The 56,836-nt window shown below is 68.0% G+C and carries 50 protein-coding genes (1 of these 50 running past the window's edge); 12 read left to right on the forward strand and 38 right to left on the reverse strand.

Annotated elements, in window-relative coordinates; genetic code table 11:
* Positions 1–46: 46 nt before the first annotated feature.
* Positions 47–1,060: a cytochrome d ubiquinol oxidase subunit II gene (gene cydB, locus ACQG3P_RS12665; protein WP_068854461.1), complete on the reverse strand. Its 1,014-nt coding sequence runs from the start codon at positions 1,058–1,060 to the stop codon at positions 47–49.
* A 1-nt stretch (position 1,061) separates the two neighbouring features.
* Positions 1,062–2,459: a cytochrome ubiquinol oxidase subunit I gene (locus ACQG3P_RS12670; protein ID WP_249834397.1), complete on the reverse strand. Its 1,398-nt coding sequence runs from the start codon at positions 2,457–2,459 to the stop codon at positions 1,062–1,064.
* A 297-nt stretch (positions 2,460–2,756) separates the two neighbouring features.
* On the opposite strand from ACQG3P_RS12670, the gene ACQG3P_RS12675 reads away from it, so the two are divergent.
* From ACQG3P_RS12675 to hemF, 4 genes are read left to right on the forward strand one after another with little or no spacing between them, the layout of a single operon-like run.
* Positions 2,757–5,123, forward strand: a complete 2,367-nt coding sequence (locus tag ACQG3P_RS12675) for a S9 family peptidase (RefSeq protein ID WP_426805255.1) — start codon at positions 2,757–2,759, stop codon at positions 5,121–5,123.
* Positions 5,120–5,539, forward strand: coding sequence for an NUDIX hydrolase (locus ACQG3P_RS12680; protein ID WP_307105582.1), 420 nt, complete (start codon positions 5,120–5,122; stop codon positions 5,537–5,539). Before ACQG3P_RS12675 ends, ACQG3P_RS12680 begins: the two co-directional genes overlap by 4 nt.
* 27 nt (positions 5,540–5,566) lie before the next feature.
* On the forward strand, positions 5,567–6,172 hold the full coding sequence (locus ACQG3P_RS12685; protein ID WP_068847817.1) for a tetraspanin family protein: 606 nt from the start codon (positions 5,567–5,569) through the stop codon (positions 6,170–6,172).
* Between the two features lie 40 nt (positions 6,173–6,212).
* Positions 6,213–7,118 (forward strand): oxygen-dependent coproporphyrinogen oxidase, encoded by a 906-nt coding sequence (gene hemF / locus ACQG3P_RS12690; protein WP_426805256.1) that lies wholly within the window; start codon positions 6,213–6,215, stop codon positions 7,116–7,118.
* Here the strand turns inward: hemF and ACQG3P_RS12695 are convergent.
* The 3 genes from ACQG3P_RS12695 to polA form a co-directional block, all read right to left on the reverse strand.
* Positions 7,105–7,629: a hypothetical protein gene (locus ACQG3P_RS12695; protein WP_426805257.1), complete on the reverse strand. Its 525-nt coding sequence runs from the start codon at positions 7,627–7,629 to the stop codon at positions 7,105–7,107. The genes hemF and ACQG3P_RS12695 overlap by 14 nt on opposite strands.
* A 93-nt stretch (positions 7,630–7,722) precedes the next feature.
* Entirely contained in the window at positions 7,723–8,217 is a 495-nt protein-coding gene (locus ACQG3P_RS12700; RefSeq protein ID WP_426805258.1) for a DUF421 domain-containing protein, read from the reverse strand.
* Between the two features lie 334 nt (positions 8,218–8,551).
* Positions 8,552–11,323 carry a DNA polymerase I gene (polA, locus tag ACQG3P_RS12705; protein ID WP_426805259.1) on the reverse strand — a complete coding sequence of 924 codons (2,772 nt, stop codon included), beginning with the start codon at positions 11,321–11,323 and terminating at the stop codon, positions 8,552–8,554.
* 97 nt (positions 11,324–11,420) lie between these two features.
* Here polA and ACQG3P_RS12710 point away from each other — a divergent pair, with 97 nt between their 5' ends.
* Both ACQG3P_RS12710 and ACQG3P_RS12715 read left to right on the forward strand, forming a co-directional pair.
* Positions 11,421–11,708 carry a DUF2782 domain-containing protein gene (locus tag ACQG3P_RS12710; RefSeq protein WP_068847828.1) on the forward strand — a complete coding sequence of 96 codons (288 nt, stop codon included), beginning with the start codon at positions 11,421–11,423 and terminating at the stop codon, positions 11,706–11,708.
* 19 nt (positions 11,709–11,727) lie between these two features.
* The gene (locus tag ACQG3P_RS12715; protein WP_068854463.1) at positions 11,728–11,967 is read left to right on the forward strand and encodes a hypothetical protein; all 240 of its coding nucleotides are present in this window, start codon (positions 11,728–11,730) and stop codon (positions 11,965–11,967) included.
* Between the two features lies 1 nt (position 11,968).
* Here the strand turns inward: ACQG3P_RS12715 and ACQG3P_RS12720 are convergent, their stop codons facing one another.
* The 11 genes from ACQG3P_RS12720 to ACQG3P_RS12770 form a co-directional block, all read right to left on the reverse strand.
* The gene (locus tag ACQG3P_RS12720; protein WP_068847830.1) at positions 11,969–12,415 is read right to left on the reverse strand and encodes a universal stress protein; all 447 of its coding nucleotides are present in this window, start codon (positions 12,413–12,415) and stop codon (positions 11,969–11,971) included.
* A gap of 71 nt (positions 12,416–12,486) precedes the next feature.
* Positions 12,487–13,848 carry a hypothetical protein gene (locus ACQG3P_RS12725; protein WP_426805260.1) on the reverse strand — a complete coding sequence of 454 codons (1,362 nt, stop codon included), beginning with the start codon at positions 13,846–13,848 and terminating at the stop codon, positions 12,487–12,489.
* Positions 13,849–13,897: 49 nt separating this feature from the next.
* Entirely contained in the window at positions 13,898–14,179 is a 282-nt protein-coding gene (locus ACQG3P_RS12730) for a hypothetical protein (protein WP_217537498.1), read from the reverse strand.
* Between the two features lie 225 nt (positions 14,180–14,404).
* The gene (locus ACQG3P_RS12735; RefSeq protein ID WP_426805261.1) at positions 14,405–14,959 is read right to left on the reverse strand and encodes a hypothetical protein; all 555 of its coding nucleotides are present in this window, start codon (positions 14,957–14,959) and stop codon (positions 14,405–14,407) included.
* A gap of 51 nt (positions 14,960–15,010) precedes the next feature.
* A complete protein-coding gene (locus ACQG3P_RS12740) occupies positions 15,011–15,334 on the reverse strand; it encodes a low molecular weight protein tyrosine phosphatase family protein (protein WP_210131457.1) in 324 nt (107 codons plus the stop codon).
* Between the two features lie 15 nt (positions 15,335–15,349).
* A complete protein-coding gene (uvrD, locus tag ACQG3P_RS12745) occupies positions 15,350–17,542 on the reverse strand; it encodes a DNA helicase II (protein WP_426805262.1) in 2,193 nt (730 codons plus the stop codon).
* Between the two features lie 71 nt (positions 17,543–17,613).
* On the reverse strand, positions 17,614–19,029 hold the full coding sequence (locus ACQG3P_RS12750) for an FAD/NAD(P)-binding protein (protein WP_426805263.1): 1,416 nt from the start codon (positions 19,027–19,029) through the stop codon (positions 17,614–17,616).
* Between the two features lie 21 nt (positions 19,030–19,050).
* Entirely contained in the window at positions 19,051–20,469 is a 1,419-nt protein-coding gene (gene cls / locus ACQG3P_RS12755; protein ID WP_068847847.1) for a cardiolipin synthase, read from the reverse strand.
* Positions 20,470–20,589: 120 nt separating this feature from the next.
* Positions 20,590–20,757: a 50S ribosomal protein L33 gene (gene rpmG / locus ACQG3P_RS12760; protein WP_170272460.1), complete on the reverse strand. Its 168-nt coding sequence runs from the start codon at positions 20,755–20,757 to the stop codon at positions 20,590–20,592.
* 10 nt (positions 20,758–20,767) lie between these two features.
* On the reverse strand, positions 20,768–21,004 hold the full coding sequence (gene rpmB, locus ACQG3P_RS12765) for a 50S ribosomal protein L28 (RefSeq protein ID WP_005411638.1): 237 nt from the start codon (positions 21,002–21,004) through the stop codon (positions 20,768–20,770).
* Between the two features lie 435 nt (positions 21,005–21,439).
* Complete coding sequence (locus ACQG3P_RS12770; protein WP_307105563.1) at positions 21,440–21,934, reverse strand: hypothetical protein; 495 nt, start codon at positions 21,932–21,934, stop codon at positions 21,440–21,442.
* Between the two features lie 163 nt (positions 21,935–22,097).
* Here ACQG3P_RS12770 and ACQG3P_RS12775 point away from each other — a divergent pair, with 163 nt between their 5' ends.
* Positions 22,098–23,333: a glycosyltransferase gene (locus ACQG3P_RS12775; protein ID WP_426805289.1), complete on the forward strand. Its 1,236-nt coding sequence runs from the start codon at positions 22,098–22,100 to the stop codon at positions 23,331–23,333.
* A gap of 2 nt (positions 23,334–23,335) precedes the next feature.
* Here ACQG3P_RS12775 and ACQG3P_RS12780 read toward each other — a convergent pair whose 3' ends face one another.
* The 14 genes from ACQG3P_RS12780 to ACQG3P_RS12845 form a co-directional block, all read right to left on the reverse strand.
* Positions 23,336–26,497 carry an efflux RND transporter permease subunit gene (locus ACQG3P_RS12780; protein WP_426805264.1) on the reverse strand — a complete coding sequence of 1,054 codons (3,162 nt, stop codon included), beginning with the start codon at positions 26,495–26,497 and terminating at the stop codon, positions 23,336–23,338.
* A gap of 35 nt (positions 26,498–26,532) precedes the next feature.
* Complete coding sequence (locus ACQG3P_RS12785) at positions 26,533–27,513, reverse strand: efflux RND transporter periplasmic adaptor subunit (RefSeq protein ID WP_426805265.1); 981 nt, start codon at positions 27,511–27,513, stop codon at positions 26,533–26,535.
* Positions 27,510–28,853 (reverse strand): TolC family protein, encoded by a 1,344-nt coding sequence (locus ACQG3P_RS12790; protein WP_426805266.1) that lies wholly within the window; start codon positions 28,851–28,853, stop codon positions 27,510–27,512. Before ACQG3P_RS12790 ends, ACQG3P_RS12785 begins: the two co-directional genes overlap by 4 nt.
* Positions 28,854–28,908: 55 nt before the next feature.
* A complete protein-coding gene (locus ACQG3P_RS12795) occupies positions 28,909–29,316 on the reverse strand; it encodes a hypothetical protein (protein WP_426805267.1) in 408 nt (135 codons plus the stop codon).
* Positions 29,317–29,371: 55 nt separating this feature from the next.
* A complete protein-coding gene (locus ACQG3P_RS12800; RefSeq protein ID WP_426805268.1) occupies positions 29,372–30,595 on the reverse strand; it encodes a membrane-targeted effector domain-containing toxin in 1,224 nt (407 codons plus the stop codon).
* A 162-nt stretch (positions 30,596–30,757) separates the two neighbouring features.
* On the reverse strand, positions 30,758–32,539 hold the full coding sequence (locus ACQG3P_RS12805) for a DUF885 domain-containing protein (RefSeq protein WP_426805269.1): 1,782 nt from the start codon (positions 32,537–32,539) through the stop codon (positions 30,758–30,760).
* 341 nt (positions 32,540–32,880) lie between these two features.
* Positions 32,881–33,222: a lipid-A-disaccharide synthase N-terminal domain-containing protein gene (locus tag ACQG3P_RS12810; RefSeq protein WP_068847856.1), complete on the reverse strand. Its 342-nt coding sequence runs from the start codon at positions 33,220–33,222 to the stop codon at positions 32,881–32,883.
* Positions 33,222–33,944, reverse strand: a complete 723-nt coding sequence (locus ACQG3P_RS12815) for a glycosyltransferase family 2 protein (protein ID WP_320457697.1) — start codon at positions 33,942–33,944, stop codon at positions 33,222–33,224. Before ACQG3P_RS12815 ends, ACQG3P_RS12810 begins: the two co-directional genes overlap by 1 nt.
* Positions 33,945–34,031: 87 nt before the next feature.
* Positions 34,032–34,997 (reverse strand): NAD-dependent epimerase/dehydratase family protein, encoded by a 966-nt coding sequence (locus tag ACQG3P_RS12820; protein WP_320457696.1) that lies wholly within the window; start codon positions 34,995–34,997, stop codon positions 34,032–34,034.
* 54 nt (positions 34,998–35,051) lie between these two features.
* Positions 35,052–35,357 carry a helix-hairpin-helix domain-containing protein gene (locus ACQG3P_RS12825; RefSeq protein WP_068847862.1) on the reverse strand — a complete coding sequence of 102 codons (306 nt, stop codon included), beginning with the start codon at positions 35,355–35,357 and terminating at the stop codon, positions 35,052–35,054.
* 34 nt (positions 35,358–35,391) lie between these two features.
* Positions 35,392–36,315 (reverse strand): ParB/RepB/Spo0J family partition protein, encoded by a 924-nt coding sequence (locus ACQG3P_RS12830; protein WP_068847864.1) that lies wholly within the window; start codon positions 36,313–36,315, stop codon positions 35,392–35,394.
* A complete protein-coding gene (locus ACQG3P_RS12835; protein WP_426805270.1) occupies positions 36,315–37,112 on the reverse strand; it encodes a ParA family protein in 798 nt (265 codons plus the stop codon). Before ACQG3P_RS12835 ends, ACQG3P_RS12830 begins: the two co-directional genes overlap by 1 nt.
* A 64-nt stretch (positions 37,113–37,176) precedes the next feature.
* Positions 37,177–37,815: a 16S rRNA (guanine(527)-N(7))-methyltransferase RsmG gene (gene rsmG / locus ACQG3P_RS12840; protein WP_426805271.1), complete on the reverse strand. Its 639-nt coding sequence runs from the start codon at positions 37,813–37,815 to the stop codon at positions 37,177–37,179.
* 51 nt (positions 37,816–37,866) lie between these two features.
* Complete coding sequence (locus ACQG3P_RS12845) at positions 37,867–38,466, reverse strand: 4'-phosphopantetheinyl transferase family protein (RefSeq protein ID WP_093532617.1); 600 nt, start codon at positions 38,464–38,466, stop codon at positions 37,867–37,869.
* A 95-nt stretch (positions 38,467–38,561) separates the two neighbouring features.
* Here ACQG3P_RS12845 and ACQG3P_RS12850 point away from each other — a divergent pair, with 95 nt between their 5' ends.
* Positions 38,562–38,813, forward strand: coding sequence for a GlsB/YeaQ/YmgE family stress response membrane protein (locus tag ACQG3P_RS12850; protein ID WP_068854466.1), 252 nt, complete (start codon positions 38,562–38,564; stop codon positions 38,811–38,813).
* Positions 38,814–38,889: 76 nt separating this feature from the next.
* On the opposite strand, the gene xth is transcribed toward ACQG3P_RS12850, so the two are convergent.
* From xth to ACQG3P_RS12870, 4 genes are all read right to left on the reverse strand, one after another.
* On the reverse strand, positions 38,890–39,657 hold the full coding sequence (gene xth, locus ACQG3P_RS12855) for an exodeoxyribonuclease III (RefSeq protein ID WP_068847873.1): 768 nt from the start codon (positions 39,655–39,657) through the stop codon (positions 38,890–38,892).
* 136 nt (positions 39,658–39,793) lie between these two features.
* Positions 39,794–41,209, reverse strand: a complete 1,416-nt coding sequence (locus tag ACQG3P_RS12860) for a coniferyl aldehyde dehydrogenase (RefSeq protein ID WP_426805272.1) — start codon at positions 41,207–41,209, stop codon at positions 39,794–39,796.
* Positions 41,210–41,371: 162 nt separating this feature from the next.
* Positions 41,372–43,027: an MFS transporter gene (locus tag ACQG3P_RS12865; RefSeq protein ID WP_068847877.1), complete on the reverse strand. Its 1,656-nt coding sequence runs from the start codon at positions 43,025–43,027 to the stop codon at positions 41,372–41,374.
* A gap of 63 nt (positions 43,028–43,090) precedes the next feature.
* Entirely contained in the window at positions 43,091–44,518 is a 1,428-nt protein-coding gene (locus ACQG3P_RS12870) for a DcaP family trimeric outer membrane transporter (protein WP_068847879.1), read from the reverse strand.
* A 317-nt stretch (positions 44,519–44,835) separates the two neighbouring features.
* Here ACQG3P_RS12870 and acs point away from each other — a divergent pair, with 317 nt between their 5' ends.
* The 3 genes from acs to mntP all read left to right on the forward strand — a co-directional run bounded on the left by acs (position 44,836) and on the right by mntP (position 48,457).
* Positions 44,836–46,779, forward strand: coding sequence for an acetate--CoA ligase (gene acs, locus ACQG3P_RS12875; protein WP_184126044.1), 1,944 nt, complete (start codon positions 44,836–44,838; stop codon positions 46,777–46,779).
* A gap of 18 nt (positions 46,780–46,797) precedes the next feature.
* A complete protein-coding gene (locus ACQG3P_RS12880) occupies positions 46,798–47,463 on the forward strand; it encodes a response regulator transcription factor (protein WP_068847883.1) in 666 nt (221 codons plus the stop codon).
* Between the two features lie 415 nt (positions 47,464–47,878).
* Positions 47,879–48,457, forward strand: a complete 579-nt coding sequence (mntP, locus tag ACQG3P_RS12885) for a manganese efflux pump MntP (protein WP_093532614.1) — start codon at positions 47,879–47,881, stop codon at positions 48,455–48,457.
* A 1-nt stretch (position 48,458) separates the two neighbouring features.
* On the opposite strand, the gene ACQG3P_RS12890 is transcribed toward mntP, so the two are convergent.
* From ACQG3P_RS12890 to ACQG3P_RS12900, 3 genes are all read right to left on the reverse strand, one after another.
* Positions 48,459–49,547 (reverse strand): hypothetical protein, encoded by a 1,089-nt coding sequence (locus ACQG3P_RS12890; RefSeq protein ID WP_426805273.1) that lies wholly within the window; start codon positions 49,545–49,547, stop codon positions 48,459–48,461.
* 149 nt (positions 49,548–49,696) lie between these two features.
* Positions 49,697–53,143 carry a hybrid sensor histidine kinase/response regulator gene (locus ACQG3P_RS12895; protein WP_426805290.1) on the reverse strand — a complete coding sequence of 1,149 codons (3,447 nt, stop codon included), beginning with the start codon at positions 53,141–53,143 and terminating at the stop codon, positions 49,697–49,699.
* 51 nt (positions 53,144–53,194) lie between these two features.
* Positions 53,195–54,541 carry a sensor histidine kinase gene (locus ACQG3P_RS12900; protein WP_426805274.1) on the reverse strand — a complete coding sequence of 449 codons (1,347 nt, stop codon included), beginning with the start codon at positions 54,539–54,541 and terminating at the stop codon, positions 53,195–53,197.
* 150 nt (positions 54,542–54,691) lie between these two features.
* Here ACQG3P_RS12900 and ACQG3P_RS12905 point away from each other — a divergent pair, with 150 nt between their 5' ends.
* Complete coding sequence (locus tag ACQG3P_RS12905) at positions 54,692–56,515, forward strand: diguanylate cyclase domain-containing protein (RefSeq protein WP_426805275.1); 1,824 nt, start codon at positions 54,692–54,694, stop codon at positions 56,513–56,515.
* An 11-nt stretch (positions 56,516–56,526) separates the two neighbouring features.
* On the opposite strand, the gene ACQG3P_RS12910 is transcribed toward ACQG3P_RS12905, so the two are convergent.
* Positions 56,527–56,836, reverse strand: partial view of an OmpA family protein gene (locus tag ACQG3P_RS12910; RefSeq protein ID WP_426805276.1) — the end only. It continues 701 nt past the right edge of the window; 310 of the gene's 1,011 nt are visible here — the last part of the coding sequence; the start codon falls outside the window, past its right edge; its stop codon occupies positions 56,527–56,529.

The following is a 56,836-nucleotide window of genomic DNA, read 5'->3' on the forward strand; positions in this document are numbered from 1 at the left end:
ACCGCATGCCGGTAGGTGACGACCGTTGGTCGTCACCCGGACCCGGTCAATGGTATCCGGCGTCCGCGCGGACCTTGCCGCGGAATACGCGGTACGACCACGCCGTGTAGCCCAGGATCACCGGCAGCAGCACCACCAGGCCGACCAGGCTGAAGCCCATCGACGAGGCCGGCGCCGCCGCCTGCCACAGGGTCATGCTGGGCGGCAGCAGGTAGGGCCACATGCCCAGCACCAGCCCGATGAAGCCGAGCACGAACAGCGCCAGCGTCAGCAGGAACGGCGGCAGGTCGCGGCGCGGGTGCATGGCGCTGCGCCACAGCGCCACCGCCACGCCCAGGGTCAGCAGCGGCACCGGCGACAGCCACCAGAAGTTGCCGTCGCTGAACCAGCGCGCCATCAGGCGCGAATCCAGGAACGGCAGCCACGCACTGACCAGCCCCATGAACACGATCACCGCCACCACCAGCGGCCGGGTCAGGGTGCGCGCGAAGGTCTGCTCGCGGCCTTCGGTCTTCAGGATCAGCCAGGTACTGCCCAGCAACGCATAGCCGAACACCACCGCCGCGCCGGTCAGCATCGAGAATGGGCTGAACCAGCCGAACGGCCCACCCACGTACTGCCCGTCCACCACCTGCAGGCCCTGCACCAGCGCACCCAGGATCACGCCCTGGGCAAACGCGGCCAGCACCGAGCCCAGCCCGAAGGCCACGCTCCACAGCCGCCGCGAACGGTGCGCCTTGAAGCGGAATTCAAATGCCACCCCGCGGAACACCAGCGCCACCACCAGCAGCAGCACCGGCAGGTACAGGGCCGACAGCAGCGCGGCATAGGCCTTGGGGAACGCGGCCATCAGCCCTGCCCCGCCCAGCACCAGCCAGGTTTCGTTGCCGTCCCAGATCGGCGCGGCGGTGTTCATCATCACGTCGAGCTGTTCTTCATCCTCGGCCATCGGCGCGAGGATGCCGATGCCCAGCACGAAGCCATCCAGCACCACGTACATCAGCACGCCGAAGCCGATCACCGCGAACCATGCCACCGGCAGCCAGGTCGTCATCTCCATGTCAGCGCTCCTCCAGCGGTTCGTCGGCACCGGACAGCGGCCGCGCCGGGGTGTGGCTGCCGTCTTCGATCGGCGGCTGCTGGTCGTGCGGCTTGGGCCCGGTGCGGATGATCTTGACCAGGTACCAGATGCCCCAGCCGAACACGAACGCATAGCCCACGATGTACACGCCCAGCGACAGCGCGGTCATCCACGCGCTCTGCGGGCCCACCGCATCGGCAGTGCGCAGCACGCCGTACACCACCCACGGCTGGCGGCCCATTTCGGTGACGAACCAGCCCGACACCAGCGCGATGAAGCCGCTGGGCAGCATCCAGTTCCAGCCGCGCACCAGCCAGCGCGATTCCAGCAGGCGGCCGCGCCACCACTGGAAGGCCGAAGCCCAGGCCAGCAGCAGCATCAGCGTGCCCAGCCCGACCATGATGCGGAAGGCGAAGAACACCGGCACCACCGGCGGCCGCTCGCTGGCCGGAACCGAGGTGAGCGGCTCAAAGGTGCCATCGAAGGAATGGGTCAGGATCAGGCTGCCCAGCCGCGGGATGGCGATCTCGAAGTCGTTGCGCTCGGCCTTCTCATTGGGTACCGCGAACACCACCAGCGGCACGCCTTCGCCCTCGCCTTCGGCATGCCAGTGCGCTTCCACCGCCGCGATCTTCATCGGCTGGTGCTTGAGTGTGTTGAGGCCATGCATGTCGCCCACGAAGATCTGCACCGGCACCGTCAGCGCGGCGAAGGCCACCGCCGCCAGCAGCATGGTGCGCCCGGCTTCAACATGCTTGCCCTTGCGCAGGTACCACGCCCCCACCCCGCCGATCACGAAACAGGTGGTGATGAACGAGCCCAGCGCCATGTGCGCCAGCCGGTACGGGAAGGAGGGGTTGAATACCACCTGCCACCAGTCCTGGGGCACCACGATGCCATCGATGATGGCGTGCCCGGCCGGGGTCTGCAGCCAGCTGTTGGACGAGAGGATCCAGAAGGTGGACACCAGCGTGCCCAGCGCCACCATGCAGGTGGACAGGAAATGCAGGCGCGGCGAGACCTTGCCCCAGCCGAACATCATCACGCCCAGGAAGCTGGCCTCCAGGAAGAACGCGGTGAGCACTTCATAGGTCAGCAGCGGCCCGATCACGCTGCCGGCCACCTGGCTCAGGCGCGGCCAGTTGGTGCCGAACTGGAAGGCCATGACGATGCCGCTGACCACGCCCATGCCGAAGGACACCGCGAAGATCTTCTGCCAGAAGAAGTACAGCTCGCGCCAGATCGGCTTCTTCGTGCGCAGCCACTGGCCCTCCACGAAGGCCAGCCAGCTGGCCGTGCCGATGGTGAAGGCCGGAAACAGCACATGGAAACTGATGACGAACCCGAACTGGATCCGCGACAACAACAACGCGTCCACGCGACGCCTCCGCAGCATTCTCTGGAATCCGCACCAGTCTGGGCCGATTTCCGTGAAGAGGGCATGCGACCCGGTGACGCGCTGCTTCACTTTGTCGCAGGCACGGTAGGTATCGACCGTTGGTCGATACGGTGGGGCCGGCGCCAGGAGCCCGGCGCGGTGCGCCGACGCACGACCAACGGTCGTGCGCTACCGGGGGGGGCGATCATGGCGCGCATGGCCCATGACCTGTGGCCCCCTCGCCGAAGGTCCGGCGCTGCTACGCTTGGCGGGTTTTCCTTCACGGTGCTGCCCGCAATGCCCAGAACGCTGCCCTTGTCCCTGCTGCTGCTCGCCGCCCTCGGCGGCGCGGCCCACGCGGCACCGACGCCGATCACCATCGAACAGGCCATGGCCGACCCGGACTGGATCGGTCCGCCGGTCGAGAGCGCCTGGTGGTCGTGGAACAGCCAGCAGGTCGAGTACCAGCTCAAGCGCACCGGCAGCCCGGTCCGCGATACCTTCCGCCAGCCGGTCAACGGCGGTACCGCCACCCAGGTCGCCGATGACCAGCGCGGCAGCCTGGACGTGGACGCCCCGGTGTACGACAGCGTCCGCCAGCGCAGCGTGTTCGTGCGCAACGGCGACGTGTTCCTGCGCGACCTGCGCAGCGGCGCGCTGACCCAGCTCACCCGCAGCACCGAGAAGGCCAGCGCGGTCAACTTCGCCCGCGACGGCGGGGTGATCTGGCGCACGGGCCAGAACTGGTTCCACTGGACCGCCGCCGGTGGCGTGCAGCAGGTGGCCAGCCTGAAGGCCGAAAAGAACCCCGACGACGCCCCGAAGGCCGACGTGCTGCGCGACCAGCAGCTGCGCACCCTGGCCACGCTGCGCAACGACCGCGCCCAGCGCGACGCACTGAAGGAGCAGGAAGCCAGCTGGCGCCGCGCCGACACCACCCGCGCGCCGGGCCCGGTGTACCTGGGCGCCGATGTGGAAATCGTCGACAGCGCGCTGTCGCCCGATACCCGCAGCCTGATCGTGGTGACCAAGCCGAAGAGCTTCGACGAAGGCCGCGGCGGCAAGATGCCCAAGTACGTGACCGAATCGGGCTACGAGGAGTTCGAGGACACCCGTACCCGCGTGGGCCGCAACGACCCGGAACCGAACGCGCTGTGGCTGGTCGACGCCGTCACCGGCACGGTCAAGCCGCTGTCGCTGGACAGCCTGCCGGGCATCGGCACCGACCCGCTGGCCGCGCTGCGCAAGGCCGCCGGCAAGGACGCGCTGAAGGGCAGCCGCCCGGTGCAGGTGCTGGGTGGACCCGGCGCGCCGGGCATCCGCTGGAGCAATGACGGCCAGCAGGCCGCGATCCTGCTGCGCGCCAACGACAACAAGGACCGCTGGATCGCCAGCGTCAGCCCGGCCGAGGCCAGGCTGCAGACCCGCCACCGCCTCACCGACGCGGCGTGGATCAACTGGAGCTTCAACGATTTCGGCTGGTCCAACGACAACCGCACGCTGTGGCTGCTGTCCGAAGAGTCCGGCTACTCGCACCTGTACACCCAGCAGGGCACGGCCAAGCCGCAGGCGCTGACCGGTGGCAAGTGGGAAACCTCGATGCCGGTGCCCAGCGCCGACGGCCGTGGCTTCTACGTGCTGTGCAACCAGCAGGCCCCCGGCGACTACGAGGTGTGCGCGGTGGATACCGCTTCGCGCCAGGTGCGTGAGCTGACCTCGCTCAACGGCGTGGAAGACTTCTCGCTGTCCCCGGACGGCCAGCAGCTGCTGGTGCGCTACTCCGGCGCCTACCTGCCGGCGCAGTTGGCGGTGGTGCCCACCGCGGGCGGCCAGGCCAAGGTGCTGACCGACACCCGCACTGCCGCCTTCAAGGCCCGCCAGTGGATCCAGCCCAAGCTGGTGCAGGTGCCTTCGAAGCACGGCGCGGGCGTGGTCTGGGCCAAGTACTACGGCCCGGAGAACCTGGAGCCGGGCAGGAAGTACCCGATCGCCATGTTCGTGCACGGCGCCGGTTACCTGCAGAACGTGCACCAGCGCTACCCGGCCTACTTCCGCGAGCAGATGTTCCACAACCTGCTGGTGCAGCAGGGCTACGTGGTGCTGGACATGGATTACCGCGGCAGCGAGGGCTACGGCCGCGACTGGCGCACGGCGATCTACCGCAACATGGGCCACCCGGAGCTGGAAGACTACAAGGACGGCCTGGATTGGCTGGTGGCCACCCAGCAGGGTGACCGCGACCATGCCGGCATCTACGGCGGCTCCTACGGCGGCTTCATGACCTTCATGGCGCTGTTCCGTTCGCCGGGCACCTTCAAGGCCGGCGCCGCGCTGCGCCCGGTGGTGGATTGGCACCAGTACAACCACGGCTACACCGCCAACATCCTCAACACCCCGGACATCGACCCGGAGGCGTACCGCGTCTCCTCGCCGATTGAATATGCCGAAGGCCTGCAGGACCACCTGCTGATCGCGCACGGGATGATGGACGACAACGTGTTCTTCCAGGACTCGGTCAACCTCACCCAGAAGCTGATCGAGCTGCACAAGGACAACTGGAGCATCGCGCCCTACCCGCTGGAACGCCACGGCTACGTGCGTGCCGATTCCTGGCTGGACCAGTACAAGCGCATCCTCAAGCTGTTCGAAGAGAACCTGAAGTGAGCCACGACGCGGCGACGATACGGATCGTCGCCGCGGTCATCACCGATGCCGCCCGGCGCGTGCTGGTGGTGCGCAAGCACGGCTCGGCGGTGTTCATCCAGCCGGGCGGCAAGCCCGAGCCGGGCGAGGCACCGCTGGCCGCGCTGGCGCGCGAGCTGGACGAGGAACTGGGCGTGCAGTTGGACCCCGCCACGGCGGTGCCGCTGGGCGCCTACAGCGACTGGGCGGTGCATGAAACCGGCTGCCGGGTGCACGCCGAAGCCTGGTGGGTACAGGTGCTGGGCACCCCACAGGCACGGGCGGAGATCGCCGAACTGGCCTGGGTGCCGTTGCAGCCACCGCACGGGCGCCGCTTGGCACCGTTGAGCGAAGACCATATCCTGCCGGCGGCCGCGCGCGTGATCGCGCCGGGCTGACCCCACCGCACACTGCCAGGACACCGGATGTCTTCGATTACGCCCCCGCTGCTGCCCGTTGCCCATCCGCGCCCGAAGGGGGATGGCACCCCGACCTTTCTTGCCCCGCTGGCCAAGTCGGTGTTGGTGGTGTGCATCGTGTCGGCCGTGTGCTGGGCCGGTGGCGCGGTGCTCGCCGCGCTGCTCGCCCAGTCGGCTTGGTTGAAGGACCTGCTCGACGGCGCCGACCTGTCCTGGATGCCGTCGTCGCTGCGCTGGTTCGGCCGGCATGCGGTCGCGGTGAACGTGGGCATGCTGGTCCTTTCCCTGGTGGGGGCTGCGGCATGCTGGGGCCTGCTGCGGCGCAACCGCTGGGCGCTGTGGACCTTCATCGTGCTGCTGGTGGTCACCGCGCTGCTGAACTTCGTCGGTGCGTGGGTGATCGACGAGGTGTTCCGCCAGCTGATCGTGCACCTGCCGCCGCACGCAGACGCCGATGCCGGCCAGCTGCGCCGCGACCTGCAGATGCAGCGCGTGATCTACACCGGCCTGACCGTGCTGACCGCGCTGGCGTTCGCCGCACTGCACGCCTGGCTGGTGGCACGCGTGCTGCGCCCTGACGTGCGGCGATGGTTCGCCGCAAAGGCCCCGTAGACCGAGGCGCTGCCTCGCTGCCCTGCGGTAAAGTACCGCCATGAACGAATTCGAGCGCGTACGCAGCTACCTGACCGACCTGCAGGACCGCATCTGCGGCGCGGTCGAGACCGCCGACGGCCAGGCCCGCTTCACCGAAGACCTCTGGCAGCGCACCGAGGGCGGCGGTGGCCGTACCCGCATCCTGCGCGATGGCGCGGTGTTCGAGCAGGCCGGTATCGGCTTCTCCGACGTCTCCGGCACGCGTCTGCCGCCGTCGGCCTCGGCTAACCGGCCGGAGCTGGCCGGCGCCTCGTGGCGCGCCACCGGCGTGTCGCTGGTGTTCCACCCGCTCAATCCTTACCTGCCCACCACCCACGCCAACGTGCGCTACTTCAGCGCCGAGCGTGATGGGCAGCAGGTGGCGTCCTGGTTCGGCGGCGGCTTCGACCTGACCCCGTTCTACCCGTTCGACGAGGACGTGCAGCAGTGGCACCAGGCCGCCCACGACCTGTGCGCCCCGTTCGGCGAAGAACGCTATGCGGCGCACAAGCGCTGGTGCGACGAGTATTTCTTCCTGCGCCACCGCAATGAAACGCGCGGCGTGGGCGGGTTGTTCTTCGACGACCTGCACGGCGACTTCGAGCGTGATTTTGATTACCTGCGCGCGGTGGGCGATGGCTTCCTGCAGGCGTACCTGCCGATCGTGGAACGCCGCAAGCACACCCCGTACGGCGAACGCGAGCGCGAGTTCCAGCTGTACCGGCGGGGCCGGTACGTGGAGTTCAACCTGGTGTACGACCGCGGCACGCTGTTCGGGCTGCAGAGCGGCGGGCGCAGCGAAAGCATCCTGATGAGCCTGCCGCCACGCGTGCGCTGGGAGTATGGCTTCACGCCGGAACCCGGCAGCGCCGAGGCGCGGCTGGGCGATTACCTGGTGCCGCGCGACTGGCTCAGCCCGGGCTGACCTGCGCCGCGGTGCGGCGGAGCATGGCGACATGCGCGGCCTGCAGCTCGCGCTTTTTCTCCAGGTAATGCGCGACCTCACCCCGCGCGTTGCTGATCGCACTGCATTCGTCCTCATCGAAGAGGCCGCCGCCACAGTAGACGCGGCCTGATGCCGAAAGGGTGTCGTGCTGGCGAAGCACCGAATCAAGGTGCCTGCAGGCGGCATCAAGCTTGCGCTCGGTGCGCTCGCGGCGCTCCAGTTGTTTCTGCAGCTTCCGGTGCTGCGCCTCGGGATGCAGCGGCCTGGAGAAGCGCAGCCGCCACGCGGACGGCTCGTTGGTTACCGCCATGGGCACCGCCCGGGACGGCGGCAGCTGCCGTGGCACCGGCGCGCTGGTGAGCATGGCCTCGTCGTAGGACGGCGGAGGCTCGTACGCGGGCGACGGCTGGACATCCCGACGGGGAAAGGCGCCCCAGGCGGCGTGGACGGCGACCCAGGCACGGTCGGAAGAAACAGGATCGAGGGGCATGGCAGGCATCTCCGTTGCGTGGGCCACTCCAGCAGCGGCCCCTGATGCGGCCGATTTCAGCAGTGCGCGTGGCGAGGCGCTTTCATATTCCGCTCAGGTGTTGCCGCCGTCCTTGGGTTGCCTGGGAACGATGGTGATGTGGCCGTTGATTTCCAGCAGCGCCATCGAGACCTCGCTGATATGGGTGCAGCCCTGCTGGCGCATGGCCGCTTCCAGATCGGCGCGGGTGACCAGTTCGCGCTTGAGCACCGAGGCGAGCACTTCGCCGTCGCGCGCGATCAGCACCGGTTCGCCTTCCACCAGCGCTTCCACCTTCCTGCTGCGGGTGCTCAGCCAGCCCACACCGTAGTTCAGGGAGATCAGGGTGGCGGCCAACAGCAGGCCGCCGCCAAGCGAGGTGTCCTTGCCGAGCAGCGCGTTCTGCACCGCGTTGCCCAGCAGCACGATCAGCAGCACGTCGAACGGGGTGATCTGGCCCAGGGCGCGCTTGCCCGACAGGCGGACCATGCCGAGCACGACCACATACACCACGACGGCGCGCAGGATGAATTCCCACCAGGGCATGGCCAGGTCGAACAGGTCGCTCATGCGAGCCCCGCAGAAGAGAGAGTGCCTGAAGCATACGGGTAGCGCCGGCCGTTGGCCGGACTCCTGAAAATAAAAAGCCCCGCCGACCAGGGGGAGGTCAGCGGGGCCGGGGAACGGGCGCTTGGGGAGGAGCCCCCGTTCCGAGATCTGCTCCAGGGGATGGGAGAGATCCACAACAGGCATTGCGCCTGTCGAGGTCTATAAAAGCACCTCGAACATTGATAGTTCGTGAAGGGCGCCAATTAATACTGCGGTGAAACCTAAAACATTCATCGAAGAGTCAGTTTATCGACCCGCAATGAACCAATTCAGCTTATTCAACGTGACTCGCGTCTCAATGTGCCTCATCCCAGTTATCTCCTACTCCGGCATCCACCACCAGCGGGACGCGTAATTGAGCTGAAGACGACATAAGCTCGACCACCTGCGTGCGCAAGGTTTCCAGAAACTCGCTTTCGGTTTCGAATACCAGTTCATCGTGCACCTGCAGAATCATCCGGGCGCGGCCGCCCTGGCCCTGCAGCCAGTCGTCCACCTTCACCATGGCCCGTTTGATGATGTCCGCGGCGGTGCCCTGCATGGGTGCATTGATCGCCGCGCGCTCGGCGCCGGCGCGCAGGCCCTGGTTGCGCGCGTGAATATCGTTCAGATACAGCCGGCGGCCTTCGATGGTTTCCACATACCCCTGGTCGCGGGCCTGCTGGCGCATGCGCTCCATGAAGTCGCGCACGCCCGGGTAGCGGCTGAAGTACAGCGCCACGTAATCCTGGGCCTGGCCCCGGTCGATGCCCAGGTTACGGGCCAGCCCGAACGCGCTCATGCCGTACATCAGGCCGAAGTTGATGGCCTTGGCGGCGCGGCGCTCGTTCGGGGTGACCTCGTCCAGCGCGCGGCTGAATACCTCGGCCGCCGTGGCACGGTGCACATCGACGCCCTGTTCGAACGCGCGCACCAGGCCCGGGTCCTCGGACAGGTGGGCCATGATCCGCAGCTCGATCTGCGAGTAATCGCAGGCCAGCAGCTTGTGCCCCGGCGGGGCCACGAAGGCGCGGCGGATGCGGCGGCCGTCCTCGGTGCGGATCGGGATGTTCTGCAGGTTCGGGTCCGACGAGGACAGCCGGCCGGTGGCCGCGCCGGACTGGTGGTAGCTGGTGTGGACCCGGCCGGTGTCGGGGTTGACCATCTCTGGCAGCTTGTCGGTGTAGGTGCTGCGCAGCTTGGCCAGCCCGCGGTACTCCAGGATCACCCGCGGCAGCTCGTGCTGTTCGGCGATCGCCTCCAGCGCCTCTTCGTTGGTGCTGGGCTGGCCTTTGGGGGTCTTCACCAGCGCGGGCAGCTTCAGCTCGTCGAACAGCACCGCCTGCAGCTGCTTGGGCGAGTCCAGGCTGAAGGTGCGCCCGGCCAGTTCGGTGGCCTTCTGCTGGGCTGCCAGCATGCGCGCGCCCAGGTCCTGGCTCTGCCTGCGCAGCTCGGCGCTGTCGATGTACACGCCGTTGGCTTCGATCCGGGCCAGCACCGGCACCAGCGGCATCTCGATGCTGCGGTACACGTTGTCCAGCGCGGCCGATTCCAGCAGTTGCGGGTGCAGCACGCGGTGCAGGCGCAGGGTGATGTCGGCATCTTCGGCCGCATAGCGGCTGGCTTCGTCCAGCCCTACCTGGGAGAACGGAATCTGCTTGGCCCCCTTGCCGGCGACGTCCTCGAACTTGATCGTGGTGTAGCCGAGGTAGCGCATCGCCAGCGAATCCATGTCGTGGCGGGTGGCGGTGGAATTGAGCACGAAGCTTTCGAGCATGGTGTCGTCGTGGTAGCCCTTCACGTCCACGCCGTGCCGGCGCAGCACGTGCAGGTCGTACTTGCCGTGCTGGCCAAGCTTCTTTTTGTCGGGGTTCTCGAGCACAGGCCGCAGCGCATCAAGCACCTGCTGGCGCGGCAGCTGGGCAGGGGCACCGGGGTAGTCATGGCCAACCGGAATGTAGGCCGCACGGCCCGGCTCGACCGCCAGGCTGATGCCGACCAGGTTGGCGCGCATGGCATCGAGCGCGTCGGTCTCGGTGTCGAAGGCGATCAGCTCGGCCGCCTCGGCGCGGGCCACCCAGGCCTGCAGCTGTTCGGTGGTGAGCACGGTTTCGTATTCGCCCGGGGCCGACAGGGCCGCATCCAGGGCCGGCGCAGGCTCGCTGGCCGCGCCGCGCGCGTAGCCGGCGGCGGTGCCGCGCAGGCTCACCGGCGCGTCGCTGGCTGCCGCAGGGGCCGGGACCGGGCCACCCAGCTCCTTCAGCGCCTGGGTAAAGCCGTAGCGCAGGTACAGCTCGCCCAGGGCGGGCACGTCCGGGTCGCGCAGCGCCAGGGTCTGCGGGGTGGCGTCCAGCGCCACGTCGGTGCGGATGGTGACCAGTTCGCGGTTCAGCGGCAGGCGCTCCAGCGCGGCACGCAGGTTTTCGCCGATCTTGCCCTTCATGCCAGGCGCTGCGGCCATCACCCCGTCCAGGGTCTGGTACTCGGCCAGCCACTTGGCGGCCGTCTTGGGGCCGCACTTCTCCACGCCGGGCACGTTGTCCACGGCGTCGCCCATCAGCGCCAGCAGGTCGACGATCTGGTCGGCGCGCACGCCGAACTTGTCCATCACGGTAGCGTCCGAATCCATGCGGCTGCCGGTCATGGTGTTGACCAGCTCAATGCCCGGGCGGACCAGCTGGGCGAAGTCCTTGTCGCCGGTGGAGATGGTGACGGTCATCCCGTCGCGGTGGCCCTGCAGCGCCAGCGTGCCGATCACATCGTCGGCTTCCACGCCCGGAATGCGCAGGATGGTCAGGCCCAGCGCCTCGACGATCTGGCACATCGGCTCGATCTGCGGGCGCAGGTCGTCGGGCATCGGCGGCCGATTGGCCTTGTAGTCGGCGTACAGGTCGTCACGGAAGGTCTTGCCCGGCGCGTCGACCACGAAGGCCACGTACTCGGGGCGCTCCTTCAGGGTGGCGCGCAGCATGTTGACCACACCGAACAGCGCGCCGGTGGGTTCACCGGCAGCGTTGGTCAGCGGCGGAAGCGCGTGGAACGCGCGATACAGGTAACTGGACCCGTCAATCAGGACTAATCGGCTCATGCGACGATTCTACGCGCCCCGCTGGGGCCATTCCCGGCACCGGCATCACGGGGCATCGGGCATAATCCAGACTCCCCCGACCCAGGAACCGTGGCCCATGAAAACTCTGCTGCTGGCTGGACTGCTTGTGCTGGCGGGTTGTGCCACCACCGGCGGCGGCGCTGGCGTGCCCCCGGTCGATGTGCGGGGCGCCGATATCGCCAAGCGCGTGATGGACAACGGCGATGTGATCGAGGAGTACCGGGTCAGTGGCCAGTTGCGCATGGTCAAGGTCACACCCTCGCGTGGTGCGCCGTACTACATGTACGAAGGCAGCCAGCACGGCGGCGTGGACCGGAGCAAGGATGGCACCTCGCCGGTGTACTGGAAGCTCTACAGCTGGTGAGTTGGCCCTGCCGTACCCGATGACGACTCCTGAACGACGCAAACCCATCGACCCCGCCGCCCTGCGTGCGGGGCTGAATGACGAGCAGCGCCAAGCCGTGGACACCCTGGAGCATTTCGGCTGGTCGCTGCGCTTCGTGCGCCGGCCGCTGTTCCGCGACCCGATCCCGGTGCTGTTTGACCGGGCCGGGGAACGCTACGTGGTGGTGCAGCCCGACGGCAGCCTGGACGAGTCGATGGCGTTGAAGCTGCGCCCTTAGATCACCGGATGACCAGCACCGGCACGGTGCTGCGTGCGAGCACTTCGGCGGTCTGGCTGCCGAGCAGGACCCGGGTCACGCCGCGGCGGCCGTGCGAGGTCATCACGATCAGGTCGCTGTTGCGTTCCATGGCCGTGTCGATGATGCCGTCGGCGGCATAGCGGTCCAGCACGTGCACGGTGGTGGCGCGCAGGCCCTGCGCTTCGCAGGCGGCCTTGGCCGGCGCCAGCACTTTCTCTGCGGTCTCTTCGCGGTCGGCCTTGTACTCAGGGCTGTTCATGTAGCCCACGCTCCAGCCCATGGCGTCATACATGCCGACGGCCCAAGGCTCGGAGACAGTGACGATATCGATTTCGGCGTTGAGGTCGCGGGCCAGTTCCAGCCCCTTGAGCAGGCCCTTTTCGGACAGCTCGGAGCCATCGGTGGCAATCAGGATCCGCTTGTACATGGCACGCTCCTTGGCTAAGGCAGTGGGGACACCATTGCACACCCGGCGTGGAGAGCGTGCCTTGAGGCGGATCAATCCGGGCGGTCGGCCGGGGCGCGGAGCATGGCCTGCGCGGCGTTGGTGAGTTCCTGCCGGACCCTCGCCGCGCGGTCGGGATCGGCCTGCACCCAGTCGGCGATCTGCGCCGGATCGAACCGTGCCAGCAGGGCGTCGCGGCGGCGGAGCAGGTATGCGGCCAGCTCGGCTGCCGTGGGCCACGCCGACGCCGCCCCGGCAGGGCCTTCCGGCCAGTGGCGCTCGATGACGGCGGTGAGCGCAGACAGCGGCAGCAGCCCCAGCCGGTAGCCCATTTCGGCAAGCGTATCGGCCACGGCAGGATCGAGGGCGAGCGGTGGCCGGAACAAGCTGGCGATGCTCTCGGACTGGAACCCGTAGGGCCACGCAGTAACGTCCTGCAATGGCCCACAATCGCCACACATGGCGTCGAAATGACCGACGTTGTTGACATATGAAAGAGGAACAGGGAACAGCGACGGGGGCCGTTGGGCGATGGCCACCGCTTGGCTGGCCGCTTTGGGCAGCATCGCGCCCGTCTGGAGGTCGCGGAACCCGAGCGGCCCGCAGGCGCCGAAATCCAGCGACATGCCCACCCGGACGCCGTTCCGGAGGGTGTAGCCGAAGTTCTCCAGCCGGTAGTTGAGCTGGTCCCAGTTGCACAACCAGCGTGAGGCGATGAAATGACGCAGCTGTTCGCAGCGCAGGGGTCGCGGCAGCAGGCGGTTCATCGCGTCCAGCGCGTTGAACCGGCGCTGGTCGTTGGCGGCATGCTGTTGGGCGTCCTCGCCGCGCAGTGTCCACCACTCGACCCCGGCGTCGTTCAGCAGCCTGGCGTTGTCGGATACGGCCTGCGCATGGTCGGTCCGCAGCGCCTCGTAGGTGCTGCGCGCTGAAGGATCGGCTGCCGCGACCAGCGCCGCAGCCGCGTCACTGACCAGGAAATCGCCCAGGTCCTGGAAGTCCGCCTCGAAGCGTGAGCCGACATGCCGGGACCCGGTCGGCAGGCCCTCGACAGCCGCCACCAGCCCGGTGTCGGGAGCGACCAGCCCGGTGAGCTGGAACAGTTTGCCCAGCGTGACTTCCATGGCGCTGCAGGTGGCGTCGGCCGTCGCCTTCACCCGCCAGCACTCGTCGCCCCGGGTGACGATCATGGCCGGCTGGCTGCCCGCTCCCCGCCAGGGCCGCGCTGGACAGTCGGCCAGATCGAGCATCTGCGGCACCCGGGCCGGTGCGTTGTGCAGATGTGACACCACCAACGCCGGCAGCGACCGGCGCGGCGTGCGGGCCGGCTCTGGAATGCCGGCAAGGGAAGGAAGCGAAGAGGTCCGCTGGATCGCGCTGGTGATCAAGGCCCGTGCCACGGCTGGAGTGGGCACGGACACTATCAGTGTTCGGCCCGCCCGCCGCTCGGACTGGTTGCAAAGCTCACTGCGGAAGGGGCGAACGCCGGCGCGGCGGACGTGTGCGGGTCAGCAGCAGCGCTACCGCCGCGACCGCCGCCGCAGTCACCCAGAAGCCCCACCCCTGCAGCAGCAGATCACGCGCTGCACTGGGCGGGGTGCAGCGCATCCGCAGCAGGTCCAGGCTGCCGCCGCTGTCCAGGCAGGCGGCAGCATGTTCGAACAGGGCCAGCACCGGTGCCGCCCAGCCCGCCGACAGCGTCAGCGCGACCAGTGCAGCCATCAGGTACGGGATTCCCTTGTTCATGTGTGTGCTCCCAGCAGACAGCGCCAGACTCTGGGCGCACGACCGGGGACCGACAAGCGGCACGCGACGAAGCGGGGGAAAACGGGGATGAGTCGCGTTCGAGCGGCGGTAGAGCCGACTGTCAGTCGGCTGCTCTCCCGTCGAATGCGCGGCCAATGGGGTGGTTGCCCCATTGCCCGGTTGCTGCGTTGCTGCGTTGCCGACCAACGGTCGGCGCTACCGGGATCAGGCGACCTTTATTACCCGTGCGCCTTGGCACAGCGGGTAGGTGGCCAGCAGGTCGGCGATGCGCTCGGCCATGGTGTCGAACGAAGCGCCATACAGATACAGCGCGGTTTCGCTCGGGCCCTGCCACCAGCTGCACACTTCGCCGTGGCCGTCGATGCGCTCGACGATCTGGTCGAACACATAGTTCGAATCGCACTGCTCGTAGACCTCGTCGGGCAGGTCGGTGCCGTTGAGGTACAGGCCCAGGCCTTCGGTGATGCCGAACGAAACGTCGGGCTCGCCGTCGCGCTGGATCAGCGAACCCTTGGGGGCGCCGAGCTGTTCGAGCAGTTCGATGACGGTCGGCAATGCCGCCGCGTCATGCAGCTGGATTTCCAGGTCGCCGTATTCCACCTCGCCCTCTTCGGTCATCGCGGTGCCACCCCCCATGATTTCGCCGATGCCGGCTGCTTCAAGCATCGCCTCGAGCGGGTCTTCGAACAGCTGCAGGCGGTGCTCGGGCTGGAGCCGGGCATTGAGTTTGACGTTGATGGCGAGGGGGGTGGTGGACATGGGGATACCTGGAATCTGGTGGGAAATTGTAGCGCCACGCCCTGCGTGGCCCTACAGGTGCGGAACTACCTTCTTTTTCAGCAGCTCCACCAGCTCCGACTGCATGAAGTCGTAGTCATCGGGAATGTCGAGGCAGATCACCCGCTTCCCGTTCAACCACTGCCGGTGCCGGCTGGCCAGCCGCGTGCGGTGCGCCGGCTCCATCACGAAGATGACATCCGCCCACTGCAGCAGCTCGGGGCTGACCGGCACATCCGCATCGGCGAGCACGCCGGCCGAGGCGGTTTCCACGCCCGGCCAGTCGGCGAACACCTGCTCGGCCGTGGGGCTGCGCAGGCGATTCTGGCTGCAGAGGAAGAGCACATGGCGAGTCATCCGTGACACGTCCGCTCAGATCACGGTGAGGTTGGCGTAGGCCATCACCAGCCACTTGCTGCCGGCCTCGGCGAACTCCACCTGCACGCGCGCGTGCGCGCCGCTGCCTTCGTAGTCGGTGACCATGCCTTCGCCGAACTTTGCATGGGTGACCATCGCGCCCAGCTTGAGCGGCGGCGCCTCCATCGCGGCGTGGCCGGCCGGGCGGCTGGCGCCGAGCGAGGCGCCCCGCGAGACCTGCACCTTGGGGCGCACTTCGTTGAGCAGCTCACGCGGGATCTCGCGCAGGAAGCGCGAGGGCACGTTGTAGTTTTCCTGGCCGTGGATGCGGCGCGATTCGGCGTAGCTGAGCACCAGCTTCTGGCGCGCGCGGGTGATGCCCACGTACGCCAGGCGGCGCTCCTCTTCCAACCGGCCGCTTTCTTCCAGCGAACGCGCGCTGGGGAACAGGCCATCTTCCATGCCGGCCAGGAACACCAGCGGGAATTCCAGGCCCTTGGCCGAATGCAGGGTCATCAGCTGCACCCCCTCTTCGCCCGCCTGGGCCTGGCCTTCGCCGGCTTCCAGCGAGGCGTAGGACAGGAAGGCGACCAGCTCACTCATGTTTTCCGCGCCTTCCTCGACGTCGTCCTCGCGCCGGGTGAAGCGCGAGGCCACCGAGACCAGTTCGTCCAGGTTGTCCGCGCGCGATTCCGAATCCAGCGCGTTGCGGCTTTCCTTCGACCAGTGTTCGCGCAGGCCCGAACGGATCAGCACATGGTCGATGCGTTCGGCCAGCGTCATCTCGCCGGCTTCATGGTGCAGCTGGTTCACCAGGCTGAGGAAACCAGCCAGCGCGTTGCGCGCGCGGGCGGCCAGCTCGTTGCTCTGGGTGGTCAGCATGGTCGCTTCCCACAGCGAGATCGCCTGGTGGCGCGCCAACCGGCGCACTTCATCCAGGGTGCGGTCGCCGATGCCACGCGTGGGCGTGTTGACCGCGCGCTCGAAGGCGGCGTCGTCGTTGCGGTTGGTCATCAGCCGCAGGTACGCCAGCGCATCCTTGATTTCGGCACGCTCGAAGAAGCGCATGCCGCCGTACACACGGTACGGCACCTGCTCGGAGAGCAGCGCTTCTTCAAAGGCCCGCGACTGCGCGTTGCTGCGGTAGAGCACGGCGGCGTCGCCGTAACTGCCGCCGTCGCGCACCCACTGGCGCGCGCGCTCGACCACGTAACGCGCCTCGTCCATTTCGTTGTAGGCCGCGTACAGGTCGATGGGGTCGCCATCGCCGCTGTCGGTCCACAGCTCCTTGCCGATCCGGTCCGGGTTGTGCGCGATCACCGCATTGGCCGCGCCCAGGATGTTGGCGCTGGAGCGGTAGTTCTGCTCCAGGCGCACGGTCTGCGCGCCCGGGAAATCCTTCAGGAAGCGCTGTACGTTCTCGACCTTGGCGCCGCGCCAGCCGTAGATGGCCTGGTCGTCGTCGCCGACCACGAACACGTGGCCGCTGTCGCCGGCCAGCACGCGCACGAAGGCGTACTGGATGGCGTTGGTGTCCTGGAACTCGTCCACCAGGATCTCGCGGAAACGCGAGCGGTAGTGGGCCAGCAGCGCCGGGTTGTCGCGCAGCAGTTCGTGCGCGCGCAGCAGCAGCTCGGCAAAGTCGACCAGGCCGGCGCGGTCGCAGCGCTCCTGGTAGGCCGCGTAGGCCTGGCGCATGGTTTCCAGCCAGGCATCGTTCGGCTCGGGCTGGATGTGCTGCGGGCGGCGGCCTTCGTCCTTCTGTTCGTTGATCCACCAGGCTATCTGCTTGGGCGGATGCTTGCTGTCGTCGATTTCCAGCTGCTGCACCACGCGCTTGACCAGCCGCAGCTGGTCGTCCGAATCCAGCACCTGGAAGCTGTCGGGCAGCTTGGCTTCCTGGTAGTGCAGGCGCAGCAGGCGATGGGCCAGGCCGTGGAAGGTGCCGATCCACGCGCCACGGCTGCCCTGCGGCAGCTGCACGTCGATGCGGTGGCGCATTTCGCCGGCGGCCTTGTTGGTGAAGGTCACCGCAAAAATGCCGTGCATGGGCACGCCGCAGACTTCGTTGAGCCAGGCGATGCGGTGGATCAGTACGCGGGTCTTGCCGGAACCGGCACCGGCAAGCACCAGATGGTGGCCGGGCGGGGCGGACACAGCTTCGCGCTGAGCGGGGTTGAGCCCGTCGAGCAGGTGGGAGACATCCATGCGCCCATTTTACCCCGCCCGCCGCCAAGCAGGGGCAGGTCAGCCAACCGGTTCAGCCGCCGCCCGGTAGGTCACGACCGTTGGTCGTGACGCATCAACGCAGCCATCGCGGCCTGTTGCGCCTGGGTCCGAAGCTCCGGAATGGCCAGGCTTTCCCACAAGGTGCCGATACGCAGGCTGCCGACGACCTGCACGCCCGGCTGCGGCCTGCCCTGCCCGTCCAGCAGGAAACCCGCACTGTCACTGTCCAACCCCAGCCCATGCGGGCCCGGACGCGCATGGCCATCGGCCAGCAGCTGCTGCAACAGCGGGTTGCGCATGGCCAGCGCGCGGGTTTCCACGCCGGTGGCGTTGATTACGGCGCCCACATTCAACGGCGGCAGGCCACCCGCGGCGCCGTGTGCATGCAGCTGCAGGGTGCTGTCCAGCACCAGCAGCGCATCCAGCCGCGCGCGGTGGCGCTGCAGTTGGCCCGATTCCTCCAGTTCGGCCAGCTGCGCATGTACCGTTTCGGCAATGCGGTGGCGGTGCACGTCCCAGTACCGCACCACGTGGCGCAGGAAACGGCGCTGGTCAGCTGCATCAAGTCCCTGCCACAGCGCCTGGCCCAGTGGACGGATGCGGTCCATCACGCCCTGCCAAGGAATACCCTTCGCCGCTGCGTCGCGCACATGGCCGCGCAGCGCGCGCATGCGGGCGCGCAATGGCATCGCCAGCAGCGGCTGGGGATCGAACTTGGCGATGCCGCCGTGCGCATGCGGCAGTGGCAGCAGCGCGTGCCGCGACAGCACGTGGATCCGGCCGCGATGACCCGCCGTGGCTAGTGCCACCACGCTGTCGGCCATGCTCAGGCCCGAGCCGATGATGGCCACGTCGTCATCGCCGGCCAACAGGCGCACGCCGTCGTAATCCCACGCATCCACTACGCGGCCGGGCGGCAGGGCCTCGGCACCGGGCGTGGGCAACGGGCGCATGCTGTTGCCGCAGGCCAGCACCACCTGGCGTGACTGCCATTGCTGGCCATCGGCCAGTCGCAACACGTTCCGTGGCGTGCCCGGCTGCAGCGCGATAACCGGCACGTGCACCACGTGCAGCGTCGCCGGGCTCTGCGCCTGCGCTTCTGCAAGGCGATGCTGCAGGTACGCCGCGTAATGGCGGCGCGGAACGAACGTCTCGGTCAGTACGTCGCGCGGGACGCCTGGCAGTGCATCGGCCTGCAGCAGGTAGTCGACGAAATCACCCGGCTGTTCGGGCAGGCCGCTCATCTTGCCGGCCGGCACGTTGAGCAGGTGCTCCGGCCACGGCGTGGCGTAGGCAATGCCCTGGGCCAGCGTGGACGCGGGCTCGAACAGGACCACCTGCACGGGCGCGGTGGCGCCGCGCAGCGCGTTGAGCGCGACCAGCACGCCGGCCGCACCGCCGCCGATGATGGCCAGGTCGGCCTGGAGCATGGGTTCGGAGTCGGTCATGGCCGCATTGTAGGACATGCGCCCGCAACGCTCCGTGCGCTACATCAGCGCATCGGCCAGCCGCGCGATGCCTTCGCGGCTGCGTCGCCACGCAGGCCGCAGCCGCCACGCCTTCAGGTCGAGCTGGCGCGACTGCCGCAGGTAGTCGTCTTCGATCTCGATCAACTGTCGTACCAGCCCCCGGTCGTAGCAGAGCATGCCGATCTCGGCGTTGAGCGCGAACGAGCGGATGTCCAGGTTGATCGAGCCGACCAACGCGATGTCCTCGTCCACGGTGAGGTGCTTGGCATGCAGGAAATGCGGTTCGTACAGCGCAACGCGCACGCCGGCGCGCAGCAGTTCGTCGTAGTACGCCTCCTGCGCCCAGGCGGTGAGGTGCTGGTTGTTGCTGGCCGACAGGATCAGCTGCACCTGCACCCCCGACAGCGCGGCGATGCGCAGCGCACTCAACGTGGCCTCGTCGGGGACGAAGTACGGCGTGACCAGCACGATGCGGCGGCGTGCCAGGTGGATCAGCGCATTCACCGCGTCGCGCGCGTTGCTGAAGGGGTAGGCCGGGCCGCTGGGCAGCAGCTGGGTGGGCACGTCATCGGCGCAGACCGGCTCGACCATCATCACCTCCAGGCGCTGGCCGGTTTCCATGTACCAGTCGCTGGCGAACACCGCCTCCAGGTGGGCGACCGCAGGCCCGCGCACCCGCGCCACCAGTTCGCGGTTGGGGTAGCCGGGCACGAAGCCGGGCTGGGCCAGGTTCTGCGAGCCGATGTAGCCGACCCGGTTGTCGATCACCGCGATCTTGCGGTGGTTGCGCAGGTCCATCCGCCCGCTGCGGCGCCAGCGCAGCCCGCCGGGCAGCATGGCGCGCACGTCCACGCCCAGCGCCTGCAGGCGGTGGCGGTAGCGGCGCAGGCCACGCTTGGCACCCACCGCATCCAGCAGCAGGCGGCAGTGCACGCCGCGTGCGGCGGCGCGCTGCAGCGCCTGCACCACCGCTTCGCCCACCGCGTCGTCGAACATCAGGTAGTACAGCAGGTGCACGCGGTCGCGGGCCTGGTCGATATCGTCGATCAGCGCCTGCAGCGAGGCGTCGTAGTCGGTCAGCAGCTCCACCGCGTTGCCGTGCACGGGCATGAAGTCGCCCTGGCGCTCGATCAGCGGCACCATTTCGGCGGTGGCGGTATCGGGCACCGGGTTCCAGCGCAGCGGCGGCTGCAGCGCCTGCTCCTCGCGGATCACCTGGGAGGCCTCGGCCTGGCGCTGCACGCGCTGGCGCGACAGCCAGGGGTGGCCGAACAGCAGGTACAGCGGCAGGCCCAGCAGGGGCACGAAGCCGACCAGCAGCAGCCAGCTGCGCGCGGCGCCGGGCGTGGTGCGGCTGGGAATCCAGAACAACGCGGCCAGCCGGATCAGCCAGTCCAGCATCAACAACCATGAACCCAGCAGCCATTCGAACAGCATCGGTTCGCCCGTTTGGGGGTATGCCGGCATTCTGCCATGGCCGGCGTGCACGCCCCCGGAAACGAAAAAACCCGCCGTGAGGCGGGTCCTTCGTTGGCCATCGAGCAACCCCGTGAGGGATTACTTGATCTTGCCTTCCTTGTACGGGACGTGCTTGCGCACGACCGGATCGTACTTCGAGAATTCCATCTTCCCGGGGGTGTTCTTCTTGTTCTTGTCGGTCGTGTAGAAGTGACCGGTACCGGCGGTCGAAATCATACGGACCTTATCGCGCTTGCCTGCCATGATCGTCTACTCCTCAGACCTTTTCGCCGCGCGCACGCAGCTCAGCCAGAACGGAATCGATGCCGTTCTTGTCGATGGTGCGCAGTGCATGCGCGGAAACACGAAGCTTGACCCAGCGGTTTTCGCTGGCGACCCAGAAGCGGCGCTCGTGCAGGTTGGGCAGGAAACGACGACGGGTCTTGTTGTTGGCGTGCGAGACGTTGTTACCCGTCTGCACTCGCTTGCCGGAAACTTGGCATACGCGGGACATTGCGCACCTCGATGAAAGTATGTGTCAGCCCATAGCCCGGGCGACGGCGGCCTCGGCGGTTTCCCGCCACACATCATGAGAATCAAAGGGTTACGCTGACGAGGGCAGACCGGATGACGTGTTCCCGGCCACCAATCCGGACAAATCCGGACACAGCGAGCCGCGCATTATGCACGCGCAGCCCCTGCAAGGCAAGGCTTATCCACAGCAAAACCCTGAACGGTGGCGCTCTTGCCCCTGTACCGGGGCGCGCCCGCGTGACATGATTTCACCAAGTGCTGCTGATCGGGACCCGGCGACGGGATAGTAGCGCTGCGAAGGCGGACTTGGTCCGTTCTTTCCTCAGCCATCGGCGGGATAGGCGAAAGCCAACGCGTTTCACTTTCACCGAGACCGTAATTCCAAGGCACCCCAGCGATGGGGTGCCTTTTTTATTCAGGGTCGCGGAATGCCCAGCTTGCTTGCCAACACTTTCTGGACCCGGAACAACCCCTGACCGCGCGGGAGCACCATGCCCTGCCAGTCGCGGTTGTAGGCGCTCACCACCCAGACGCGCACGCGGTTCTGCCGCTCACGTCTCGATATCCGGGTCCAGATGATGTCGCCATGGCCCAGGTCGGTGCAGAAGTACTGTTCCTGAGGCTCGCCACCCACGCTACGGACATGCCGCCGCACCGAAGCGTCGAAGAAGGGCCCACGCATGAAGGCTGCGACAGTGTGACTGAGCTGGTATCGCTTCACGCAGAAATAGCGCTCCTCGGCATGATGCGGGAAGCACGGTCCCCTGCCCTTCTGGTCGGTGAAGACATGGAAGCTGAAGCTCACGTCCACATCGACAAGGACGCCGTGCACCCTCACCTTCACCGAGAACGGATCCAGATGGCGCAGGTCATATCGGAGATTACCCGCAACGAAAGTACCGTAGGACAACGTCTGCTGCCTTGAGCGCAGTTCCAGCCAGTGCTCGAGACTAGCTGCGGGTCATCGCCGCCAGGTTTGACGTACTTATCAGATTCGGGGATTGCAGCGGCGGGATAGACCCGTTCTGCACACCGCATGGAGATACTTCAATTTTCGATCATCGGATGCGTCCATGCGACTTCTCGCTGTGACCTATGGAACCGAAGGCGACACCCGGCCGCTGGTGATGCTGTGCCATGGGCTGCAGGTGGCTGGACATGAGGTGATGGTGCTGGCCGAGGGTGGCACGCTGGGCAGCGCGCAGGCGCTGGGCGTGCCGCATGCTGCCCTCGAAGGCGACATCCACGACGAGGTGGTGGCGCTGGTGTCGCGCGGTAACAACATGGCGGCCGCATCGCGGGGCCTGGCGCGGATGGCGCAGCGGCACGTGCCGGCATGGATGCGACAGGCCGACGCGGCCGCGGCCGGGTGCGACGCGGTGTTGACGGGCGGGCTTGCCGCCTTCGTGGGCATGACGGTGGCCGAGCACCACGGCATACCGGTGATCGGAACCGGCATGATTCCACTTACGCCCACGCGCGCATTCGCCTCGCCCTTCCTGCCACGGCTGCGCCTCCCCGGTGTGCTCAACAAGCTCAGCTACGGGCTGGTCAACGATGCCGTGTGGCGCACCTTCCGTCGCCCCATCAACGAAGCGCGGCGGGCGATGGGCATGCCGGCTCGGCGCACCCTGTGGCGTGACGTTCCAATGCTGTACGGGATTTCGCCGAGCCTGATGCCGCCGCCTGCCGACTGGCCGGCCAATCACCATGTGTGCGGGCAATGGCGTGCACCCGATGCGCCTTGGCAGCCGACGCCGGAACTGCAGGCCTTTCTCGATGAAGGCCCGCCGCCCGTATACGTCGGCTTTGGAAGCATGACGGGATTTGATCGCAACACGGTGTTGCCGGCACTGCTGCAGGCGCTGGCACCGCGGCGCGTGCTGCTGTTCCCGGGCTGGGCAGGCCTTCCAGACGGTCCGCTGCCAGCGAACGTGTTTGTCATCGGCCCTGCACCGCACGAAGCGCTGTTCCCGCGCTGTTCGCTGGTGATCCACCACGGCGGCAGCGGCACCACCCATTCGGCCTGCCGTGCGGGGGTGCCTTCATTGGTGATGCCGTTTGCGGCAGATCAGTTTTTCTGGGCGGCGCGATTGCGGGAGATCGGCGTAGCCGCCGAACCGCTGTCGCCGAAACGCCTGGACACCGGGACGTTGGGGCGTGCTATTGCCGTTGCCGAGCATGTGGACACGCGGGCACGTGCAGCTGCATTGGGACGGGCCATGGCGACGGAGGATGGTGTAGCGAAGGCCGTTCGGCTTATCGAGCAGGGGCAACGCCCGACCAACGGTCGGGCGCTACCCGGATAGCGCTACTGCCTGCGGTGCAGCCAGCGGTACAGCACTGGCAGCACCAGCAGGGTGAGCAGCGTGGAGGAGACGATGCCGCCGATCACCACCGTGGCCAGCGGGCGCTGGACTTCGGCACCGGCGCCGACGTTGAAGGCCATCGGCACGAAGCCGAGCGAGGCCACCAGTGCGGTCATCAGCACCGGACGCAGCCGACCCAGCGCGCCTTCGCGTACCGCATCGGCCAGCGGCATGCCGCCCTCGCGCAGGCTGCGCACGAAGCTGATCATCACCAGGCCATTGAGCACCGCCACGCCCGAGAGCGCGATGAAGCCGACGCCTGCGGAGATGGAGAGCGGAATGCCACGTGCGGCCAATGCCAGCACGCCACCGGTGAGCGCCAGCGGTACACCGCTGAACACGATGGCCGCGTCCTTGACCGAGCCGAACGCCCAGAACAACAGCGCGAAGATCAGGATCAGGGTGACCGGCACCACGACCGCCAGGCGCTGGCTGGCCGAGATCAGCTGCTCGAAGCTGCCACCGTACTCGATCCAGTAGCCATCGGGCACCTGCACGTCGCGGTTGATCGCCTGCTGCAGGTTACTGACGAAACTGCCCAGGTCGCGATCGCGCACGTTGGCGGTGACCACGATGCGGCGTTTGCCGTTCTCGCGGTTGATCTGGTTCGGCCCCTCGCTGTTGGCCAGCGTGGCCAGCTCGCGCAGCGGCACGGTACGCGCGGTGCCGCTGGTCCAGCCGCCGGCCTGGCTGGATTCGTCGGCATCGCCTTCCAGTGCCGGGGCCAGCGATACCGGCAGGTCAGCCAGTGCGGCCGGGTCCTGGCGCAGCGCCTCGGGCAGGCGCACCACGATGTCGAAGCGACGGTCGCCTTCGAACAGCTGGCCGGCCACCTGCCCACCCACGGCGGTGGCCACGGTGGACTGCACCTGGCCCGGGTTGAGCCCGTAGCCGGCCAGCGCGCTGCGATTGGGAGTGACGGTGAGCAGCGGCAGGCCGCTGGTTTCTTCCATGCGCACATCGGCCGCGCCGGGCACGCTGCCGGCCACGCTGGCGATGCGCCTGCCCACCTTCAGCAACGTCTCCAGGTCATCGCCGAACAGCATCACCGCCACGTCGGCACGCACGCCGGAGATGAGCTCATTGGTGCGCATCTGGATCGGCTGGGTGAACTCGTAGTTGTTGCCGGGCAGCTGCTCCACCGCTGCTTCCAGCTCAGCCAGTAGCGTGGCGCGCGGTTTGCGCGGGTCCGGCCAGTCCCTGCGCGGTTTCATCATGATGAAGGTGTCGGCCACCGAGGGCGGCATCGGATCGGAGGCCACTTCCGGGGTGCCGATCTTGGAAAATACTTTGCTCACCTCCGGGAACCGCACCAGCCGGTTTTCGATCAGCTTCTGCATCTCGACCGACTGGGTCAGGCTGGTGCCGGGAATGCGCATGGCATGCATGGCCACGTCGCCTTCGTCCAGGTTGGGCACGAACTCGCTGCCCAACCGGGTGGCGAGCAGGCCGCAGCCCACCACCAGCACCAGCGCGCCACCCACCATCCAGCGCCCGCGCCGCAGCGAGAATGCCAGCAGGGGCTGGTAACGCCGGCGCACCCAGGCCATCACCCGGTTCTCCTTCTCCTGCACGTGGCCGCCCAGGAACAGGGCGATGGCGGCCGGCACGAAGGTCAGCGCCAGCACCATCGCGCCGCTCAACGCGAGCACCACGGTGATGGCCATGGGGTGGAACATTTTTCCTTCCACGCCCGACAGCGCGAAGATCGGCAGGTATACGGCAGTGATGATTCCGAGCCCGAACAGGCTGGGGCGGATCACTTCGGCGGTGGCGCTGGCGGTTTCGGCGAAGCGCTCTTCGCGGGTCATGTCGCGGCCGAGGGCATGCTGGCGCTCGCCGAAGCGGCGCAGGCAGTTCTCGATGATGATCACCGCGCCATCGACGATCAGGCCGAAGTCCAGCGCGCCCAGGCTCATCAGGTTCGCTGATACGCCCCCGCGCGCCATCCCGGTGAGGGTGAACAGCATCGCCAGCGGAATCACCGCGGCCGTGATCAATGCGGCGCGGAAATTTCCGAGCAGCAGGAACAGCACCACGATCACCAGCAGTGCGCCCTCCACCAGGTTCTTGGCCACGGTCTGGATGGTGCGGTCCACCAGGGTGGTGCGGTCGTAGCTGGCGGTGACGGTGACGCCGGGCGGCAGGCTGCGTTGCGCCTGCTCCAGCCGCGCGGCGGCCGCCTGCGCCACATCCCGGCTGTTGGCACCGATCAGCATCACCACCGTGCCCATCACCACTTCATGACCGTTCTGGGTGGCGGCGCCGCTGCGCAGCTCGGGGCCTTCGGCGACCTCGGCGACGTCGTGCACGTGGATCGGCACGCCTTCGCGACGTGCCAGCACGATGTTGCCGATTTCCTCCAGGTTGGCCACCTGGCCGGGAATGCGCACCAGGAACTGCTGCCCGTTGCGTTCGATGTAGCCGGCGCCGACGTTCTGGTTGTTGCTTTCCACGGCCTGGACCACGTCTTCCAGGGTGAAACCCAGCGCACGCAGACGGGCCGGATCGGGCGTGATGTGCACCTGGCGCTGGAAGCCACCGATGGTATTGACCTCGGTCACGCCCGGCACGTTGCGAAGCTGTGGGCGGATCACCCAGTCCTGCAGCGTGCGCAGGTCGGTGGCGGTGTAGGCGCTGCCATCGGGTTTACGCGCCGCCGGATCGGCGTCGATGGTGTACATGAAGATCTCGCCCAGACCGGTGGAGATCGGCCCCAGCTGCGGGTCCAGCCCGGCCGGGATCTGCGACTTCACCTGTTGAAGGCGTTCGGCCACCTGTTGCCGCGCGAAGTAGATGTCGGTGCCGTCTTCGAACACGACGGTGACCTGCGACAGCCCATAGCGCGACAGCGAGCGTGCCTGTTCCATCCGTGGCAGGCCGGCCATCACGGTTTCCACCGGGTAGGTGATGCGCTGTTCGGCTTCAAGCGGCGAATAGCCCGGGGCGGCGGTGTTGATCTGCACCTGGACGTTGGTGATGTCCGGGGTGGCATCGATGGGCAGCTTGATGAAGCTCCACGCGCCCACGGCGATCAACGCCAGGGTCAGGCTCATCATCAGCCAGCGATGGGCGATGGAGGCGGCAATGATGCGCTCAAGCATGGCGATGCCCTCCACGCCCGGGGATGGTTGCGTGCTCAATGCTCATGCGACGCTCCCGCCTTGCCGATGTCGGCCTTCACCACGTAGCTCTGCCCGGTGACGACTTCATCGCCGAGGGTGAGGCCCTCCAGCACTTCCACCTGGTTGGCGTCGCGCGCGCCGAGGCGCACTGGACGGGCGGTGTAGGTCTCGCCGGTGCGTACGAACACCACGTCCTTGCCTTCCATCGTCTGCAGCGCGCTGAGCGGCACCACCTGCGCGGCGGGCCGTGTCGCGACCACGATGCGCGCCTTCACCGCCGCGCCCGGCCGCCACAGGCCGTCGTCGTTGCGCAGCGTGGCGCGGGCCACGGTGCTCTGGCTGGCGGTGGCGGTGCCGGGCAGCACGCGTTCCAGCATGGTGGCCTGGGTGACCCCGTCGGTCATCCGCGACACGGTGACCGGTACGCCGGCGGTGATGTGCTGGGTGTCGTTGCCGAAGATGTGCAGGTCCACCCACAGCGTGGACAGGTCGCCGATCTCGAACAGCGGCGTGCCCTCGCCCGCCACCCCGCCGACCTGCGCGTGGCGGGCCAGCACCACGCCGCTGATGGGAGCGCTGACCGTGTAGGTGGTCAGGCTGAGGTTGCTTTCGATGCTGGCCAGTACCTGGCCGGTCTTGATGGTGTCGCCCACGTTGGCGCGCAACGAGCGGATCGGGCCGGGGAACCGCGCCATCACCTGGGCCACGCGGCCGTCGACCGGGGTCAGCAGGCCCTGCACGTCGTGTTCGTCGGCGATGGTGCCGGCGGCGACCGGGGTGACTTTGATACCGGACTGGTCGGCCATCGCCGCAGGGATGGTGGTGCTGTCCGATGCGTCGTCGTGGTCCTCGCCCGCTTCGGTGTGGCCGGGTTCGCCGTGGCCGGCGTCCGGGCTGGCCGGTGCCGTGGGCGCTTCCTTGGCACAGCCGGCCAGTGCGAGCAGGCACAGCAGGAGGGCGGCGATGCGCGCCGCGCGGGGGATCGAAAGGTTCATCGGCGGTCCTCCGTGGACACGGTCGCGGTAGCGGGAGCGGTGCTGGCGTGGGCAAGCAGGCCCTGGCCGGTCAGCCGTTGCAGTTCGATGAGTGCGGTCTGCGCGGCGATGGCGGCATCGAGCTGGCGCTGCCGCGCCTCGATGCGCATGGCCTGCAGCTGCGCCCACTCCATGTAGCTGATGGCACCGGCACGCCAGGCCTTTTCGGCGGCGTTCTCGGCACGCCGCAGGTGCGGCAGTACATCGCTCGCCATGCGGGTGACTTCCAGCCGCGACGTTTCATAGCGTCCGTGCGCTTCGGCCAGGGTGGTGTACAGCTGCAGCGCGCGCGCATCGCGTTCCACCCCGTTGAGGGCGAGCTCGGCTTCGGCTGCGCGGATCTCCGGACCGGCGCGGCGCATGCTCCCCAGTGGCACGCTGAAGCCGCCGACCAGCGCGGTATCGCCGCTGTCGCGGCTGTTGCGCACGCCGACCTGCCAGCTGATATCCGGCCGTGCCTGGGTGCGTGCCAACTGCAGCTGGGCTTCGCGCACGCGGCGTTCGCCGGCCAGCACGGCCAGTTCCGGGGTGCGCTGCAGTTCGTCGGCAAGGATGTCGAAGGGTTGCAGGGCGGGCAGCTGCAGCGGGTCGCCGCTGACCACGTCGAAGCCGGGCTCGCGCTCACGCCACAGCGCCGACAGCGCGAGACGCGCGGCGCGGTCGGCCTGCATGGCGCGATCACGGTCCACTTCGGCCTGCGCCAACATCGCCTGCGCGGTCATCAGCACCGATTCGGGCGACGCGCCGGCCTGCAGGCGCATCCGGGCGGCGGCGACCGCGCGGCGACGCTGGTCGATATCGGTGTCGGCAATGGCGAGCTGCGCGCGGGCTTCGGCAATGGCGAGATAACGCTGGGCCACGGCGGCCATCAGGTCCAGCCGCGCGGTTTCGCGCTGCGGTGCCAACGCGTCGAGATTGGCCTGGGCCAGTACCCGGCGGGCATCAAGCTTGCCGCCGCGCTCCAGCACGCCGGCCAGGGTGACGGTCAGTTCGGCGGCGTCGAAGCCACGGCTGCCACCGGTGCCCAGCGCATTTTCCAGCTCAACGCCGACGGTCAGTGGCGGCCCGAACGCGGCCGCCTCACGGCGCGCTTCCCAGACCGGGCGCTGGGCATCGGCCAGGCGAAGGTCGGGGTGGTAGCGGGCGACGCGGGCGATGGCCTCGCCCAGGGTCAACGGGGGGGCCGCCGCCGCTGCAACGGGCAATGCTGCTTGGGCGGAACGGGTAACAGGCGCGGTGCCCTGCGCATACGCGCACGGCACGAGCGCAATGGCAGCAACGGCTGCCAGACGCATCCACATGGGAATCTCCAGAAAGCGGTTCAGAGGTGAAGTCGCGGCAAGGCGCCGCGTGGCATCACACCGCTATCGGGGGGCGCAGCAGGCTCTCGGGCGGCTGGGCGAGCAGCTGCGCGGTCAGGCCGACCGGCACGGCGTGCGCCGGTGCGGCCGGTAGCGACCATGCCGATGCCGCCAGCGGCAGCACGCCGCCATGACCATGGCAGTGTCCGCAATGGACCAGCGCGTGCAGCAGGCGCGCGCCGTCATCCTCGTCCGCATGGTCAGCCTCGGCAGTGGCCGCGGCCACGTCGACCGGTTCGGCATGCGACACCGCATGCGACAGACCGGCGACCCCGGCGTGCGACAGCGCATGCAGGTCGCCCAGTGCCGACGCGAGCGCGCCACCGGCCGTGCCGAACAGCACCACCGCCAGCATCAGCAGGCGGACAGGCAGCGACAGGCGGTGGCGCAGGCGGGACATCATGGCCGCAGGGTAACGACGGCCGCCCCCGTTACACAATCGCAGCGACGGCGCGCGTTCATGCCGTACGGGCCGGCGGTGGCGCGTGGTGCGCCTGGCGGAGTGCGCGCAGCCGCAGCGCATCGGCCGCACTGCAGGGTGCGGACGTGTCCGGCCGCGCGCGACCGTCAGCCGCTGGCACCTTGAGCAGGTAGTCGCACTGCAGTTCGCCGCCGCTGCTGCGCACGGCGGGCGGCACGGTCCGGCCAGGATCGCAGCCTGCCTGCAGCCGCTGGCTCCAACCGGGGCTGGTCTCTTCCACGCGAAGGCTGGGCACGCCCAGCCGCTCGGCGATGCCGACAATGTCGTTGAAGGTACCGGCGTGGGCGTTGCCGACCAGCGCCACCCAGCGCTGCGGTCCCGGCTTGCCGGCCTGCCTGCGCTGGTCGTGCGCGATCCGCGCAGCCGCGACGTGGTTCAAGAGCTTGACCCGGATGTCCGGAAGGGCGGCCGCGCTGATTCCGGCGTGGTCGTGGACACCCCGCAGGTGGTAGCTGGCCATCAGGTCGAGCGCGACGACGCGCATGCCGACCTTGAAGGCGGCGTCGACCAGATCGCGGAAGGTCGCGCCGCAGGGCGCGTGGGTCAGGTGGCCGCTCTCCTGCCCCGCCAGGAAGCGTGCGAGGTCGGGGGAAAGCGTGCCACTGCGGTGCAGGCGGTCGAGGTCGGCCTGGTGGAGGTCGCCCTGGAGGTGCTCCAGGTACAGGGTGTCGACCCCAAGATGGCGCAGCAACGCCATGTGATCGATCAACAGGCGCCTGCTGGACGGGCTGCAGGGCACCTCGCCCAGCACCAGTCCTTTCGCGCTGCCGAGCAGCTGCCGCAGCAGGTCCGCTTGCGTGCGTGCCGGTGCGAGATCGTGCGGGTCATGCCGACCGGTACACACCGGAGGCGGGCTGCCGAGGGCGACCTCCGCCAGCTGCGCGCGTTTGGCGAAGAAGCTGTCGAGCGCCGCGCGCTCGGGGGCTGCAAACGGCATGGTGTAGTCGGGGTCGAGCAGCCTGCGGTGCCGCTGCAGCAACGCGGCCAGGGCCTGGCCATGCTCGGGGGCGAGCGTGAAACGCTGCAGGGGATCGGGGCCGGCTGCACCCATGGACGTCGAGGCGCGGGTGGTCGGTGGACGCTGGCCGTCCGGCAGGTTGCGCAGGCTCAGCAGGGTCGGTTCCGCGTGGCGATGGGCTGCCTTGTTGGCGGTGGTGTGGCAGAACAGGCGGTGGTGCAGTGCGGACAGGGCATCCAGCATGGTCAGGCTCCTTGGGGGGAAACGCGCGCCCGGGGGCGCGCCCTGACCAGCCTAGTCATCTGCTACTGCAGCGCTGCGACGCGCTATGCAGTTTCGTCATCGCGGCGCAGGCCGTGTGCCGATGCGTGCGCGAGCGCACATCGGCACCGACCAGTTGCGACATCAGGGCGCGCGGCGCGCGTCGATGTACGCGCGGATCTGCGCATCCAGCACCGGCAACGGCACCGAGCCCTGGCTGAGTACCGCGTCGTGGAACGACTTGACGTCGAAGCGGTCGCCCAGCGCCTTTTCGGCCTCGCCGCGCAGGCGCACGATCGCGATCTCACCCAGCTTGTAGCTGAGTGCCTGGCCCGGCCACGAGATGTAGCGGTCCACTTCGGTGGTCACTTCGTGCTCGCTCAGCGCGGTGTGGTCGCGCAGGTAGGCCAGCGCCTTCTCGCGGGTCCAGCCCTTGTGGTGCACGCCGGTATCGATCACCAGGCGCGCGGCACGCCACATTTCATAGGTCAGGCGGCCGAAATCCTCGTACGGGGTTTCGTAGATGCCCATTTCCACGCCAAGCTTCTCGCTGTACAGGCCCCAGCCTTCGCCATAGGCGGAGATGTAGGCGTTGCGGCGGAACTCGGGCTGTTCGCCCTGCTCTGCCGCCAGCGCACCCTGCAGGGCGTGGCCCGGGTCGGACTCATGCAAGGTCAGCGCCGGCAGGTTGTACAGTGGGCGCGCCGGCAGGTTGTAGGTGTTGACCCAGTAAGTACCCATGCCGCCACGGCCCGCGGTCCAGAACGGGGCGATATCCGGCGGTACCGGCACGATGGTGAAGCGTGCGCGCGGCAGGGTCATGTACTTGCCGATCACGCCGTCCACGCGCTTGGAGATCCAGGCGGCGCGGTGCAGCAGTTCGTCTGGGGTCTTGGCGTAGAACTGCGGGTCGGTGCGCAGGAAGGCCAGGAAGTCGGCGAAGCTGCCCTTGAACTTGACCTCCTTGATGACGTCGTTCATTTCCTTCTGGATGCGCGCCACTTCCTTCAGGCCGATCTCGTGGATCTGCTGCGGGGTGAGGTCCAGCGTGGTGTATTCGTGGATCTGCTGCTGGTAGTACGCCTTGCCATCGGGCAGCGCTTCGGCGGCCAGGGTGGTGCGCGCCTGCGGCACGTACTCACCGACGAAGAAGGTGCGCAGCTTGACGAAGGCCGGCACCACGCTGGCGCTGATGGCCTGGCGGGCCTGCGCCTGCAGCTCGGCCTGTTCGGCGGCGGGAATGCTGGCCGGCAGTTTCTTGAACGGCGCGTACAGCGGCGACTGGGTCGGGTCCTTCAGCTCGGCCACGGTGGCGATCGAGACTTCACGGCCATCGAGCACCGCGCGCGGCACGCTGAAGCCGCGCTTCAGGCCGGCGCGCATGTTGTCGGTCTGCTGGTCGAAGTAGCGGGGTACGTCGTTGAGCCGGGCGATGTAGTTGCGGTAGTCGGCGGCGGTCTTCAGCTCGCGACGCGCCATGAACGAAAGGTTGGACCAGAACGAAGAATCCGAGTTGAACGGCATCTCGTAGCCGCGCAGGCGCACTTCTTCGGCCAGGTTGAACACCTGGTCGCGGTAGATCGCGTAGTTGACCTGGTTGGTGGGCGAGAGCGCCTTGATATCGACCTTGCCGAGCTGGGCCAGCACGTCGTCCCACACCGCAAGGCGTGCCTGCTGCGCGGCCGCGCCCACGTCCGGCATGCGGGTGGCCGTGGCCGGGCCATCACCGTCTTCACTGGCTTCGCCGCCACCGGCCTGGCGCCAGGCCCATTCCTTCTCGTAGATGGCGCGGAACGCCGCGTCGGCCGGCGATTCGGTGGCCAGGCTGGCCGGCGCGACCGTCGGTGCCGCAGGGGGTGCGGCCAGTGCCGCATGGGCAGGAAGGGCCAGGGCGAGCAGCAACGCAGCAACGAGCGGTGATTTCACGAGCAGGGGTTCCCGGGGGACGGCAAACCCCGATCATGGCACCCCGATCCAGCGCGCGCATGGATCAAAGGTCCTGCCCGCAAAGCGGGCAGGACCGGGGATCGGCCGCAGGCCGAGACCCGAGCGCCGACTGTTAGTCGGATGCTCTTGATCTTGATGTTGTTCTTGATTCCCGCGAAGAGCAGCCGACTAACAGTCGGCGCTACCGGGGGCGGGCACCGGGTATCCGCCGGGTACGGACCGTTCCGGGCGGGCGCCGGGTATCCGCCGGGTACGGGCCGTACCGGGTGGGCGCCGGGTGTACGCCGGGTACGGGCCGATACCCGCGAGGTTCGCAGCCCTCAGTGTTCGGCTTTATCCCGCTTCCACCCACGGTGCTGGATATCCAGCTTCAAGCTGTAAAGCGCGGTAAACGCCGGAAACAGGTTCTGCAGCACCCCCACCGAATCCTGCTTGGCCGAAAACAGGAAGTAGCTCAGCGTCATCAGGCTGCCCACCACGCTCATGTACCAGAACAGGCGCGGGATCACCGGCTTGCCGGCCCGGCGCGAGGCGACGAACTGCACCAGCCAGCGGCCGCCGAACATCAGTGCGCCGGTATAGCCGATCAGCTTCCAGCCGGTCACGTGCAGCCCGGTCCAGAACAGCCAGCTCAGCGGTTGGTCGAGCCAGTGCAGTTCCATCAGCGTTCTTCCACGGCCGTGCGCTTGCTGCGCGTGATCAGCCAGGCCACCCCGCGCAGGTCGCGGATCCCGACCAGCGCGCGGCCGAGGTTGTTGTACTTGGACACCCCGGCGGTGCGGTGGCGGTGGTTGACCGGCACGCTCACCGTCTTCCAGCCCGCCCGCTGCATCAGCGCGGGCAGGTAGCGGTGCATGTGGTCGAAGTACGGCAGCTCCAGGAACGCGGCACGCTCGAACAGCTTGATGCCGCAGCCGGTATCGGGGGTGTCGTCACGCAGCATGCGGGCGCGGATCGCGTTGGCCCACCTGCTGGCCCAGCGCTTGCTGCCGCTGTCCTGGCGGTTGACGCGCCAGCCAGCGAACAGCTTCACCTGCGGCTCGGCGGACGCACGCGCGGCCAGCAGCTTCGGAATGTCTGCCGGGTCGTTCTGGCCGTCGCCATCCAGCGTGGCGATCCACGGTGCGCGGGCGTGCTTGACCCCGTTCTTCACCGCGGTGCTCTGCCCGCTCTGGCTGACATGGTGCAGGACCCGCAATTCGGGGTTGGCCGGCTTCAACGACTCCAGCACGGCCAGGGTGTCGTCGCGCGAGTGATCGTCGACGTAGACGATCTCGAAGTCCACCTGGCCGCGCAGCGCCGCGGTGATCTCTTCGATCAGGGGCTGTACGTTGTCGCGTTCATTGAATACCGGGACGACGACCGACAACTGGGGTTGGCTCATGATCGGGCTCTGCGAAAGGCCAGGAATGAAAAAGACCGCGCATTTTCCGAGATCAAGGTTATCCGAAGATGAACCCGGCGATGTGAGTCAGGCGCGATCACCGAAATAGTCGCGGCACCAGGCCACCACCGGCGGCAGGCCGCGCTCGATCGGGGTGACCGGTTCATAGCCGAAAGCGTCATGGGCACGACGGGTGTCGGCCATGGTGCGGACCATGTCGCCGGGCTGCATCGGCTTGTAGACCTTCTGTGCCGGGCGTCCAGCGGCGGCCTCGATGACCCCGATGAAGTGTTCCAGCTCGATCGGGGTGTGGTTGCCCAGGTTGAAGACACGGTGCGGTACGTCCTCGCTGGACGGATGCGCCAGCGCGCCGAGGATACCGGCCACGATGTCGGAAACATGTGTGAAATCGCGCTGCATCCTGCCGTCGTTGAACACGTCGATGGGGCGCCCGGCCAGCACCGCGCGCGAGAACAGCAGCGGCGCCATGTCGGGGCGGCCCCACGGGCCGTACACGGTGAAGAAGCGCAGGCCGGTGGCGTGCAGGCCATACAACTGCGCGTAGGTGTAGGCCATCAACTCGTTGGCCGCCTTGGTCGCTGCGTACAGCGAGCGCGGCTTGTCGATGCGCTGGTCTTCGGAGAACGGCGGGGTGGCCGAATCACCGTAGACCGAGCTGCTGGAGGCGTACACCAGGTGCGCCACGCCGCGATGGCGGCACAGTTCCAGGATGTTGACGAACCCGGTCAGGTTGCTGTCCACGTAGGCGTGCGGGTTTTCCAGCGAATAGCGCACACCGGCCTGCGCGGCCAGGTGGATCACCCGGGTCGGCTTGACCTCGTCGAACAGCGCGGCCAGGCCATCACGGTCGATCAGGTCCAGCGCGCGGATATCGGCGTCCGGGCACAGTGCCGCCACGCGATCGCGCTTGATCTGCGGGTCGTAGTAGTCGTTGTAGTTGTCCAGGCCGACCACCGTGTGCCCGGCATCGAGCAGGGCACGCACGGTATTGGCGCCGATGAAGCCTGCAGCGCCGGTCACAAGAAGGGTCATGGCAGTCGTCCCGGAAAATCCAGGCGACAGAATAACGCCGTTACCGGTACGTCACTACAGGCTCAGCGGTGCTTCGCGCGCCAGCGTGGCCTTGCGTTCCTTGCTGAAATCCCACCAGGGACGCGGGGCTTCGCCCTGCATGAAGCGCACGATGGACAGGAACACATCGATCACGCACGGGTCGTGCAGCACCCCGGTGCGCATGCACAGCTGCGCGTACATGTCGTAGGCATCGCGGCCGCGCACGTGCGCGGGGACACGGATCCCGATCAGACGAAGATCCTTCTCACAGGCCGGCCCGACATTTGGCAGGTCGGTCAGGCGCAACAGATGGTTGCGATCGACCTTGGTGGGGTTCATCAGGTAAGTGGGTTCCTCTTGCGTGGCGGGGGACTCAGCCCTTGCGTACGCGGAGCTTCTCGAGCACGCCGTCCAGCGTGTCCAGGTCGGTGTAATGAATGATCAACTTGCCCTTGCCGCCACGGCCGTGGTTGATCGCCACGCGGGCACCCAGCGATTCGGACAGCTCGGTTTCCAGCGACGCGATGTCGGCCTGCGGGGCGGCCGCGCTCGGCTTGCGGCGCAGCGAGGCAGGCACCTTGCCGGCAGCGAACTGCTGCGCACGGTGTTCGACCTCACGCACCGACCAGCCCTGGTCGGCTGCTTCCTGGGCCAGCTTGCTGGCCAGCTCCGGCGCCAGGGTCAGCAGCGCGCGGGCATGGCCCATTTCCAGCCGGCGGGTTTCCAGCAGCAGGCGGATCGCCACCGGCAGCTCCAGCAGGCGCAGCAGGTTGGACACCGCCGCGCGCGAGCGACCGACGGCCTGGGCGGCTTCGGCATGGGTCAGCGCGAATTCGCTGATGAGCCGCTGCAGCGCTTCGGCTTCTTCGAGCGGGTTGAGGTCTTCGCGCTGGATGTTCTCGATCAGCGCCATCGCGATGACGGTGCGGTCTTCCAGCTCGCGCACCACTACCGGCACTTCGTCCAGGCCGGCCAGCTGCGACGCGCGCCAGCGGCGTTCGCCGGCCACGATCTCGAAGCTGTCCGGGCCCAGCTGGCGCACCAGGATCGGCTGGATCACGCCCTGCGCCTTGATGGAATCGGCCAGCTCGGCGAGCTTGGTTTCGTCCATGTCGCGGCGCGGCTGGTACTTGCCCGGCTGCAGGTGCTTGACCGGCAGCTTGCGCAGCACTTCACCCGGCAGCGGCTCGATCACGGCCGCGGCCTGCACCTGTGTCACCGCGCCCTTGGGCCCCAACAGCGCATCGAGGCCACGGCCGAGGCCGCGTTTCTTGCCGGGGGCGGGCTTGGTGCTCATCAGGCGGTCTCCATGGCCTTGCCGGCCGTGTTGCGTTGGTGGTGGCGGCGGATGATCTCGCCGGCCAGGCCGAGGTAGGCGACGCCGCCGCGCGAGGCGCGGTCGTAGCCGACGATGCTCTGGCCGTGGCTGGGCGCCTCGGCCAGGCGCACGTTGCGCGGCACGATGGTGCGGAACACGCGATCGCCGAAGTGGTCGGTCAATTCGGCCGACACGGCATTGGCGAGGTTGTTGCGCACATCGAACATGGTGCGCAGCACGCCCTCGATCTCCAGGCTGGGATTGAGGTTGGCGCGCAGCGCATCGATGGTTTCCACCAGCGCGCTCAGGCCTTCCAGCGCGTAATACTCGCACTGCATCGGCACGATCACCGAATCGGCGGCGGCCAACGCGTTGAGGGTCAGCAGCGACAGCGCCGGCGGGCAGTCGATCAGGATGAAGTCGTACTCGTCCTGGATCGGGGCCAGCGCGCGCTTGAGCCGCTGTTCGCGTTCGCCCTGGTCCATCAGCTGGATCTCGGCGGCGGTCAGGTCGATGTTGCCCGGCAGCAGGTCGAAGCCTTCCAGGGTGGTCACCCGGACGTCGGCCGCGGTGCTTTCGCCCAGCAGCAGGTCGCAGGTGGAGGCGGCAACTTCGCGCTTGTCCACGCCGCTGCCCATGGTCGCATTGCCCTGGGAATCGAGGTCGACCAGCAGCACGCGCTTGGGCGCAGCAGCCAGGGCGGCGGCCAGATTGACGGCAGTCGTGGTCTTGCCGACGCCACCTTTCTGGTTGGCGATGGCGATGATGCGGGCCATGCGGGTGAGCCTCATCGGCAGGGGGTGGGACTGGGCATTATGCGGGCATGGGGCGTGTCGTGTCTCACGGACCGGCCACCACCACCAGATGGCGCTCGCCGGTCAGGCCCGGAACATGCAGTGGCAGGACCTGCTCAACCCGCCAGCCGGCCGGCAGCTGGGCGATCTCGTCATGCGGGTGGACGCCCTTCATGGCCAGCAGGCGTCCGCCGGGGCGCAGCAGGTGGCCGCCGACGGCGATGATGCCGGCCAGGGTGTCCATGGCGCGGGCGGTGAGGTTGTCATAGGCACCCGGCTCCGCCAGCGCTTCGGCACGGGATTCGGCCACGCGGGCGTTGGCCAGGCCCAGCTGGCGCACCGCTTCGCGCATGAAGCGGGCCTTCTTGCCGTTGCTTTCCACCAGGGTCACCTGCAGCTGCGGGCGGGCGATGGCCAGCGGAATGCCGGGGAGCCCTGGGCCGGTGCCCAGGTCGGCCAGGGTGCCCTGCTCCAGGTACGGCTGCATCGCCAGCGAATCGAGCAGGTGGCGGGTGACCATCTCCATCGGGTCGCGGATGGCGGTGAGGTTGTAGGTGCGGTTCCAGCGGTCGAGCAGGGCGAGGTAGGTCAGCAGGGGCGGCGCCAGGGCGGCATCCAGGCCCATGGCAGCCAGGCCGCGCTCGAGGGCATCGGCCACGCCGGCCGGGAGTGTGTGTTCGGTCATGCGCCCATTATCGCAGGCTGGGGACCTGCTGACTGCGCGGATTCGGCGCGCTCAGAGCGCGTGCCAGGCCAGTGCGGCGCGGAAATCGTCCGCGGCCTGCCATTCGTGCAGGTGCCAGCGCTGGGCCGGGCCGAGTTCCGGGTCGCACCAGGCCAGGTGCAGGGCGCCGTCGGCGGCGGGCGCCAGCTGCAGGCGGTGCAGGCCGAACGAGATGCCCTGCCCCTGCGCCTTGAGGATGGCTTCCTTGGCGCACCAGACACGGAAGAACCAATGGGTGCGGGCGTCTTCGTCCAGCCCGAGCAGCCATGCCACTTCGGTCGGGTGGAAGAAGCGCTCGATGATTTCGGCCATGCGCGGCCGTGGGCGCAGCGGCTCCAGGTCCACGCCCAGCCGGACGCCCTCGCCCAGCCCCACCAGCAGCAGGCCATGGCTGTGACTCCAGCCGGTGCCGATATGCGCCAGCGGGCCGTGCAGCTCCGGGCGGCCGCGCGGATCACGCTGCAGCGGCAGGTCTTCGGGGCTGCCCCCCAACTGGTCAGCCAGCAACACCCGCGCCTGCGGCTCGCCACGGGTACCGGGCACGTGCGGCAGGCGCCAGACGGTGACCGGGCCAAACCGCCAGGGCCCGTCCAGGGTCGCCGGCAGGCTCATGCGAACACCCCGCCAATGCGGCTGCACGACGACTTCACGGGGGCTGCCGTCAACTGGCTCCGTCTCATCGGCACACAAACTCTGGAGTGGACAACATGGGCATCATCATCTGGTTGATCGTCGGTGGCATCGTGGGCTGGCTTGCCAGCATCATCATGCGCCGCGACGCGCAGCAGGGCATCATCCTCAACATCGTGGTCGGCATCGTCGGCGCGCTGATCGCCGGCTTCCTGTTCGGCGGTGGCATCAATGAAGCGATCACGATCCGCACGTTCCTGTTCTCGCTGATCGGGGCCGTGATCCTGCTGGCGATCGTGAACCTCTTCACCCGCCGCAGCGTTCGATAACCTCACAGGGCAGGTAACGACCGTTGGTCGTTACGCCTTTCCAGCAAGGCCCGGCACCCGCCGGGCCTTGTGCGTTTCAGCCCAGCTGCACCCACGCCGGGGCGTGGTCGCTCGGCCGGTCCCAGGTGCGCGGCTCGCGGTCTATGCCCGAAGCCAGCGCACGCGCCTTGAGGGCATCCGACACCAGGGTCAGGTCAATGCGCAGGCCCAGGTTGCGGCGGAACCCGGCGGCGCGGTAATCCCACCAGCTGAATACGCCTTCCTCTTCGCTGTGCAGCCGGAAGGCATCGTGCAGCCCCAGCTGCAGCAACTTGTTGAGCGCGCCGCGTTCGGCGGTGGAGGTCAGGATGTGGTTCTCGTTCCAGACCAGCGGGTCGTGCACATCGCGCGCGTCGGGGGCGATGTTGAAGTCGCCCATCACCACCAGCTCCGGGTATTTCTGCAGTTCCGAGGCGACCCAGGCGTGCACCGCTTCCAGCCAGCGCAGCTTGTAGGCGTACTTGTCGGTGTCCACGTCCTGGCCGTTGACCACGTACAGGTTGATGATGCGCACGCCGTTGACGGTGCCGGCGATCACCCGCTTCTGCTCGTCCTCGAAGCCTGGAATGCCGATCTGCACGTCCTGCGCCGGCTCGCGCGACAGCAGCGCCACGCCGTTGTAGGTCTTCTGCCCGGCGAACACGCTGCGGTAGCCCAGCCCGGCCAGCACCGCGTCGGGGAACTTGTGGTCCTCCATCTTGGTTTCCTGGATGCCGACCACGTCCGGCGCGAACGCAGTGAGCCACTGTTCCAGGTGCGGCAGGCGCACGTTGAGCGAATTGACGTTCCAGGAGGCGATTTTCATGGGCGCATTGTAGCGGGTCGGCGGTTCCGTACCGACCAACGGTCGGTACCTACCGGTCGACCGCGAGCCTCGGCCGCGACGCATGCGGAGCGGTGCTGCCCCTCGGGTAGGTACCGACCGTTGGTCGGTACCTCCATCAGCGCAGAATCACCCTGAGCAGGCCGGCAATGCGTGAATACGGCGGTTTAAGCATATCGCTCGCCGCCCACCGCGACTGCCACAGGATCGGCAGCTGCTTGCTCATCGCATCGAACCCGGCACGCCCGTGGTAGGCGCCCATCCCGCTGGGGCCGACGCCGCCGAACGGCAGGCCGTTGATGGCGAAATGCAGCAGGGTGTCGTTGACGGTGACGCCGCCGGCCACGATCTGGCCGAGCACGCGCTCCACCACGGGCCGCTGTTCGCTGAAAACGTACAGCGCCAGCGGCCGGTCGCGGCCCTGCACTGATTCCAGGGCGGCATCCAGGTCGGGATAGGCGCACACGGGCAGGATCGGGCCGAAGATTTCCTCCTGCATCAGGTCCAGGTCGGCCGGCGGGTCGAGCACGATGGTGGGCACGATCAGCCGCTCGCGGCGCGCCCGTTCGGGATCGATGCTGGCCAGTTCGATCACCGGCACGCCGCGTTCGCGCGCCTGGGCCAGGTAGCCGAGCAGGCGCTGGTACTGGCCTTCATTGATGATGCGGGTGTAATCGTCCGTATTGCTGAATTCACCGTAGCGCGCGCGCACCTGGGTCTGCAGCTGCTGCACCAGCTCGCGCTGGCGGCGGCTGTCGACCAGCACATAGTCCGGCGCGATGCAGGTCTGGCCGGCATTGAACCACTTGCCGGTAGCCAGCCGCGCGGCGGCCTTGTCCAGCGGGTAGTCGCTGCACACGATGGCCGGTGACTTGCCGCCCAGTTCCAGGGTGAGCGGGGTCAGGTGCTGCGCGGCGGCGGCCATGACCTTGCGGCCCACCGCCGTGGAGCCGGTGAACACCAGGTGGTCCAGCGGCGAGCCGGCCAGCGCCGAGGCCAGCGCGGCGTCGCCCTGCACTACCGCTACGCGCTCGGCCGGGAACACGTCGGCCAGCAGGTCGTGCAGGAAGGCGCTGGTGCGCGGGGTGTGCTCGGAGGGTTTCAGGACGACGTGGTTGCCTGCCGCGATGGCAGTGGCCAGCGGAATCAGCGCCAGGTTCACCGGGTAGTTCCAGGGCGAGATCACCCCGACCACGCCGAGTGGCACCGGCCGGGTCTGCGCCCGCGCCGGCCAGAACCGCCAGCCGACCCCGACCCGGCGCGGGCGCATCCACCCGCGCAGGTGCGCCAGCAGGTGGTCGATCTCGTTGAGCACGGTCATGCCGTCGGCGATCAGCGACTCATGGGTGGAGCGGTGGCCGAAATCGGCTGCGATGGCCTCGGCCATCTGCGGCAGGCGTGTCTTCAACGCAGCGCGCAGGCGCTGCAGGTCGCTGCGGCGCTGTTCCAGCGACGGGCGGTTGGCCTGCCAGGCGTGGCGCAGGGTATGCAGAATGGCCTGTAGGGCGGCAGTGTCGGTGTTGGGGTGGTCCATGGCCGGAATATAGCAATGGTTGGAGCCGACACCGCGAGGGCACGCATGGCGTGTCGCTACACATCGGACGCACTGTAGCGACACGCCATGCGTGTCCTCGCGGACCCAAACGAAGAAGGGCCGTGGCAATGCCACGGCCCTTCTGGTTCACGCCATCACCGGTTACTTGGTGATGTCTACACCCTTGGTTTCATGCAGGAACAGGCCGCCGACCACGACCGTCATCAGCGCGATGATGATCGGGTACCACAGGCCGTAGTAAAGGTTGCCGGTGCCGGCCACCAGCGCGAACGAGATCGCCGGCAGGAAGCCACCGAACCAGCCGTTGCCGATGTGGTACGGCAGCGACATCGAGGTGTAGCGGATGCGGGTCGGGAACAGCTCGACCAGGTAGGCCGCGATCGGGCCGTAGACCATGGTCACGTACAGCACCAGGATCCACAGCATGAGCACGGTGCCGGCGATGTTGATGCGCGCGTTGTCGGCCTTGGCCGGGTAACCCGCTGCGGTCAGCGCCGCCTTGAGTTCGCCACCGAAGGCATCGCCCTTGGCCTTGAGCTCATCCTTGGTCAGGCCAGCGGCCTCGAACGAGGTCACCTGGCTGTTACCCACGCTCACCAGCGCCAGCGAACCGGCGGCGGCAGGCTGCACGTCGTACGGCACACCGGCCTTGGTCAGCGCGGCGGTGGCCACGTCGCAGGAGCTGGTGAACTTGCGCAGGCCGACCGGATCGAACTGGAACGAGCAGGTGTTCGGATCGGCGATGACCAGCGCCGGCGAGCTGCTGCGGGCTTCTTCGATGGCCGGGTTGGCGAAATGGGTCAGGCCCTTGAACACCGGGATGTAGGTCACCGCGGCCAACAGGCAGCCGGCCAGGATGATCTTCTTGCGGCCGATGCGATCGGACAGCCAGCCGAAGAAGATGAAGAACGGCGTACCGAGGGCCAGCGCGCCGGCGATCAGCAGGTAGGAGGTGGTGGCATCGACCTTGAGCATGCTGCTCAGGAAGAACAGCGCGTAGAACTGGCCGCCATACCACACCACGGCCTGGCCGGCTGCGGCGCCGAGCAGGACCAGCAGCATCAGCTTGAGGTTGCCGTCCTTGAGGCTGTCACGGAACGGGGTCTTGGAGCCCTTGCCTTCGGCCTTCATCTGCTGGAACAGCGGCGACTCGCTCAGCTGCAGGCGGATCCACACCGAGATGCCGAGCAGGATGATCGAGACCAGGAACGGAATGCGCCAGCCCCAGGCTTCAAATGCCTCGTTGCCCAGGAAGTAGCGGCAGGCCAGGATGATCAGCAGCGACATGAACAGGCCAAGCGTGGCCGTGCACTGGATGAAGCTGGTGTACAGGCCACGCTTGTCGGCCGGTGCATGCTCGGCCACGTAGGTCGCCGCGCCACCGTACTCGCCACCCATCGCCAGGCCCTGGGCCAGGCGCAGGACGATCAGGATCACCGGCGCCGCGAAGCCGATCGACGCGTAGTTGGGCAGCACGCCGACCAGGAAGGTCGAGATGCCCATGATCAGGATCGTGACCAGGAAGGTGTACTTGCGGCCGATGCGGTCGCCGAGGCTGCCGAAGAAGGCCGCGCCGAACGGACGCACGAAGAAGCCGGCCGCGAAGGCCAGCAGGGCGAAGATCATGCCCGTGGTTTCATTGACCCCGCTGAAGAACTGCTTGGCGATGATCGCCGCCAGCGAGCCATACAGGAAGAAGTCATACCATTCGAACACGGTGCCAAGGCTGGACGCGAAGATGACCTTCTTGTGGCCCTTGGTAAGTTCTGCTTTTGCAGGTACGGGTGTGGTGGACATAAGACGCTTCCCCTCCGAAGCAATCATTGGTGGCAGGTGCCGACAATGCGTCGGCACCCATGCTTAAAAACTGTACTTCGTGGTGAACTGCACGCGGTTGATGTCGCCCTTGCGGCCATCTTCGATCTCGCGCACGCCGTACATGTACTCCGCGCCGATATCGACCTTGGGCATCGGCGTGTAGAAGATGTTGCCGCGGATGCTCTGCACGCTCTTGGTGACCAGCGGGCCCAGCACGCTGTCGTTGTCGTAGTCGCTGCGGGCGTAGATCAGGTTGGTGCGCAGCTTCGGGGTGAAGGCGTGGCGCCAGCCGACATAGCCGGCCAGCACGCCAGTGGGGTTGAGTTCGTCCTGGGCCACGTCGTAAGCCGTATCGGCGGTGACGCCCAGGCCAACGTAACGGGCGATGCCTTCGCCACCGCTGATCTGGTAGTGCAGCTGGTCGCTGCCGCCCATCACCCACTTGCCGCCCAGGGTCAGGCCGCCGCCGATCTTGTCGGCGTCGGCACCGGTGGCCTGGTTGTCGACCTTGAGCTGGCGCACGATACCGCCCACCCCGAAGGTGCCCCAGTCGCCCTTCCAGCCATAACGCAGGGTCAGGTCCGGCAGGGAGCCACGGTCGCTGTTGCTGGCCACGTTGGTCCACGCCCCGGTAACCGGATTGCGGGTGCCGGTGAGCACGGTGGTTTCCGGGTTTTCCAGCGCGACGCTGAAGCCGCCCTGGGTGTAGCGGATCTGCGCCTGGCGCACGAACAGCACGCCGTCGGTGGGACCGACGAAGTCGGCCGCTTCCGGCAGCGAGGCGGCGTCCATGAAGTTCGACCAGGTCTGGCCGGCCATCCAGTTGTTCCAATACATGTACGCGTGGCGCAGGGTCACGCCGTAAGTATTGGTGGCGGTCTGGTTGCCCAGCGAGTTGCCGAAGAAGTCCATCTCGAAGAACGCGCCGGACTTGTTGCCCTTGTCCGAGACGTTGTCGATGCCCAGGTTGAAGCGCGAGAACTTGGCGTGGGCATTGAAGTCCACGTCGGAACGCTCGCCGCTACCGCCGGCACCGGCCACCGGGGTCTGGCCCGGCAGGTACAGCGCGCGGCCGGTGGCGTCGTCGGCCAGTTGGCCATCGCCGGTCTGGGTGGCCAGGAAGTCGGCCTTGATGAAGCCGCCGATCTTGACCGTGGTGCCCGGCGCGGCGCCCGGGGTGATGGTGGTGACCTGGATCGGCTGCTTGCCGGCGGGCACGGTGGCGCCGGCAGGCTGTTGCGCCTGCACGGTCTTCACCGCGGTCACGTCGGTCTGGGCCTGGCTGATCTGGGTCTGTTGCTGCTGGGTGGTGGACAGCAGCAGCTGCACCTGGCGCTCCAGCTCGGCAACGCGCGCTTCCAGCTGCTTCTCTTTGGCGGTTTCGGCAAACGCCATGCCAGGCGCCACCAACGCGACCAACAGGCAGGTCGCCAACGGCTTGCGCATGGTCTTCAACATACGGGTACTCATGTTGCCCTCTCTCCCGGGTGGCAAAGTGATCGCCGCGTGTGGGGTCACGGTCGAGCCGAGCGTGCGGCCGGTTGACGCACCCCGGCTATTGGCAATTGGTCGAACCCGCCCCGCCGGGGCGGATGTCTGGACGCCAAAGGCGGACAGCAGATGCCGCAGGCAGGTGGGTAGGTACCGACCGTTGGTCGGTACGCTTTTACGACCAAGGTCTAACCATTCCCTTACCTCGTGGCGCGGTGGATGCGGCAAACTGAGCGGGATGAATCGCGGGTTATGCTGCGATCGCACAACCCAGTCCTAGTGCAAGTGAGGGTGCCATGGCCGATCTTTACCCCGTCAAGGCGGACGTTGCCGCCAAGGCGCGCATTGACAAGAACACTTACCAGCAGCTCTACCGCGAATCGGTGGACAACCCCGACGCGTTCTGGGGCAAGGCCGCCGAGCGGCTGGACTGGTACAGGAAGCCGTCCACGATCCGCAACGTCAGCTACCAGCTCGACGATTTCCGCATCAAGTGGTTCGAAGACGGCGAACTCAACGCCAGCGTGAACTGCCTGGACCGCCAGCTGGACAAGCGCGGCGACAAGGTTGCGCTGCTGTTCGAACCGGACAGCCCGGATGCGCCGGCGCAGGGCGTGACCTACCGCGAGCTGTACGAGCGCACCTGCCGCCTCGGCAACGCGCTGCGCAACCTGGGCGTCAAGAAGGGCGACCGGGTGACCATCTACCTGCCGATGATTGTTGACGCCGCTGTAGCCATGCTGGCCTGTGCGCGCATCGGTGCGATCCACTCGGTGGTGTTCGGCGGCTTTGCGCCGAACTCGATCGCCGACCGCGTGATCGACTGTGGCAGCAAGCTCATCATCACCGCCGACGAAGGCCTGCGCGGTGGCCGCAGGATTCCGCTGAAGGCCAACGTGGATGCCGCGCTGAAGCTGCCCGGCACCACCACGGTGGAAACCGTGCTGGTGGTGCGCCACACCGGCGGCGCGGTGGACATGCAGGCGCCACGCGACCGCTGGTTCCACGACGTGGTGGACCCGCAGCCGGCACAGTGCGAACCGGAGCGGATGAACGCCGAAGATCCGCTGTTCATCCTCTACACCTCCGGTTCCACCGGCAAGCCCAAGGGCGTGCTACACACCACCGGCGGCTACCTGCTGTACGCGGCCTACACCCATGAAGCGGTGTTCGACCTGCGCGAGGACGACATCTACTGGTGCACCGCCGACGTGGGCTGGGTCACCGGGCACAGCTACATCGTGTACGGCCCGCTGGCCAACGGCGCCACCTCGCTGATGTTCGAAGGCGTGCCGAACTACCCCGACACCTCGCGCTTCTGGCAGGTGATCGACAAGCACCAGGTCAGCATCTTCTATACCGCACCCACCGCCATCCGTGCGTTGATGCGCGAAGGCGATGCACCGGTCAAGCGCACCTCGCGCGCCTCGCTGCGCCTGCTGGGCAGCGTCGGCGAGCCGATCAACCCGGAAGCCTGGCGCTGGTACTACGACGTGGTCGGCGATGGCCGCTGCCCGATCGTGGATACCTGGTGGCAGACCGAAACCGGCGGCATCCTGATTTCGCCGCTGCCCGGCGCGATCGATCTCAAGCCCGGGTCGGCCACCCTGCCCTTCTTCGGCGTGCAGCCGGCGCTGGTCAACGCCGATGGCGAGATCAAGGACGGCGCCACCGAAGGCAACCTGATCATCCGCGATTCGTGGCCGGGCCAGATGCGCACCGTCTACGGCGACCACCAGCGCTTCATCGACACCTACTTCCGCACCTACCCGGGCAGCTACTTCACCGGTGACGGCTGCCGGCGCGACGAGGACGGCTACTACTGGATCACCGGCCGCGTCGACGATGTCATCAACGTGTCCGGCCACCGCATCGGTACCGCCGAGGTGGAAAGCGCGCTGGTCTCCCACCCGAAGGTGGCCGAGGCGGCCGTGGTCGGCTTCCCGCACGACATCAAGGGCCAGGGCATCTATGCCTACGTGACCCTGGTGGCCGACGAAACGCCGAGCGAGGAACTGCACAAGGAGCTGGTGGCGTGGGTGCGCAAGGAGATCGGCCCGATCGCCTCGCCCGACCACCTGCAGTGGGCCCCGGGGCTGCCGAAGACGCGCTCGGGCAAGATCATGCGCCGCATCCTGCGCAAGATCGCCGAGAACGCACCCGACCAGCTGGGTGACACCTCGACCCTGGCCGACCCGTCGGTGGTGGCATCGCTGGTGGAAGAGCGTAAGGTCAAGTAATTGGTTCCCACCTCCCCCATGACAACCCTGCTGATCGCCGATGACCACCCCCTGTTCCGTGAAGCCCTGCGCGGCGCGGTGCAGCGGGTGATGCCGGGCGTGCTGCTGTACGAGGCCGACAGCGTGGAAGCGCTGTACCAGCTGGCCGACCAGCATGCCGATGCCGACCTGGTCCTGATGGACCTCAACATGCCCGGTGCGCAGGGCTTCAACGCGCTGGTACACATGCGGGCGCTGCACCCGCAGTTGCCGGTGGTGGTGGTGTCCGCGCGCGAAGAGCCCACCGTGATGCGGCGGGCACTCGACCACGGCGCGTTCGGGTTCATTCCCAAGTCGGCCGACTCGGACACGATCGGGCATGCGCTGGGCACGATCCTGGACGGAGAAACCTGGGCCCCGCCGGAGGCGCACAACGTGCCGCCGACCGGGCGCGAGGAACGCGAAGTCGGCCAGCGCCTGCGCGAGCTCACCCCGCAGCAGTTCCGGGTGCTGCAGATGCTCGGCGCTGGGCGGCTCAACAAGCAGATTGCGTATGACCTCAATGTGTCCGAGGCCACCATCAAAGCGCATGTGACCGCGATCCTGCGCAAGCTGGGTGTGACCAACCGCACCCAGGCGGTGCTGATGGCCGGCAAGCTGACGCTGGATGACGAGCCGTTGGTGTTGCCGCCGGAAGAGGATTGATCGGGGGTTGCGTGGTTGCGTGGTTGCGTCGTTGCGGTAGAGCCGACTGTTAGTCGGCTGCGGAGACATGCAGCGGACTAACAGTCCGCTCTACCCCCCGGCTGCGGAGACATGCAGCGGACTAACAGTCCGCTCTACCTGCTTCGGCTTATAGCCGAAGCTATACATCCCAGCACGCCCTGCGCAATTCGGCGATTTGGGCGGGAAACCGCATTCGCGGTGCTAAGCTTCGCGTCCCCTTGGGGAGTAGCCTGTTTCCTGCTGAAGGAAACGCCCGTATCAACATGCTCGGCCAGTGCGCCGTGGTGCGGGCAGCCAGTGATGGTTGGCGAGACCAGCGGTCCGCGTGCGCAACGACAGGTTGGGCGCGAACGTGGGCCGTTGTCCGTCATCGCCCAACCTGCACTGTCGTGTGATGTCCCCCATTTCGATGCTGTTGATCGGCTTTGCCATGTCCACCGATGCCTTCGCCGCGGCGATCGGCAAAGGCGCTGCCATGCGCAAGCCGCGTTTTCCCGATGCGCTGCGTGCCGGCCTCATCTTCGGTGTGATCGAAGGCCTTACGCCGGTGATCGGCTGGTTGCTCGGCCGCGCCGCGTCGTCCTACGTGCAGGCCTTCGACCACTGGATCGCCTTCGTGCTGCTCGGTGCACTGGGTGTGCACATGATCATCAACGGCGTGCGGCACGACCCGGACGCTGACAGCGACGACCCCGACAAGCACCACGGTTTCTGGCACCTGGCCGTCACCGGCTTTGCCACCAGCATCGATGCCCTGGCCGTCGGCGTGGGCCTGGCCTTCCTGGACGTGCATATCGGCGTGATGGCGACGGTGATCGGCCTGTGCACGCTGGTGATGGTCACCACCGGCATCATGCTGGGTCGGGTGCTGGGCGACATGATCGGCAAGCGTGCCGAGATCGCTGGCGGCGTAATCCTGATCATCGTCGGCAGCGCCATCCTGTATGAGCATCTTTCTGGCGCCGTCGGCTAGATCAGGTGCGTGGGCGGTGGTAGTCGACGATGTCGACCAGCACGTAGCCATGTGGAGTTTTACGGTACAGCAGGCGCTCCGTGTTACGGCCCGGGCTCTGCCGGCCTTCCCAGTGGATGTCGGTCGCTTGATACGGCATGCCCTGGTAGCGCACCGGGTGGCCGCAAGGACGGCGGTCGGCCAAGTCACCTTTGATCCGGTCCAGTTCCCGCAAGGTGCGGCTGTCGGCGGCCAGTCCACGCAGCTTGGCGCGCAGCAGCGGTCCCAAGTGGACCTCGGCGCGGGCGTGATGGACTGAGCCGGCTGACTCCGCCGCCGGTGTCGGCGTCGCTGCCGATGCCGATGCATCACCGGATTCACAGTGTCGCCGCGTCTGGCGACGATGGGTGACGCCGACCAGTGCGCTGGGCTTCAGTGTCTCCAGCATGTGCCCTGTCCGGGCGGGAGCAGAATGCACGCGCATCTCGCCCTGGCATTCGTCGGTGGTGAACGCATGCGCATCACGCAGCGCGGTATTGGCAAGGTCCACGCGCAGGTACGGGCAGTGCAGCTGGCGCAGCACGGTGCCGGCGCGCGTGCCTGCCTGGTTCAGCGCGGTCGCGATGGCCGTGCCCTGCCCTTCGCGCGCGGCCACCAGGTAACACGCGTTGGCGTTGCGCTTGGCGAGCAGCATCACCGCACGATCGCGGCAATGGGTCAGGTAGAAATGACGGATGACGCCTGCAATGAGCGGATTTGGTGGCACCCTGCGGGTCTGGCAGTATGCATTGAATTCACGGGCGACCCGGCTGAAATCCCGCTCCAGCTGCGCGGCGAGAGACTTCAACGCGTCCAGGTCATCAACGCTGGTGCCGGCCTCATGCAGCAGCTCGCGCACGGCCGGGTAGTCGACCAGCGCCTTCTCATGCGGCTGCAGTTGCCGCGCAGGCTTGTCGGGGTCCAGCCATCGCATCGCGTTGGTGCAGCCGATCCCCATCCAGCCGGAGATCAGCGCGGGCTTCACGATCTCGGCAACGCTCCATGCGGGGCCGGCGGCATTGGTGCAACTGCGGAATACCAGCTCGAATCCTGCGCCCACCACGGCACCCAACGTGCCTGCGAGCGGAATCGCCGCGCCGGAATGCAGCGGGGTGGCAAGAAGGGAACGCAGCGAGGGAACGGGCACGGAAACTCCGCAGCAGGTGGTTGGCTGCGCAGCATAGACAGCGCGACGGCACGAGCGTGCTGCGGCTGTCGCCTTCAACCTTGGAGGGTCGAGTGCGCCGCCAGGTACGCACGCAGCGACGCCGGCTTGATCGGCTTGGTCAGCAGCCGGTAACCGCGCTCGCGCGCCATGCGCTTGAGCTCGTCGCGCCCATCGGCAGTCAGCAGCGCGCCGGGAATGTCGCGCCCGGCGCGCTCGCGCAGCGCCACCAGCGTGTCCAGTCCATCCAGGCGGTCGTGCAGGTGGTAATCGACCAGCATCACGTCCGGCTGTGCCTGCACTTCCTCCAGCGCCTGGTCCACGGTGCTGGCAGTGATCACCTGCACCTGCCAGCGGCCCAGCAATGCACGCATGCCGTCGAGGATTTCCTGGTCGTTGTCCACGCACAGCACGCGCATGCCGGCCAGCGAATCGGTGCGGGTGCTGTGCTCGGGCACGCTGGCCGGCGCGTCGCTGGCCGGTAGATCCGGCACCTGCGCACGGGGCAGCAGGATCGAGAACATGCTGCCGCTGCCCACCTGGCTGCGCGCGTTGAGGCGGTGGTCGAGCAGGCGCGAGATGCGCTGGCAGATCGACAGGCCCAGCCCCAGCCCCTGCTCGCCCCAGTCGAACGGCTGCTGGTAGCGATGGAACTCGTTGAAGATCTGCTGCATGTGGTGCTCGGGGATGCCCGGCCCGGTATCCCACACCTGCAGTTCGATCTCGTCGCGGCGATGGCGCACGGCCAGCACGATGCGGCCCTGGCGGGTGTAGCGCAGCGCATTGGCCAGGAAGTTCTGCAGCACCCGGCGCAGCAGCCGGCGGTCGCTGCGCACCCACGCCGGGCGTGCGAACAGGTCCAGGCGCAGGCCGCGCCCGGCCGCCACCGGCGAGTACTGCGCGGCCAGTTCGCGCATCAGCAGGCTCACGTCGAAATCGCCGATCACCGGGTGGAGCCCGCCGGCATCCAGCCGCGACACGTCCAGCAGCCCGTCCAGCAGTTCTTCGGCGGCACGCAGGGAGGCGTCCACGCGCTCTGCCAGGTGCCGCTGTTCATCGTTGTTGTGGTGGCTGTCGCGCAATGCCGAGGCGAACAGGCGGGCTGCGTTCAGCGGCTGCAGCACGTCATGGCTGATTGCGGCCAGGAAACGGGTCTTGGACTGCTGCGCCACTTCGGCTTCATGCGAACGTTCGGCCACGCGCTGTTCCAGCGTCTCGTTGGCTTCCAGCAGCGCGGTCTCGGCGTGCTTGTAGTCGGTGATGTCGTTGTAGCTGGTGACATAGCCGCCGCCGGGCAGCGCCTGGCCGCGCATCTCGATCACCCGGCCATCGCTGCGGGTGCGCTCGAAGATGTGCGGCGAACCGGCGCGCATGTAGCCGATGCGGCGGTTGATCTGCACGTCGATATCGCCCTCGCCCAGCTCGCCGCGCTCGGCGTTGTAGCGGATCAGGTCGGCCACCGGGCGGCCTACGTACAACATGCCATCGGGGTAGCCGAACATCTGCTGGTAGCGGCGGTTCCACGCGGTCAGGCGCATGTCCGGATCAACCACGCTGACCCCGGCACTGATGTTTTCCAGCGTGGTGGACAGAATTTCGCGGTTGAAGCGCAGTTCCTGCCCGGCCTCATCGAGTACCGCCACCACTTCGCCCAGGTCCATGCCCGAGCCGCGCAGCAGGCTGGTCAGCAGCAGGCGCGCGGAGGCCGCGCCGATCGAGGCGGCCAGCAGGCGTTCGGTGAACTGCACCCAGGCCCGGTCCGCCGGGGCCGAGGCCTGCAGCTCGCGGCCCAGCGACTGCGCCTGCTCGAAGAACGACCGGCGCGCATGGCGATCGCCGACCACGCGCGAGGCCAGCGCCAGCAGGTCGCCCACATGCACATGGCCCGGCCAGGCACCGGCCACGGAGGGGCGCTCGGCATACGGGTCCAGGAACGGCGCGGCGCGCAGGCGCTCGTCCACGCCGGGGCGCCAGCGCACCGACACCAGCAGCATGGCCGCGGCGTTGATCAGCAGCGACCAGAACGTGCCATGGGTGAGCGGGTCCCAGCTGGTCATGCCGAACAGCCCCTGCGGCCGCAGCCAGGCAATGCCGAACGGTCCGTCGCTCAGCCAGGCCGCATCCATCCAGCCGGCGTGGGTCAGCGCCGGCAGCAGCAGGGTGTAGATCCAGGTGCCGAAGCCGAGCAGGATGCCGGTCTCCACGCCCCGGCGGCTGGCACCGCGCCAGTACAGGCCGCCGATCAGGCCCGGCGCAAACTGTGCCACCGCGGCGAATGCCATCAGCCCGTACGAGGCCAGCGTGCTGTCGTTGCTGCTGCCGCGGTAATAGCTGTACGCGGCCAGGGCCAGCAGCAGGATCGCCATGCGGCGGATCCACAACACCCGCGAAGCGACATCCGCCGCTTCCTGGTGGTCGCCACTGCGGCGCAGCAGCACCGGCATCACCAGGTCGTTGCTGACCATGGTGGCCAGCGCGATGGAGGACACGATGACCATGCCGGTAGCGGCCGAGAAGCCGCCCACGTAGGCCACCAGCGCCAGGAATTTACGGCCTTCGGCCAACGGCAGGGCCAGCACCATGCTGTCGTCGGCAATGCTGCCGCCGGTGCCGAACAGGGTCACACCGGCCGTGGCGATCGGAATCACCATCGCCGAAATGATGATCAGGTAGCCGCCGAACATCCAGCGCGCGCGGCGCACATCGCGCACGTCGCCGCATTCGACCACCGCCACGTGGAACTGGCGCGGCAGGCACACGATGGCCAGGAAGCTGAGCAGGGTCTGCGAGATGAAGCCCACCGGCGGCAGCCCGGTGAACAGCGTATGTGCGCTGCGCACCACGGTTTCGCCGCGGTCGGCCAGCCACAGGTAGGCGAACAGGCCCAGCGCCACCATCGCGATCAGCTTGATCATTGATTCCAGCGCGATGGCCAGCATCATGCCGTGGTGGTGTTCGGTGGCATCCACCTGGCGGGTGCCGAACAGGGTGGCAAACAGCGCCATCAGCAGCGCCACGTACAACGCCGGGTCGCTGAAATAGCCAGTGGGACCGGAGCTGCCGGTCAGCACCTGCAGGCTCATCGCCACGGCTTTGTACTGCAGGGCGAGGTAGGGAACGATGCCGATCAGCGCGATCACCGCCACCAGCGCGGCCAGCCGGCGCGAGCGGCCGAACCGCGAGGAGATGAAATCGGCGATGGACACCACGTTCTGGCTGCGCGCGATCAGCGCCAGGCGTTCGATGATGCGCCAGCCAAACAGCAGCAGCAGCAGCGGGCCCAGGTAGATCGGCAGGTAGCCGATGCCGTTGCGCACCGCCGTGCCCACCGCCCCGTAGAAGGTCCACGACGAGCAGTACACCGCCAGCGCCAGGCTGTAGACCACCGGGCGCAGCCACGGGCGGTCGGGGTACATGGGACGGCGGTCGCCCCACCAGGCCACGCCGAACAACAGGGCGGCATAGGCCACCGACACCAGCAGCAGGATCCAGCTAGAAACCACGGGCATGTTTCCGCAAGCGCAGGCCGCAGTGTAGCCGCTGCACGCCCCTGCTCACGCCGCCAGCGGACGCGACGGCAGCTGCAGGTCGATCCGGGTGCCCTCGCCCGGGCGGCTGTGCACCTGCACCGCACCGCCGGCCGCCTCCACCAGGCTGGCGGTCACCGCCAGGCCCAGGCCGGTACCCTGTCCCACCGGCTTGGTGGTGAAGAACGGTTCCAGGCAGCGCGCGCGCACCGTTTCGCTCATGCCTTTGCCGGTGTCCTGCAGCTGCAGGACCACGCGTCCGTCGGTATCGGGCGGCTGCAGGCGCAGCGTGAACCGGCCACCGTCGGGCATGGCCTGGCTGGCATTGACCGCCAGGCTGAGCAGGATCGATTCGAGCTGGGCCGGGTCGAAGTGGATCAGCCGCTGCACGTCGCCGGTTTCCACTTCGCAGTGCACGCGGTCATCGAACACCTGCTGCAGCGTGGGCGCCATCGCCGCCAGCGTGGCGGCCGCGTCCAGCAGCTGCGGTCGGCCCGGCTCGAGCCGGCTGAAATCCAGCAGGCGCCGGCTGACCGCGCTGGCCCGCCGGGTCGCCGAATCCGCGCCCTGCAGGGCCGCCTGCAGGGTCTCGCCCTCGCTGCGCCGCGCCTTGGCCACGTAGCCCTGGATGAGCGCCAGCAGGTGGTTGAAATCGTGCGCGATGCCGCTGGCCAGGCGACCTACGTTGTCCATCTTCATGGCATGCACGAGCTGGTCGCGCGAACGCTCGCGGGCCTGCATCTCCACCTGCAGCTCGTCGCGCTTGCGGGCCAGTTCCTGGCTGCGCTGGTGGGCTTCCTGCAGGCTTTCACGCAGGCCGGTCACGCTGTGGTGGAGCAGCCAGGCAGTCATGACGGTGCCGAATGCCGACACTGCCAGGTCACTGGTCGCGTGCAGCACCCGGTCGGTCCGGAACAGGCCCGACGCCGCGTCGACCCAGCCGCCCAAGGCCATCAGCCCGCACAGCCATGCCGCGGTCCAGGCCAGCGGACGGCGGCCAAGCACCGCCGCCACCAGCAGCACCGGCACCAGCTGCACCAGCTGCACCCGCAGCTGGGCGGCCAGGCCCCAGTACCCGTAGGCCAGCACCAGCAGCAGCAGTTCACCGGCCAGGAACACCACGGCGGCATGCAGGCTGCGGCCGGCCCGGTGCTCGATCAGGCACAGCAGGCACAACAGCAGGTGGGCGGCCGCCATGGCCGGGACCATCATGTCCAGGCCCGCCCCGAGCCGAAACGCCGTCCACGCCGCCAGCAACGGGTGGTACAGCCCCACCAGCAGCAGCAGGCTGCCCAGCATGGCATCGGTACGCCGACCCAGCCCGGCAGGGCGTTCAGCAGCGGCGGCGCGGGTGGAAGGCGACGACTCGGGCATGCGGCAGGGAATGGCAGGCGGCGCCGGCGCGCGGCGGCAACATCGGTATATTAGCAGTGCGCTGTAGATCGTCTGCACTCGACCGGGGAAGTCGTTGTCGCCATGCCTATGTTGTCGCTAGTCCGGCGCGGACTGCCTGCGCTTGCCGTTGTGCTGTCCCTGGCCGCGCCGCCCGCCAAGGCGCAGCGCCCGCTCGACGCGGCGCCGCAGATGGCGCAGGTGGAACAGTGCCATGCCCTGCTCACCAGCGAACCGCAGGCCTCGCTGCAGCTCGCGCGCAGCGTGTTGGCCGCGCGCTCGCTGTCCACCTCGATGGAAATCGGCGCGGTCGGCTGCCTGGGGGTGGCGCTGCGGGCGCTGGGGCAGCTGGACCAGACCACCGACCTGCCCGACCGCCTGCTGGCGGCCGCGGCGCGCGCCGACGCCAGCCCCGAAGATATCCAGCGCGCCCGGACCATGGCCGCGCACCTGCTGCTGTGGCGCGGCGACCACGCGCGCGCGCTCGGCTTGACCGGCACCCTGCTGGACGATGCGGTGCGGCAACGCGACGTGCAGGGCCAGATCGGCGCGTTGATGCAGATCGCGATGATCCGTGGCGACGCGATGGGCGATGCCGAAGGCGCCCTCACCTACCTGCACAAAGCCACGCAGCTCAGCGACCACCTGCACCGGCCGCCGAACCCGGGCGACCTGATCCTGTACTACAACTATGGGTATGCGCTGCTGATGCTGCAGCGGTACGAGGAAGCCTCCGCAGCCTTCAAGCGCGCTGAAGCGATCGGAACGCGGCTGAGCGGCCAGGACGTGTTCCTGCATCGCATCGCCAGCCATCGCGCCGAAATCCTGCGCGTGTCGGGGCAACGGGATGCCGCCGAGGCCGCGCTGCGCGGCGTGCTGGCCTGGCAGGGAAAGCAGGATCCGCAGGGCCAGGTGGTGACCCTGCAGCGCCTGGCACGGCTGGCGATGGACCGGGGCAACGCCGCGGTGGCGCTGCCGCTGGCCACCCAGGCGCAGGGCCTGGCCGAGCACGGGCGGTTCGTGGAAGAAGTCCGCAACGGCCTGGACCTGCTCGGTGACATCCACACCCTGCTGGGTCACCGCGAGCAGGCGCTGCAATACGCACGCCAAGGCCGCGCGATGGACCAGGCGCGCAGCAAGGGCGAGACCCTCACCCAGCTGGCCAGGCTGCAGGCCTCGGCCGAACGCAGCATCCATCCCGCCCAGGTCAATGCCGAACAGGACCTGGGCCGGGTGCGCGTGCTGCGCAACAGCGCGGTGATCGCTTTCCTCACCGTCGCGGTGATTGCCACGGTGCTCGTGCTGCGGCTGCGCCAGCAGCGCGGCCAGCTCACCGCGCTCAGCCGGACCGACAGCGTCACCGGGCTGCCCAACCGCCGCGAGGCCGAGCGCAGGCTCGACGAACGCGCCGCAGGCCCCGATGGCGGGGCGCGCAGTGCGTTGCTGCTGATTGAACTGGACGACTTCAAAGCGCTGAACGAGCGCCATGGACAAGCGGCGGGCGACAGTGTGCTGCGTGCCGTGGGCGAATGCCTGCGTGCAGCCTGCGACCGGCACGACCTGCTGGCGCGCTGGGGCGGCGCGGCCTTCCTGGTGGCGCGCCATGACACCAGCGCGGAAGCGGCACAGGCCCTGGCCGGGCACCTGCGGCTGGCCATCGAGCGGCTGGTGGTGGATATTGCCCCCGGTCAGCACCTGACCCTGACCGCCAGCGTGGGCATGGCGCCCCTGCCGTTGTTCGGGGATGCACCGGCGGAGCGGGATGACAGCCTGCGCGCTGCCGATCGTGCACTGCAGGGCGCCCGCCAGGGCGGGCGCAATGCATGGGCAGGGATATGGGGCGAAGACGGGACCCAGGCACCGCATCTGTATGCAGTGCTGGGAAATCCGGAAGAGGCCGCGGCGGCCGGGTGGGTGCGTCTCAGTGGCAGCCGACCCATTCGCTGGGATGTGTGATGGATCCGACGTCAGCGGATGACGTCGAACCGCACTTCCACCCGCCGGTTGGGCAGCAGGCATTCCAGCAGCGCCGCGCGCGGGCGCACGCCGTCGCACTGCTGCACCTGCTGCGTGTCACCCCGGTATTCGTAACGGATCGTCGCCGGGTCCAGCCCCCGCCCGATCAGCAGCTCACGCACGGTGCGTGCGCGCCGTTCGGACAGCGCCTGGTTGGCGTCGAACCCGCGCCCCTGCAGGCGGTCGGCATGGCCGACCAGCGTGACGCCCTGCAGCTTCAGCTTCTCCGCGGCGATGCTGGCCAGCGCGCGGTCGATGCTC

The sequence above is a fragment of the Stenotrophomonas sp. SrG genome (assembly GCF_050031795.1).
Classification (GTDB): Bacteria; Pseudomonadota; Gammaproteobacteria; order Xanthomonadales; family Xanthomonadaceae; genus Stenotrophomonas; species Stenotrophomonas rhizophila_A.

What these genes read in the sequence shown, in the direction of transcription:
- cydB (WP_068854461.1), bottom strand. Translation starts at nt 1,060, where the DNA reads ATGGAGATGACGACCTGGCTGCCGGTGGCATGGTTCGCGGTGATCGGC.
- ACQG3P_RS12675 (WP_426805255.1), top strand. Translation starts at nt 2,757, where the DNA reads ATGCCCAGAACGCTGCCCTTGTCCCTGCTGCTGCTCGCCGCCCTCGGC.
- ACQG3P_RS12685 (WP_068847817.1), top strand. Translation starts at nt 5,567, where the DNA reads ATGTCTTCGATTACGCCCCCGCTGCTGCCCGTTGCCCATCCGCGCCCG.
- hemF (WP_426805256.1), top strand. Translation starts at nt 6,213, where the DNA reads ATGAACGAATTCGAGCGCGTACGCAGCTACCTGACCGACCTGCAGGAC.
- ACQG3P_RS12695 (WP_426805257.1), bottom strand. Translation starts at nt 7,629, where the DNA reads ATGCCCCTCGATCCTGTTTCTTCCGACCGTGCCTGGGTCGCCGTCCAC.
- ACQG3P_RS12700 (WP_426805258.1), bottom strand. Translation starts at nt 8,217, where the DNA reads ATGAGCGACCTGTTCGACCTGGCCATGCCCTGGTGGGAATTCATCCTG.
- polA (WP_426805259.1), bottom strand. Translation starts at nt 11,323, where the DNA reads ATGAGCCGATTAGTCCTGATTGACGGGTCCAGTTACCTGTATCGCGCG.
- ACQG3P_RS12710 (WP_068847828.1), top strand. Translation starts at nt 11,421, where the DNA reads ATGAAAACTCTGCTGCTGGCTGGACTGCTTGTGCTGGCGGGTTGTGCC.
- ACQG3P_RS12715 (WP_068854463.1), top strand. Translation starts at nt 11,728, where the DNA reads ATGACGACTCCTGAACGACGCAAACCCATCGACCCCGCCGCCCTGCGT.
- ACQG3P_RS12720 (WP_068847830.1), bottom strand. Translation starts at nt 12,415, where the DNA reads ATGTACAAGCGGATCCTGATTGCCACCGATGGCTCCGAGCTGTCCGAA.
- ACQG3P_RS12730 (WP_217537498.1), bottom strand. Translation starts at nt 14,179, where the DNA reads ATGAACAAGGGAATCCCGTACCTGATGGCTGCACTGGTCGCGCTGACG.
- ACQG3P_RS12735 (WP_426805261.1), bottom strand. Translation starts at nt 14,959, where the DNA reads ATGTCCACCACCCCCCTCGCCATCAACGTCAAACTCAATGCCCGGCTC.
- ACQG3P_RS12740 (WP_210131457.1), bottom strand. Translation starts at nt 15,334, where the DNA reads ATGACTCGCCATGTGCTCTTCCTCTGCAGCCAGAATCGCCTGCGCAGC.
- uvrD (WP_426805262.1), bottom strand. Translation starts at nt 17,542, where the DNA reads ATGGATGTCTCCCACCTGCTCGACGGGCTCAACCCCGCTCAGCGCGAA.
- ACQG3P_RS12750 (WP_426805263.1), bottom strand. Translation starts at nt 19,029, where the DNA reads ATGTCCTACAATGCGGCCATGACCGACTCCGAACCCATGCTCCAGGCC.
- cls (WP_068847847.1), bottom strand. Translation starts at nt 20,469, where the DNA reads ATGCTGTTCGAATGGCTGCTGGGTTCATGGTTGTTGATGCTGGACTGG.
- rpmB (WP_005411638.1), bottom strand. Translation starts at nt 21,004, where the DNA reads ATGTCCCGCGTATGCCAAGTTTCCGGCAAGCGAGTGCAGACGGGTAAC.
- ACQG3P_RS12775 (WP_426805289.1), top strand. Translation starts at nt 22,098, where the DNA reads ATGCGACTTCTCGCTGTGACCTATGGAACCGAAGGCGACACCCGGCCG.
- ACQG3P_RS12780 (WP_426805264.1), bottom strand. Translation starts at nt 26,497, where the DNA reads ATGCTTGAGCGCATCATTGCCGCCTCCATCGCCCATCGCTGGCTGATG.
- ACQG3P_RS12785 (WP_426805265.1), bottom strand. Translation starts at nt 27,513, where the DNA reads ATGAACCTTTCGATCCCCCGCGCGGCGCGCATCGCCGCCCTCCTGCTG.
- ACQG3P_RS12790 (WP_426805266.1), bottom strand. Translation starts at nt 28,853, where the DNA reads ATGTGGATGCGTCTGGCAGCCGTTGCTGCCATTGCGCTCGTGCCGTGC.
- ACQG3P_RS12795 (WP_426805267.1), bottom strand. Translation starts at nt 29,316, where the DNA reads ATGATGTCCCGCCTGCGCCACCGCCTGTCGCTGCCTGTCCGCCTGCTG.
- ACQG3P_RS12800 (WP_426805268.1), bottom strand. Translation starts at nt 30,595, where the DNA reads ATGCTGGATGCCCTGTCCGCACTGCACCACCGCCTGTTCTGCCACACC.
- ACQG3P_RS12810 (WP_068847856.1), bottom strand. Translation starts at nt 33,222, where the DNA reads ATGGAACTGCACTGGCTCGACCAACCGCTGAGCTGGCTGTTCTGGACC.
- ACQG3P_RS12815 (WP_320457697.1), bottom strand. Translation starts at nt 33,944, where the DNA reads ATGAGCCAACCCCAGTTGTCGGTCGTCGTCCCGGTATTCAATGAACGC.
- ACQG3P_RS12820 (WP_320457696.1), bottom strand. Translation starts at nt 34,997, where the DNA reads ATGACCCTTCTTGTGACCGGCGCTGCAGGCTTCATCGGCGCCAATACC.
- ACQG3P_RS12825 (WP_068847862.1), bottom strand. Translation starts at nt 35,357, where the DNA reads ATGAACCCCACCAAGGTCGATCGCAACCATCTGTTGCGCCTGACCGAC.
- ACQG3P_RS12830 (WP_068847864.1), bottom strand. Translation starts at nt 36,315, where the DNA reads ATGAGCACCAAGCCCGCCCCCGGCAAGAAACGCGGCCTCGGCCGTGGC.
- ACQG3P_RS12835 (WP_426805270.1), bottom strand. Translation starts at nt 37,112, where the DNA reads ATGGCCCGCATCATCGCCATCGCCAACCAGAAAGGTGGCGTCGGCAAG.
- rsmG (WP_426805271.1), bottom strand. Translation starts at nt 37,815, where the DNA reads ATGACCGAACACACACTCCCGGCCGGCGTGGCCGATGCCCTCGAGCGC.
- ACQG3P_RS12845 (WP_093532617.1), bottom strand. Translation starts at nt 38,466, where the DNA reads ATGAGCCTGCCGGCGACCCTGGACGGGCCCTGGCGGTTTGGCCCGGTC.
- ACQG3P_RS12850 (WP_068854466.1), top strand. Translation starts at nt 38,562, where the DNA reads ATGGGCATCATCATCTGGTTGATCGTCGGTGGCATCGTGGGCTGGCTT.
- xth (WP_068847873.1), bottom strand. Translation starts at nt 39,657, where the DNA reads ATGAAAATCGCCTCCTGGAACGTCAATTCGCTCAACGTGCGCCTGCCG.
- ACQG3P_RS12860 (WP_426805272.1), bottom strand. Translation starts at nt 41,209, where the DNA reads ATGGACCACCCCAACACCGACACTGCCGCCCTACAGGCCATTCTGCAT.
- ACQG3P_RS12865 (WP_068847877.1), bottom strand. Translation starts at nt 43,027, where the DNA reads ATGTCCACCACACCCGTACCTGCAAAAGCAGAACTTACCAAGGGCCAC.
- ACQG3P_RS12870 (WP_068847879.1), bottom strand. Translation starts at nt 44,518, where the DNA reads ATGAGTACCCGTATGTTGAAGACCATGCGCAAGCCGTTGGCGACCTGC.
- acs (WP_184126044.1), top strand. Translation starts at nt 44,836, where the DNA reads ATGGCCGATCTTTACCCCGTCAAGGCGGACGTTGCCGCCAAGGCGCGC.
- ACQG3P_RS12880 (WP_068847883.1), top strand. Translation starts at nt 46,798, where the DNA reads ATGACAACCCTGCTGATCGCCGATGACCACCCCCTGTTCCGTGAAGCC.
- mntP (WP_093532614.1), top strand. Translation starts at nt 47,879, where the DNA reads ATGTCCCCCATTTCGATGCTGTTGATCGGCTTTGCCATGTCCACCGAT.
- ACQG3P_RS12900 (WP_426805274.1), bottom strand. Translation starts at nt 54,541, where the DNA reads ATGCCCGAGTCGTCGCCTTCCACCCGCGCCGCCGCTGCTGAACGCCCT.